The following is a 49,264-nucleotide window of genomic DNA, read 5'->3' as shown; positions in this document are numbered from 1 at the left end:
CGCCCGCTCAGGCCTTTTGACGGGCCGCCGCCGGCCCCGCCCTCGATTGGGCGAGCCGGCGTCTTCATCAGGGCCGGCCGGCCGTTTCCATCACTCCGACAGCAGCATCCGCTCGAGTTGCTCGAGGATCGCGTCGCGCTTGTCCTTCGGCAGACCGCGCAGGCGCAATTCGATGCGATCTTCACCATACGACTTCAGGTCGCCGACCGACTTGCCGCCGAGCTTGATCTCGAGACGCTGCGCATAGCGCTGACGGCCCGCGGCCTTCGGCGTTTCCTGCGCCGCGACGCGGCCCTTGACGATGTCCGACACCTGGCGCGTGCTGAGGTCGTCCGACACGATCTTGTTGATCAGCCGGAGCGTGGCCTCGGTGCCGCGCGCGTTGTGATAACGACCGACCTGATACGCCATGTTCGAGCCGAAGCGATCGGGGCGCGCGACCATTTCCTGCATGATCGCTTCCGGCAGCTTGCCGATCGACAGCGCGACGGCCACCGTCGACTCGTCGAGGCCGAGGTGTTCGGAGAGTTCCTTCTGGCTCTGGAAATGCTTGTCGTCGAGGAAGCGGCGCCACACGACGGCGTTGTCGAACACCGTCTGCGAATCGCGCTGGACATTGAGGTCGTAGCCGAGCTTGTAGCTCTGGATGCCGATCGGCACGTCGATCACGATCGCCTTGACCGACTCCTTGTTCGCTTCCTTCAGTGCTCGCACGCGACGCCCGCCGTCGCTGACGAAATACGTGCCCGGGTTGTCGTAGTCCGGAATCACGTGGATTGCCTGCTGCTGTCCTTGCTTCGCGAGGTTGACCGCGAGCTCGGCAATCGACGATTTCAGATAGAAGTGCCGCGGGTTGAACGGGCTATGCTTGATCGCCTTCAGCGGCAGCTCGATCACCTGCCCCGGCGCATAACGGTTCTCGAGGCGCCACGCGCGATATTGCGCCGATTCATCGATCGACGGATCGATCGTGAATTCCGGAGCGGGCGGCGGTGCGATGTCTTTTTTCGCGGATTTGGTCGGCGCCGCGGTGGGCGTCTCGGACTTGACGATACCGTCGATCGCATTGAGTCGATCGAGCGCCGTGCGCTTTTCGCTCGTCGTGATATCCGGGCGCGCTTGGAATCCTTTAGCAAATTGGGAGGGTTTCATGTGACTCCTTTGTGCGCATAAAGTCAGGGCAGCATGGCGACGATTTCGTCGGCGCATGCGCGAATTTCAGCGGCGGCCAGCTTGCCGCCACGATCGTTCATCTGCAGCACGGTCTGACCGAGCGCCATCGCCTGCTTGTACGCCTCCCGGGTCGGGATCTGCGTTTTCAGCAACGGGAAGCCGAGTTCTTCGAGCGCGCGCTTGAGCTCGCGGGTCAGCATGCGCTTTTCTTCGGTCTTGTTCAGCAGGAAGACGGCGCGGAGGTCTTCGTTCATCACCTGCGCTTGCTGGATCAGTTTGACCAGACCGACGCTCGACCAGTAATCGGCCGGCGACGACGACGTCGGAATCACGGCGATCGATGCGGCCAGCAGCACGACGCCGGAGACCTTCTCGGTGATCGACGGCGGGCAGTCCACGACGATGATGTCGTAGTCGTTGATGAACTTCTTGATCTCGCGATGGATCTGGCCATCGGCTTCGGCCAGGTTGACCACCGGAAACGGGATGCCGGTGTCGCTGTCGCCGGATGCGCTCGACCAGTGGACCAGTGTGTTTTGACGGTCTGCGTCGATGACGAGGACGCGCTTCCCTTTTTCATGGAACGCGGCACCGAGGTGCATGGCAATCGTGCTTTTGCCGACGCCACCTTTTTGTTGAGTGACTGCAATGATTTCCGCGGCCAATTTTCACTCCTGTTTTGGTCGTTGGAATTCTACAGGACGATAATTGGATTTCAATGAAATTGTCGTTGAACAACTACGCGTTGGCCATTCGGGCTATCGGTTTATGCGCATAAACGAGTCGATGATGTTGGGTGGCGCGAGGAGATGGTGTGGCGGAGGCGTGAAACGCGATGAGTGCCTCGTGGGTTGAGTCGTTGTGTATGGCTTCGGCGGTTTGATTCGCGGGTTGTCGCAGGCTCGCCGAGCACTGCCCTTGCGTTCGTTGGAGCGGTCTTGCAGCAGGAGAGCCGGGGGAGTTTGTGCGCATAAACTCCGCTGCTCCCGAGGTGGGCGATCGTCGTGCGACTGAATGCCGACGGGACACATGAGCCGAAGACGCAGCGTACGCGTGCTACCGAACCTGCGGATGTCGACACTGCCCGTTGTCGGAGCGCTTCTGTTTATGCGCATAAACCGCGCGCGGTAGACGGCAGGCGATGAACGGCGATCCACATCGCGCTTGCCCCGAAGATCGATACGGCAGGCACCTGCGGATCGCCGCCGCCGGATCGTATTCAGCGCTCGCGGACGATAGGTCTAGCGGCGAAGGTTCGCATCGCGACCGCGCCGAGATTCAGCGCGCGGTGATCCATCTGCGATGCTGCATACCGACGCACCGACGCACCGACGCACCGACGCACCGACGCACCGACGCACCGACGCACCGACGCACCGACGCACCGACGCACCGACGCACCGACGCCGCCCCGAATCACGAGTTTCCTCGCCCGGGGATCGCAAGCTTTATGCGCATAAACCAACCGGCGACACAACCGCCCGCTCCCTTTCCGGTCGAAAGCACCAAGCATTGGTCAAGCCTGCGGGGGCGTTTACGTATCATCCAGCGATAGCGCACCGCTCGCCTTTATGCGCATAAACCTACCAATTCATTAACGCACCTCGCGTAAAGCACTCCCCTTCGGCCCCATCGCATGGTCTCGCCCACCTGCGCCAACAAAGCACGAACGAACTCACCACGATCCCGCACCCAAGCGCCCATCCAGCCCCCAACACAGACTGGCTACAATACGAGGCTCCGCTCTTCAGAACTGAATGATGATCACGATCTACCACAACCCCCGATGCTCGAAGTCGCGCGAGACGCTCGCGTTGGTCGAATCGCTGAATACCACCGGCACACCGTTGAACGTCATCGAGTACCTGAAGACGCCGCCGACGGCCGCGGAAATGGAAGTGCTGCATCGTCAACTTGGCCGTCCGGTGCGCGACATGCTGCGCGACGGTGAGGAGCCGTACAAGACACTGGATCTGGCTCGCGCCGATCTGAGCGACGCAGAAGCCTATGCGGCCATCGCCGCTCACCCGATTCTGCTGCAGCGGCCCATCGTCGTTTATCGCGGCAAGGCAGCGATCGGCCGGCCGCCCGAATCGGTTCAGGCGTTGTTCGAATAATTCTTGTCCGCCTTATTTTTCTGACTGTGTCAGCGCCGGGCGCAAGTCCCGGCGATCGAACACGGCACGATCGCCCAGGCAGCATCCCACCACCGCCCGGACAATCGCCGCAGCGCGCCTGCCCAGGCCCTAGGCCTCCCCGGACGACTCACCGTCGTCAGCACGAAACGGCCCCCGCCCCGCCGCCGCATCCGCGGCCGTCCGCAGCAGCGCGATCTGCTCCCGATAGGTCCTGCAGCCGCTGCAGGTCGGCAGGTGTATGCGCACCTGCACTCGCTCATGCAGGGTCAGATGCCGGTCGAGCGCATCCGACAGCAGTCGCGTCACGTCAGTACATTTCCCCGGCAGCATCTTCTGTCGTCAGTCCTTGTTCGCTCAGGCAGGTTCGCAGGCGCGTGCGCGCCCGATACAGCAGCACGCTGCAATGATTCGTCGTCAGCGTCAATTCGCTGCAGATGTCCGTCATTTCGACGTCGAGGAATTCGCGCATCATGAACACGCGTCCGATCTGCTCAGGCAGATGATCGAGGCAGGCCTGGAACAGCGTCCAGAACTGCTGCTGCTGCAACAGCGTTTCGGGGCGCGGCCATGGCCGCGGCTTCGCATGCGCGGCCCAGTGCCCGTTTTCCTTGAACAGTTCGCGATCGAGCGCCGATTCGCCGTCGAGCTCGGCATCGAGCGCGGACAGGCTCACGGTCCGCTGCCGCGCGCGCAGCACGTCGATCAGCTTGTTGCGCAGGATGCCGAACACCCAGGTCTTGTGCGCGGAGCGCCCCGCGAAATCGCCGGCGTGCGACCACGCGGCGGCGAGCGCTTCCTGCACGGCGTCTTCGGCCGCGTCGGCATCGCGGAGCTGGAGGCGCGCGAAGCGCAGCAGGTCGCGCCGCAGTTGCGCGAGATAAACGGGATCGTCGTAGGCGGACGGCATGTGTGGTTCGCAGTGTTTCGAAGCGACCGTGCAGGCGCCACAGGGCGCGCGCGTCGCGGTGCGAGCAGCTTACTGGGCACAGCGCTCCCTGTGCAATTCAATGTTCCGTCACGTATTCACAAAACCGGCTGCCGGGCTGCGCTATGCTTGCCGAACCCTGTGCCGCGCGTCGTCGCCGACACGCGGCGGGCAATGTGTAACGTCAGAACATAACGGCTGACTTATCCACAATTTCTGTGGAAAACCTTGTGGAAAGTCGGCCGGACGGCCCCGTGGGGCGGTTCGCGGGCTGGCTTGCCTATAAACAGACCTTTGTCTCTCGTTCGGAAGCAATCGATCCGATTCCTCACCCACCGGAAGGAGAATGCCATGTCCTATCGCATCGCTGTCGTCGTCGGCAGCCTGCGTCGCGCGTCGACGAACCGCGCGCTCGCACACGCCGTGATCTCGCTCGCGCCCGCCGATTTCTCGTTCGAGTTCGTCGAGATCGGCGAACTGCCGCTGTACAGCCAGGACTACGACGCCGATTTCCCGGAAGTCGCGAAGCGCTTCAAGCAGTCGATCGAAGCGGCCGACGCGCTGCTGTTCGTCACGCCCGAGTACAACCGTTCGATTCCGGGCGTGCTGAAGAATGCGCTCGACTGGGGCTCGCGCCCGTGGGGTTCCAACTCGTGGTCGGGCAAGCCGGGCGCCGTGCTCGGCACGTCGCCGGGCGCGACGGGCACCGCGCTCGCACAGCAGCATCTGCGCAACGTGCTCGCGTACCTCGACGTGAAGACGCTCGGGCAGCCGGAGATGTTCATCAAGCACGATCCGGCGCGCATCGACGACCAGGGCCAGATCGTCAGCGAAGACACCCGCAAGTTCCTGCAGGGCTTCGTCGATCGCTATACGGGCTGGGTGCGCCTGCTGAAGTCGGCCTGAGCGTCACACCGGCTCAGACCGCCCACGCCCACGCCGGCCCGCACGCGGCGGGTCAGGTGCCGGTGCGGCGTGCGTCACGCGCTTCGCGAATGCCCAACAGGATCTCGTCGAGCAGCGCGATGTCGAACGGCTTCGACAGCACGCGGACGTTGACGGTGCGCGTGCGGTCGAGCTCCTCCGCGTAACCCGTGACGAGAATCACGGGCAGTTTCTCCGGCCGCCGCTCGACCGCTTCGGCGAGGTCGATGCCGTTCAGGCGGCCCGGCATGTGGATATCCGAAATCACCAGGTCGAACGCATCGTTCGCGGCCGCGCCTTCGATCAGGCGCAACGCGTCGTCGGCGGTGGGCGCGTAGGTCACACGGTGCCCGAGCAGCGAGAGCAGCGCTTCGGTGCCGGCCGCGACTTCGCTGTTGTCCTCGACGAGCAGCACGTGCAGGCCGGCGGTCGCGCCCGCCCCCGCATCGTGCGCGACCGCCGGCGGCCGCACGACGACATCCTCGGCGCGCGCGCGCGGCAGGTAGAGGCGCACCGACGTCCCGGCGCCGACCGCGCTGTCGATCGTCGCGAGGCCGCCCGAGCGTTCGCAGAACGCGAACACCTGCGGCAGCCCGAGCCCCGTGCCCATCCCCTGCGCCTTCGTCGTGAACAGCGGTTCGAACGCGCGCGCGAGCACGTCGGGCGCCATGCCCGAACCCGTATCGTCGAGCGAGATCTGCACGAAATCGCCGGTGAGCGGGAAGCCGTCCTCGCGGCGCAGCGTCACGTTGCGCGCGCCGACCGTGAAGCGGCCGCCCGCCGCCATCGCGTCGCGCGCGTTGACCGCGAGGTTGATCACCGCGAGCTCGAGTTCCGCGACGTCCACGCGGATCGGCCAGACGCCGGGCTCGATCGCGACGACCAGCGACGATTTCGAGCCGAGCGAGGTCTTCAGCAGTTCGCGGCACGTGCCGACCCATTGCCCGATGTCGATCGTTTCGTTGTGCAGCGGCTGCTTGCGCGCGACGCCGAGGAGCTGGCGCGTGAGCGACTGCCCGTTCTTCAGCGCGCGTTCGATCGCGCCGAGTTCCTTGTCGAGATGCTGGACCCCGCGCCGCCGCGCGATCTGCACGTTGCTCGAGATGATCATCAGCAGGTTGTTGAAGTCGTGCGCGACGCTGCCGACGAGGTTGCCGAGCGCCTGCATCTTGCGCGACTGCCGGTACGCCGATTCGATCGAGCGCCGCATCGACGCTTCGGCCTGCCAGCGGTCCCACGCCTCCTCTTCCGCCTTCAGCCGCTTGAGCGACAGCCAGATCACGGACCACAGCGCGACCGACGGCGCGAACATCGAGATGAACAGCACGCTCAGGTGTTCGTACCACTCGTGCCAGATCGCCGACGTGCGATACGAACAGGTGACGTAGACGGGATAGCTGCCGACCTGGCGGTACGCGACGATCTCGCTGCTCGCGCCGTCGTGGCGCACGCGCACGACGCCGGCGCGCGGATCGTTGCGCGCGTCGCCGAACGTGGCCATCCGATCGGTGTGCGCGAGCGACGGCGGCGGCGGATACGACGCGATCACCGCGCCGTCCGAGCGCGCGAGCGCCATCGTCATCGGCGTGCTCGCGCCGCCGAGCAGGTCGCGGTAGAACGCGTTGAAATACGACGACTTCAGCGCGATCGACACCATCCCGGCGAACGAACCGTCGCTATGGCGCCGCGCGACGCCCGTGTTGAACACGGGAATGTTCTCGAGCTTGAGCGGCCCCATCATCAGCCGCGAGATGTGTTCGATCACCTTGCCGTCGCGGATGCCGGCGAAGTCGTCGCGGTTCGCGATCGACGCATAGGGCGCCGGATAGTAGAGGCTGTTCGCGAGCAGCATCCCGCTCGCGCCGAAGATCGACACGGCGGCCACCTGCGGATAGCCGCCGCCGATCGTGTTCAGCGCTTCGTGGATGTCGGACTCCCGGTTGCGCACGGTCGCGTCGTCCATGTCCTGCACGAGATCGACGATGCGCGCATCGAGCGTTTCGCTCAGGTCGAACACCTTGAGCGCATGCTCCTCGGCCACCCGCACGGTGCGCATCGTCACGTCGCTCGCGGCGGCCTCGCGCGTCTTCAGGTCGTTGTACGCCATCACCACGACGTAGATGCACGGCAGCACGATCGCCGCGACGAGCAGCACGATCAGCGTCACGCGACGCACCGCGAAATCGTGCTCGGGCGCACCGGCCGCATAGTTGCCGTCGTCCTGCCAGTCGTCGGCGGGCGGGGAAGCGGGAGCGTGGGAGTCGGCGGGCCGGTCGGACGTCATCGGGGAAGCGGGTCAAGCAGAGGTGCCTGCCATCATAAACGAGTTGGGACGGCCCGCCGTACGGCCCCGGACGCCGGCCATCCTGTCGATTCCGACAGGAGGAAATTGTCAGATTGAAAACGCGACGAATCCGGCAGCGCAAACGTACACAAGGAAAAATTTTGCGTGCTTATCTCGAAAATGGTCGCGGCTGTTTTCGCAATGGCGTGCGTTCGGACCAATTCTGTTCGAAATGGTGAAAATGGCGAGTTGCATCGCCTCAGGTTTACTCAGAGAATCGCGCCTTGCTTTCCCTATGACAGATAAATGCGCCCGCCGGCATTCGCTGCGCGGTGCGTCGCGCGCACCCGCGTCGCGTCGCCCGTGCGCGGCCGCAAGGCGGTTGCCTGCGGCCCGAACGCATGGCGCCTAAAGAAGCGCGCCGCGCGGTCGTTAACGCGAGAGAGACCATTCCGTATACCGCATCGCCCCATGCCTTTGCCGATTGTAATTGCCGACGATTCGCTGCTCGCTCGCAAACTTCTGACAAAGGCGCTGCCGGGAGGCTGGGACGTCGAAGTCGCGTATGCCGCGAATGGTCGAGAGGCCTTGGCGCTCTATCGTGACGGCAAAGCTTCCGTGATGTTTCTGGACCTGACGATGCCCGACATGAGCGGATATCAGGTCCTGGAAACACTGCGCCACGAAGATCTGAATACGTTCGTGATCGTGGTATCCGCCGATATCCAGCCGCAGGCGCAAGCACGCGTGCGCGAATTGGGCGCGATCGCATTCGTAGCCAAGCCCGTGACGTCGGAGGCATTGCTGCCCATTCTCAAGGAGTATGGGTTGTATGCCTGACTCGGTGTTCACGGCGGAGCAACGCGACGCGTTGCAGGAAATCGCCAACCTCGCAATGGGCCGCGCCGCCGCGCGGCTCGCGTTGTTGCTCGGGCACTTCATCGAGCTGTCGGTGCCGCGCGTGCGCGTCGTGAAAGCGACCGACGCGGGCGACGCGCTGCGCGAGATGACGGGCATTCACGACAACGTGACCGCCGTGCGCCAGGGCTTTCGCTCCGACATCAAGGGCGAGGCGCTCGTGCTGTGCCGCACCGCGGGTATCGCGCGGCTCATGTCGGTCGTCGACCGCACGTTCGGCGACGGCGTGTACGGCGGGATGGCGACGCCCGACGAAGTCGTGTTCGACGTCGCGAACGTGCTGATGGGGGCATGCGTCGCGTCGATCCTCGACGAGCTCGGCCGCAAGCCGGTGTTCTTTCCGCCGGGGCTGCTCGGCGCGAACGTGTCGTTCGACGACGTATTCCAGCCGACCGAGCTGGCCTGGAGCGTTGCGTTGCTGCTCGAGGTGAACTTCGGGCTCGAGGACCACGCGTTCCGGGCTCACTTCGTCATGCTGATGGCCGAGGATTCGATCCGGCTGATGGGCGACGCGCTCGACGCGTTGCTGTCCGCGCTATGACGGCCGCCGCGCCGTCGCTGAGCGACCTCGTGATCGAGCGGGTGGGCTTCGGCCTGTTCGTGCTCGACCGCGCGATGACCGTGCTGATGTGGAATCGCTTCATGCAGGACCACAGCGGCATCCCGGCCGCCGACGTGATCGGCCGCAACCTGTTCGACTGCTTTCCCGACCTGCCGCGCGCATGGCTGTCGCGCAAGCTCGAGAGCGTGTTCCAGCTCGGCAGCTTCGCGTTCAGCTCGTGGGAGCAGCGGCCCTACCTGTTCCGCTTCGAGCACGACCGGCCGATCACGGGCGGCGTCGACTACATGCAGCAGGACTGCACGTTCATGCCGCTCACGCGCGGCCGCGACGTCGAAGCCGTGTGCGTGACGATTTCGGACGTCACGCATGTGAGCGTGATGCAGCGCGAACGCGAGGAAGCGGTCGCGAAGCTGCGCGAGCATGCGAATCGCGACGGCCTGACCGGCATCGCGAACCGGCGCTTCTTCGAGGCGCGGCTTGGCGACGAATTCGCGCGCTGGCAGCGCTACGGCGGCGACATGTCGATGCTGCTGTTCGACCTCGACCACTTCAAGACGATCAACGACCGCTTCGGGCATGCGGCCGGCGATGCGGTGCTGCGCGAGACGGCGCGCCGCGTGGCGTCGATCGTGCGCGCGCAGGATACGTTCGGCCGCTTCGGCGGCGAGGAATTCGCGCTGCTGCTGCCGTGTACGAATCTCGACGAGGCGATGCGCGTGGCCGACAAGGTGCGCGATGCGATCGGCAGCCAGCCGGTCGATGCCGAGGGCGTCAGCGTGCCGGTGACGGCGAGCGTCGGCGGCGCGTGTGCGAAAGCGGGCGCGCTGACCTGCGACGTGCTCGTCAACGAGGCCGACGCCGCGCTCTATCGCGCGAAGCGGCTCGGGCGCGACCGGTCGGTCGCGTACGCGTAGCCGCTGCACGCGCAGCGCCGGCAAGCGCTCAGCTTTTCGCGATGCCTGCCAGCACGCCGGCGAGCACGGCCGGCTGCGACATGAACGGCGAATGGCTGCTGTCGAGCTGGTGCACGCGGGTCGGGTTGCCCGGCGCGAACGCGTCGGCTTCGTCGATGAAGCGCTGCTGCAGCGCGGGCAGGATCACGCGATCCTGCAGGCACTTGATGTAGTGGCGCTCGATCGCGCCCCAGCGCGCGGCCGTCGTCGGGATCGCGGTCGCGAACGGCGCGGCCGGCACGTCGCAGGTCATCAGGTTCGCCACCGCTTCGAAGTCGGCCTGCGGCACGTCGTCGTACAGCGCGCGCTTCGCGAGGTCGCGATACGCGGCGTCGCCGCTGCGCGGATCGATGCGCAGCGCGCCGGCCACGCGCGGGCTCGCCAGCATCAGCGGCCCGAGCATTTCGCCCTTGTTCTCGGGCGCGCGCACGTAGTCGAGGCCCGGCACGCCCGACGCGGGCATGAAGGCCGCGAGATAGACGATCTTCGCGATCTTGTCCGGCGCGCGTTCGGCGGCCGCCGTGATCGCGAGGCCGCCCATGCTGTGCCCGACCAGCACGACCTTGCCGCGGCCGAGCGCGTACGCGTCGTCGACCGCCTGCATCACCTGCGTCGCGTAATCGTCGAGCGTCGTGTTCGCGACCGGCGACGGCTCGGCGCCGAACGCATCCTTGTCGAGCGGGCGTGCGAGGTACGCGGCGGGAAAGCGGGCATGGATGCCGTGCGCCGGCAGGTCGCGCGCGATCGACAGGTGGCCGCGCGCGGCCAGCGCGGCCGCGACGTGCGCGTAGCACCACGCGCCGTGCCAGGCGCCGTGCACGAGCACGAAAACGGGATGATCGGACTGCGGGGTGGCGCTTGCGTTCGTCTCCATGGTGTCCGGCTCTTCAGATTTCGAGAAAGCTGTCATCTTAGACGAACCCGCGTGCGCCCAGACAGGCCGGCTTCGGCTCCCTTCTTGTCTCGTACAGGCCACATTTCGGCCGTATCCGATTTGAATTTCCCCCGAAGCACGCTAATTTGTTGCTTTGCTCGCGATTGCGCCCATGAACGTCGACTATCTCTTCTACCGGAAGCCGGACAAACCCGGCCCCTATTCGCTCGACGACCTGGGCGACATCGCGCCGCCGATCGGCCCGGGCGACCTCGTGCGCGCGGGCATCGCGCGCGTGTTCGAGCAGATCGACTGGCAGGAATCGCCGGATGTTCCGGGCGCCTGGTTCGGCACGGGCGGCGCGGTGTTCCAGTTCACCGCGGAGCCCGACGGCCGCGTGACGAGCTTCATGGGATCGCGCCTCGAGCGCCGCTCGATGCTGCAGCTCACCCGCGAAATGGGGCTGATTGCGCTCGATCTGCAGCGCGACATCGTCTACGGCTGACGCGCCGCGGGCGCCGGATTGCGCCCCGGCCGGCCGCGCTTGCCGGCCAGCGCGTTGCGGCACGCCGCCCGGCGCGGCGCGTGTCCGCCATCGAACTTCAAAGATTGCTATACTTTCGGCCATTTCCGGCTTCCGGCCGGTAATTTGTGCCTGTCTGCGTCGATCGTTCGCATATCTCGCACGCATTTGACACCCTGACCATCCCCCGCCGGGCATGGCTTCTTCAATCGCCCCGCGTGGGTGTCTCCGTGGAGCTCGTCTTGGCCGTTTCCCATTCCGTCGTGGACGAACCAGAAACCGACGCCGCTGCCGTCACATCGGGCAGTTCCTTCTACCTTGCGATGCGCATCCTGCCTGCCGTGCAGCGCGATGCGATGTTCCAGGTCTACGCGTTTTGCCGCGCGGTCGACGACATCGCCGACAGCGACCTGCCGCGCGCCGAGCGCAACGCGGGCCTCGACCGCTGGCGCGCGGACATCGACGCGTGCTACGCCGGCCGCCCGCCGCGCCACCTGGCTGCGCTCGACCGCGAGATCCGCGCATTCAACCTGCAGCGCGACGACTTCCACGCGATGATCGACGGCATGGCGATGGACGCGGTCGAAGACATCTGCGCGCCCGACGAACCGACGCTCGACCTCTTCTGCGATCGCGTCGCGAGCGCGGCCGGCCGGCTGTCGGTGAGGATATTCGGGATGCCGGAAGCCGAAGGGATCGAGCTGTCGCATCACCTCGGCCGCGCGCTGCAACTGACCAACATCCTGCGCGACATCGACGACGATGCGGCGATCAACCGGTGCTACCTGCCGCGCGAACTGCTCGCGCGCGAAGGCATCGCGATCACCGACCCGGCGACGATCGTGCGCAATCCGGCGCTGCCGCGCGTGTGCGCGACGCTCGTCGAGCGCGCGCTCGAGCACTTCCGCCAGGCCGACGCGGTGATGGATACCTGCCCGCGTGCGCAGGTGAAGGCGCCGCGCATCATGTCGGGCGCGTACCGCTGCATTCTCGAAGCCGCGATCGCACGCGGCTTCGCGTTCCCGCGCGCGCCGCTGCGCAAGCCGAAGGCGCGCATGCTGATGATCGCCGCGCGCTACGCGCTGTTCTGAGCCGACCGAGTCGATGCCCAGGACCGTCCACGTGATCGGCGCCGGCGTTGCCGGCCTGTCGGCCGCGGTCGAGCTGCAACGCCGCGGGCGACGCATCGTGCTGCACGATGCGCACGCGCATGCGGGCGGCCGCTGCCGCACGTGGTTCGACGGGACGCTGAACACGACGCTCGACAGCGGACTGCACACGGTGTTCGCGGGGCAGTCCGCGACGCAGCGCTACCTGCGCGCGATCGGCGCGGCCGATCAGCTCGCAGGGCCCGCGTGGGCTGAATTCCCGGTCGTCGACATCGCGTCGCAGCAGCGCTGGACGCTGCGCTTCGGCAACGGGCGCTGGCCGTCGTGGCTGTTCGATGCCGCGTCGCGCGCGCCGGGCACGACGCCGCTCGACTACCTCGCGCTCGCCCCGCTCGCGTTCGCGCGCACGGGCCGCTCACTCGCCCAGACGATGCGATGCGACGGCCTGCTGTGGGAACGTTGGCTGCGGCCGTATTGCCTCGGTGTGCTGAACGTCGAGCCGCGGCATGCAAGCGCCGAACTCGCACGCGCCGCGCTGTGCGGCACGTTTGCCGCGGGGGGCCCCGGCTGCCGCGCGCTCGTCGCGCGCCACGGCCTCGGCAGCGCGTTCGTCGAACCGGCGCTGCGGATGCTGCAGCACGGCGGCGCGCAGATCCGCCTGAACTCGCGGCTCGACGCGTTCGAATTCGGCGCGCACGGCAACGCGGTCGATGCGGTGTCGCTCGGCGGCGAGCGGCTCGATCTCGCGCCGGGCGATGCCGTCGTGCTGGCCGTGCCGCCGGAGGTTGCGCTGCCGCTCGTGCCCGAACTCACTGCGCCCGATACGTTCAGCGCGGTCGTGACCGCGTATTTCGCGGTCGACGCGCCGGCCGGCGTGCCGCTGCAGACGGCCGTGATCAACGGCGTCGTCGATGCGGTGCGCACCGGCGGCGGCCTGCTCGCGGCGACGATCCGCGATGCGGGCCGCTGGCTCGACACGCCGCGCGACACGCTCGCGCGGCGCATCTGGGAAGACGTCGCGCGCGTGACCGGCGCGAACCCGGAAACCATCCCCGCGTGGCAGCTCGTGCTCGAGCCGCGCGCGGGCTTTGCGGCGGTGCCGTCGCAGGAAATGAAGCGTCCGGCCGTGCGTACGCGCTGGACCAATCTCGTGCTGGCGGGCGACTGGATTGCCACCGGCCTGCCCGCCACGATCGAGGGTGCGATCCGCTCCGGCCAGCTGGCCGCGGACGTGCTCCAGACACAGTAAGTAACAGAGGGACCGATGAACGATCTCACCGAAATGGCTACCCTGTCCGCCGGCACCGTGCCGGCCGGCGTCGATGCGGCCGTCGCGCGTGCGACCGACGCGCTGCTGGCCGCGCAGAACGCGGATGGCCACTGGGTCTACGAACTCGAAGCCGATTCGACGATTCCCGCCGAATACGTGCTGCTCGTCCACTATCTCGGCGAGACGCCGAACGTCGAACTCGAACGCAAGATCGGCATGTATCTGCGCCGCATCCAGCAGGCCGACGGCGGCTGGCCGCTGTTCACCGACGGCGCGCCGAACATCAGCGCGAGCGTGAAGGCGTATTTCGCGCTGAAGGTGATCGGCGACGACGAGAACGCCGAGCACATGCAGCGTGCGCGCCGTGCGATCCACGCGATGGGCGGCGCCGAGATGTCGAACGTGTTCACCCGCATCCAGCTCGCGCTGTACGGCGCGATTCCGTGGCGCGCGGTGCCGATGATGCCGGTCGAGATCATGCTGCTGCCGCAGTGGTTCCCGTTCCATCTGTCGAAGGTGTCGTACTGGGCGCGCACCGTGATCGTGCCGCTGCTCGTGCTGAACGCGAAGCGTCCGCTCGCGAAGAACCCGCGCGGCGTGCGCATCGACGAGCTGTTCATCGATCCGCCCGTCAACGCGGGGCTGCTGCCGCGCCAGGGCCATCAGAGCCCCGGCTGGTTCGCGTTCTTCCGCGTGGTCGACCATGCGCTGCGCGCGGTCGACGGCCTGTTTCCGAACTACACGCGCGAACGCGCGATCCGTCAGGCCGTGTCGTTCGTCGACGAGCGCCTGAACGGCGAGGACGGCCTCGGCGCGATCTATCCGGCGATGGCCAACGCGGTGATGATGTACGACGTGCTCGGCTACGCGGAAGATCATCCGAACCGCGCGATCGCGCGCAAGTCGATCGAGAAGCTGCTCGTCGTGCACGACGACGAAGCGTATTGCCAGCCGTGCCTGTCGCCGGTGTGGGACACGTCGCTCGCCGCGCATGCGCTGCTCGAGACGGGCGATGCGCGCGCCGAGGACGCGGCGATCCGCGGCCTCGAATGGCTGCGCCCGCTGCAGATCCTCGACGTGCGCGGCGACTGGATCTCGCGCCGTCCGCACGTGCGGCCCGGCGGCTGGGCGTTCCAGTACGCGAACGCGCACTACCCGGACGTCGACGACACGGCGGTGGTCGCGGTCGCGATGGATCGCGCGCAGAAACTCAGGCAGAACGATGCGTATCGCGATTCGATCGCGCGTGCGCGCGAGTGGGTCGTCGGGATGCAGAGCAGCGACGGCGGCTGGGGCGCGTTCGAACCGGAAAACACGCAGTACTACCTGAACAACATTCCGTTCTCGGATCACGGCGCGCTGCTCGATCCGCCGACGGCCGACGTGTCGGGCCGCTGCCTGTCGATGCTGTCGCAGCTCGGCGAGACGCCGCTGAACAGCGAGCCGGCGCGCCGTGCGCTCGACTACATGCTCAAGGAGCAGGAGCCGGACGGCAGCTGGTACGGCCGCTGGGGGATGAACTACGTGTACGGCACGTGGACGGCCCTGTGCTCGCTGAACGCGGCCGGCCTGCCGCCGGACGATCCGCGCATGAAGCGCGGCGCGCAGTGGCTGCTGTCGATCCAGAACAAGGACGGCGGCTGGGGCGAGGACGGCGACAGCTACAAGCTGAACTATCGCGGCTTCGAACAGGCGCCGAGCACCGCGTCGCAAACCGCGTGGGCGCTGCTCGGCCTGATGGCGGCCGGCGAGGTGAACAACCCGGCCGTCGCGCGCGGCATCGACTACCTGATCGCCCACCAGAACGAAGCGGGCCTGTGGGACGAGGCGCGCTTCACGGCGACGGGCTTCCCGCGCGTGTTCTACCTGCGCTACCACGGCTATCGCAAGTTCTTCCCGCTGTGGGCGCTCGCACGCTACCGCAATCTGAAGCGCGACAACACGACGCGCGTGACGGTCGGGCTGTAACGCGTGGGCGCATCTCGGCACAACGGCGCATTGCCCGTCATCGCGGTGACGGGGATGGCGTTCGAGGCGCGCATCGCACGCGGCTACGGCGTCGAGGCCGTATTCGCCGCGCGGGCCGACCGGCTCGAGCGCGCGCTGGCCGACGCGACCGCGCGCGGTTGCGCGGGCATCGTGAGCTTCGGCACGGCGGGCGGGCTCGCGCCCGATCTGGAACCCGGGGCGCTCGTGATCGCGAACGCGATCGACGGGCCGTTCGGCCGCGTCGAGACCGATACGGGCTGGAGCGCGCGGCTCGTCGCGGCGCTGCACGACACGCCGGTGTGGGCGCGCGTCACGCGCGGCACGATCGCGGCGGTCGGTGCGCCGGTCGTCACCGAACAGGAAAAGGCGTCGTTGCACCACGCGAAGGGCGCGCTCGCCGTCGACATGGAGTCGCACATCGCGGCGGCCTTCGCGGCTGCGCGCGGCGTGCCGTTCGCGGTGTGCCGCGCGATCGTCGATCCGGCGTGGCGCACGTTGCCGCGCGCGGCGACGGCCGGCCTGCGCGACGACGGCAGCACGGCGATCGTGCCGATCCTGCGGGAATTGCTGAAGCAGCCGTCGCAGCTCGGCCCGCTGCTGCAGGTCGCGAGCGATGCGCGCGCGGCGCGCACGACGCTGATCCAGGCACGGCACGCATTCGAGCGTACGGGCGCGATGCGGATCGTCTGAGCGGCACGGGCCGCTTTTCTCGCCTTCCCTCCCGGCTTTCCGTTTCTCGCGGACAAAAAAAGAGCGCTGCAGATGTGATTTGCAGCGCTCTTTTTCTTTGCGGCGGTAGCCGCTGCCGCGTTACTTCTGCGCGGCCGGATTGCTCGCGGGAAGGGTGGGCGCGGGTGCCGATGCCGCAGCCGGCGCAGCAGCCGACGCCGCAGCAGGCGCACTCGCCGGCGTCGCATTATCCGCACCCGGATCGTCGTACTGCGGCAATCCCGGCGCCGCCGGCGCGCTGTTCGGCGTGGTGCCCGATGCGCCGCCCGATTCGCCCGGGTCCTCGTAGTTCGGCAGCCCCGGCACGGCCGGCGTCGCGGCCGGCACCGCGCCCGCTTCACCCGGTTCGCTGTAGTTCGGCACCGTGGCCGACGACGACTGGCTGCGGTACGTCAGCGACTTGCGCTGCTGCAGGTACGCGTCGCGCACGAACGAATACGGATCGAGCGCGGCCTGCTTCAGCAGGTCGGTCGCACCGAGCAGGTCCGAACGCGCGCTGATGAACTGCGCGATGTACATCGGGTTGCGCGCAGCCGGCTCGATGTAGTTGAGCAGGTTGAAGCGCACGTCCACCGCGCGGCCGACGCCGTCGCGGATCGTGCTCGGCCCGAACACGGGCAGCACGAGGTACGGGCCCGACGGCACGCCCCAGCGCGCCATCGTCAGCCCGAAATCCTGGTGATGCTTCGGCAGCCCGGCCGGCGTCGCGATGTCGATCAGGCCGGCGACGCCGAACACCGAGTTCATCGCCACGCGCATCAGATCCTCGGTGGCGTCGGTGATGCGCAGCTGCAGCAGGTTGTTCGCCATGTTGCCGAGATCGCCGAGGTTCGAGAAGAAGTTGCTGATCGCGGTGCGCACGGGCGTCGGCGTGACCTTCTGGTACCCCTTCGCGATCGGCTGGGCGATGTTCGTGTCGACGGTGTCGTTGAACTTGTACATCGCCCGGTTCATCGGCTCGAGCGGGTCGTTGGGGTTGCGGTTCGGTCCCGTCGCGCAGCCGCTCAGCATTGCGCTGGCGGCAACGGTCGCCGCAATGATTCGCACCTTATTCATTGATTCCTTGCGATTGGTTCTGGGCGCGTTTGACGCGCGGTTTGCCCATCAGGACGGGCTGGAACACCACGGCGCCGATCAGCGTGCAGGTCAGGGCCAGCGCGAGCAGCTTGCCCATGCTCGACGTGCCCGGATGGTGCGACAGCCACAGGCTGCCGAATGCGGTCGCCGTCGTCGCGGCGCTGAACAGCACGGCATGCGTGAGGCTCGAATGCAGCAATCCGGTTTGCCCCGCGCGCCACGCCATCACGAAATACACCTTGAACGCGACGCCGACACCGAGCATCAGCGGCAGCGCGATGATGTTCGCGAAGTTGAGCTGGATGCCGAGCACCACGCACATCTCGAGCGTGACGATGCCCGATACGAGCAGCGGCACCAGCGTGCGCAGCACGTCGCCGAAACGGCGAAGCGTGATCCACAGCAGGATCGTGATCGAGAGGATCGACCACAGCGCCGCATGGAGGAACGCGTTGATGATCGTGTCGGCCGAATGCAGGATCGAAATCGGTCCGCCGGTCGCGCCCGGTTCCGCGGCCTTCACGGTCGTCGCGAAACGGCGCAGCATCGTGTCGTCGTTCGGGTCGACACCCTTCGGCACCTTCGGCGAAATCTGCACGAGCGCGCTACCGTTCGGCGCGACCCAGTCGCGCACCAGCTGCGGCGGCAGCGATTCGCGCGTGATGTCCTGCGGCTGCAGCAGCGAAGCGAGCTGGTTGAGCGCGATGCGCAGCGTGTCGGAGAACGCGCGCTCGGCGCGGTCGCGCGTCGCGGCGTCCGCGGCGGCGAGCTTCGCGAGCGACGCGGACAAATGCTGCGCGGCGGCCGCACCCGGGCCCGGGTGATCTTCGGCCGCGTAGCTCAGCAGGTTCGACACGCGCTTGAGCGCGGCGACGCGCTGCGCGTCGGTCGCGGGCGGCGCGGCCGGCTGAGTCAGCGCGGGCAGCAGGTCGCTCGCGGCCGCGGCGATCGCCGCGCGCTTGGCCGGCTGGTCGGCGGGAATGAAGGTCGACAGCGTGGTCGTGCGGCCGACCTCGGGCAGCGCGTCGAGGCGCTTCGCGGCCGCGTCGGCCTCCGCGAGCGACGGCGCGAGCAGCGTGACGTCGTTGACGGCCGCTTCCGGCGAATCCTTCAGCGCGAGCAGCGTCGCCATCGATTCGCTGTGCGGATCCTTCAGGTGCAGCGGATTGAAGTCGAAGCGCAGGAACGCGAGCAGCGGCAGCGCGCCGATCACGACCACGAGCGTGCCGATCAGGATCGGCTTGCGATGACGATCGAGGCAATCGTCGACCGGCGCGAGCCACGGGAAGCCCGGCGTCTTCGATTCGCCCGGCGGCGCGAACAGGCGCAGCAGCGCGGGCAGCAGCGTGACCGTGGTGAGCAGCGCGACGAACATCCCGACGCCCGCGATCAGGCCGAGCTCGGACACGCCGCGATAGGCGGTGGGGATGAACGAGAAGAAGCTCGCCGCGACGGCCGCGGTGGCCAGCGCGAGCGGCATGCCCATCGAGTGCGCGGCGCCGATCAGCGCGTGGTCGATGCGCGGATCGCGGAAGCGTTCCTCGCGGTATTTCACGCCGTACTGGATCGAGAAATCGACGCCGAGGCCGACGAACAGCACCATGAACGCGACCGAAATCATGTTCAGCGAGCCGACCATCGCAAGGCCGAGCGCGGCGGTCACGACGAGGCCGACGAACAGCGTGACGAGCACCGAGCCGATCATCCGCTTCGAGCGCAGCGCGAGCCACAGGATGACGAGCACGGCGAGCAGCGTGAGCACGCCGTTGAGTGCCGCGCCATCCTCGACCGACGCGAATTCGTCGTCGGCGAGCGGCTGTTCGCCGGTCAGGCGCACGACCGCGCCGTAGCGCTTTTCGAGATCGAGCGAGCGGGCCGCGTCGCGGATCACCTGGCTGGTTTCCGCGCCGGCTTTCAGCGCGCCGTAGTTGACCACCGGCTGCACGGTGACGAACGCGCGCGCGGGTTGCCGCGCGGCGTCGTTGTCGACCAGCGCGCGCCACGAGAATGCGGCCGGCTTGCCGGCCAGCACGTCGTCGACCGTCGCGGCGCTGCGCGCGAGCAGCTTCGCCATCGCGGGCAGCTTCACCTGGCCGGTCAGCAGCGGCTGGCCGAGCGTGGTGGACAGCGTGGTCGCGAGCCCGGTCAGGCTCGGGTTCTTCGCGAGCTCGTTGACGAGCGGGCGCGCGCTCGCGAGCTGCGACGTGGTGTCCGCGACTTCCTGCGGCGACAGGAACAGCAGCCCGTTGTGCTCGAAGAACGGCCCGCCGCCGGGTTCGGCGACCTGGCCGATGCGGCCGCCATCGGCATCCTTCTGCAGCGCTTCGGTCAGCGCATGCGCGGCGGCCGTCGCGAATTCGGGCGCGGGCGCCTCGACGACCGCGAGGATCGTGCCGTTGCGCTGTGGGAACGCCTTGTCGACGGCCTGGCCGAGCGCGGCCCATTGCGGTTCGGCATCGACGAGCTTGCTGATGTCGGTGTTGATCTTGAAATGCTGCGCGACGTAGACGCCGCTGAAGGCGGCGATGACGAGCGACAGGACGACGACCCAGACGGGGCGGCGCACCGACCACGCAACGAGTCGGACGATGAGAGATGTCACCATGTGGCGGTGGGGAGCGGCTGGCAAGGGCAAAGTAGCCAAGTATACCGGCGCGGCGTGACGACGGTCGTGACGTTGGGGGTTTCAGGGGCGGGAAGGAAATTTGCTCGCGGCGGCGGAATCGGTATCGATGACCGGTTCGTTTGTATGGGGATATTTACATAATCGACGCCGCCCGGCCGCGCCTGTGACAAATGAAGCTGAAAGGTAACAGTCGGTCACCGCGGGGCAGCGGAGCGTCGGGCCCGGTATACTTCGCATCACCGGTCGATGCAAAGAGCCGGTCGTTTTTTCTCATCGAGTGCGATATCCGTATGAAACGTCATCTGTTTGCTTTCGTCGCGGCGGCCGCCGTGTCGGTTTCCGCTTTCGCGCAGAGCGCACCGGTCGATATCGTCCGCAATGCGGTCGAGGGCACCGTCAACGCGATGAAGGCCGATCCGGCCGCACGCGGCGGCGACATGGCGAAAATCACGCAAGTCGTCGAGCAGCGCTTCCTGCCGGTGACGAACTTCGAGCGCACGACCCGCATCGCGGTCGGCGACGCGTGGAAGCAGGCCACGCCGCAACAGCAGCAGGAGCTGTACAAACAGTTCCGGCTGCTGATGACGCGCACCTACGCCGCGTCGCTCGCGCAGCTGGGCAGTCAGGACGCGAAGTTCTCGTTCAAGGCCGGCGGCGCGTCGGGTGCCGACGCGCTCGTGCAGTCGACGGTCACGACGCCGGGCGACAGCCAGTCGGTCGGCTATCGGCTCGGCAAGGTCGGCAGCGACTGGAAGATCTACGACATCGACATGTCGGGCGCGTGGCTGATCCAGGTCTACCAGGGGCAGTTCAAGAGCCAGCTCGCGGCAGGCGGGATCGACGGCTTGATCGCGTATCTGCAGAAGCACAATTCGCGGACGAACTGACGGTCGCGGCGTGAGCCGATCCCCGGATGCACGAAGGGCGCCCTCGGCGCCCTTTTTTCATGGCGCCGCGTCGGTGGCGCGTCACGCGCCCGCGCCGAGCATCCGCAGGCAATCGTCGATCACCGCATCGACGAACGCGGTGCGATCCGTTTCCGGCGCCGCGATGATGTGATCGGTCGCGCCGTGCACGCCCGCATAGATCAGCAGCGCGGTGACCTGCGGGTGCGCGAGCCGCCAGGTGCCGGCCCGTGCGCCGCCGTCGAGAATCGCGCCGAGCTGTTCGAGGATCGCGTTCTTGTCGGCATTCGTGCGATCGTGGTGATGGTGGTTCGTGTAGACGATATCGTGCGTGCGGTAGGTCGCCGCGTAGGTTTCGATATTCGCGCGGATCCATGCGCGCAGGCGCGCGAGCCAGTCGTCAGCGTCGCATGCGTCCACCGCGCGCTGCAGGCGGTCGACGAACGTCGACGTGTAGCGCTGCGCGAGCGCGGCGAGCATGTCGGACTTCGATTCGAAGTAGTGATAGAACGTGCCCTTCGCGACCTGCGCGTGCTCGACGATCTCGCTGATCGTCGTCGCTTCCACGCCTTGCGCGAGAAACAGCGTCTCGGCCGCGGCCATCAGTTCCTCGAGGCGCACTTCCGCCGGCTTCGTGCGCGGCTTGCCTGCAGGAATATCGTCCTTCCCTGTCGTGAGTCCTGCCTGTGTCCTGTCCGTCATCGCGCGGCTCGACGCCCGTTCGTGCAAAGCCCGCAGTTTAGGCCAGCGCCCCGGTCACGGCCAACGCAATCCATTGACCGACGGTCGGTCGATATATATGATGAGAATCATTCTCGTCTTCGCGCCCGTGAAGGGCGGACCGCCATGTCTCGCTACCGTCGCGCCGCGCTCGTCCTCGCCGCCTGTCTCGGCACCTTTCTCGCCACGCTCGACATCAGCATCGTCAACGTCGCGTTGCCGACGCTGCAGACGGCGCTCAATACCGATATCGGCGGCCTCCAGTGGGTCGTCAACGCGTATGCGCTCGCGCTGTCGGCGTTCATGCTGTCGGCCGGGCCGCTCGGCGATCGCTACGGACACAAGCGCGTGTGGCTCGCCAGCGTGATCCTGTTTACGGCCGGCTCGGTGCTCTGCGCATGCGCGGGCAGCATCGAGCCGCTGCTGATCGGCCGCGCGATCCAGGGGCTCGCCGGTGCGCTGCTGATTCCCGGTGCGATGCCGATCCTCACGCATGCGTTCCCCGATGCGCGCGAGCGCGCCCGTGCGATCGGCGGATGGTCAGCGTTCAGCGCGCTTGCGCTGATCCTCGGGCCGCTGGTGGGCGGCCTGCTCGTCGAGCATGGCGGATGGCAGAACATCTTCCTCGTCAACGTGCCGATCGGCATCGCGACCGTGCTGCTCGGCGCGTGGGGCATTCCGGAGCGCCGGCATCCGCAGCATGCGGCGTTCGATCCGCTCGGCCAGGCGCTGAGCGTCGTCTGGCTCGGGTTGCTCACGTACGGGCTGATCGGTATCGGCGAAGCCGGCATGTCGTACGCGAAGGTGCTCGCGCCCCTGGCGGGCGCCTCGGTGGCGTTCGTCGTGTTCGTGCGGGTCGAAATGCGCGTCGAGCGGCCGCTGCTGCCGGTATGGCTGTTCCGCGACCGGCGGCTGATGCGCGCCAATCTCGCGTCGTTCGTGCTCGGGTTCTCGGGGTACAGCAGCCTGTTCTTCCTGTCGCTGTTTCTGCAGCAGGCGCAGGGGCGCACGCCCGCCGAAACCGGCTGGCAGCTGATGCCGCAGTTCGTGATGACGGCGATCACGTCGATGCTGTTCGGGCGCATCGCGGCGCGCATTGCGATGCACGCACTGATGGTCGCGGGGTACGGGCTGGTCGGCGCGATGCTTGCAGTGATGTCCGGCTTCGGTGCGGGAACGCCGTATCTGCCGGTCGGCCTCGCGCTCGCGGTGCTCGGCATCGGCATGGGGCTCGCGGTGCCCGCGACCGGCATGACCGTGATGGAACTGGCGCCGGCCGAACGCGCCGGCATGGCGTCGGCGACGATGAACGCGTTGCGCCAGACCGGGATGAGCATGGGCATCGCGGTGCTCGGCAGCGTGATGAGCGTCGATGCGTTGCATCGGATGACGGCAGCGATGCAGGCGGGGGGAAGCGCGCAAGCGGATACGCTCGCGCGGCAGGCGGTGATGGAGCATGTGTTCGCCGCCGCCCGGCCGGAACTGCTCGGTGCGTATCGGGATGCGATGGCGCACGGGTTTTCGGTGGCGGTTCTGTGTTCCGGAATCCTGAGTATTGCGGTCGCCATGATGCTGACGATGCGGCGTGAAACGATGCAGCAGGACGAACGCGCGGCAGCGTGCGTGACGTCCTCGCGGCCGGAATGATGTGGCGTGCCGGACTCGCCTTTCGTGGCGGATCGCGTCGTCCGCCGGATGGGCCTACTTCCGCCGATGCTCGACCGCGAACTTGATCAGCTCGGCCTGCCCTTCGATCTCCAGCTTGCGCTTCAGATTGAGCCGGTGCGTCTCGACCGTGCGCACCGACAGCCCCGTCTGCTGCGCGATCTGCTTGCTCGATAGTCCCTCGGCCAGCGCGTCGAGGATGTCGCGTTCGCGCGGCGTGAGCCGGTCGAGCGGCGACGCGGTCGCGCTCGCGTGGATCATCCGCGCGGCCAGCCCTTCGCTGAAGAACGTCTGGCCGGCCAGCACCGCGCCGATCGCGCGCACGATCTCGCTCGCGGGCGAATCCTTCAGCAGATAGCCGCTCGCGCCGGCGCGCACGGCCTGCGTCACGTATTCGATGTTGTCGTGCATCGACAGCATCAGCACGCGAATGCCCGGAAAGCGCTCGTGGAACACGCCCGCGAGCGTGATGCCGTTCATCCCGTTCATGCCGACGTCCATCAGTGCGAGATCCGGTTCGAGCGACGCCGCGAGCGCGAGCGCCTCGTCGGCGTTGCCGGCTTCGCCGACGACGGACAGATCGGCCGCTTCGAGCCGCATCCGCAAGCCGTCGCGCACGAGCGGATGATCGTCGACGAGCAGCAGTCGGGCGACGGGCCGGGCGGTGTCGGGGGCGCTCATGCGTGAAAGGTCTCCTGTTAGGGGTGCGCCGTCACGCGGCGGCGGGCAGCGGCACGCGCGCGGCGACGATCGTGTGGCCGACCTGCGACGCGATCGTCAGCGTGCCGCCGAGCGCGTCGAGACGCTCGCGCATGTTGCGCAGGCCGATGCCGCGGCGCGCGTCGGCCTGCGAGCGTTCGGCGTCGAAGCCGCAGCCGTTGTCGGCGATGGTCAGTGTGACGGATTGCGCGCCGACGTCGAGCGTGACGGCCGCGCGCGACGCCCGCGCATGATGCACGATGTTGCTCAGCGCTTCCTGCGCGATCCGGAACAGCGCGGTGTTGACCGGCGCGGGCAAAGGCCGGGTACCGCTGTGCGCGACCTGCGTATAGCCGATGTCGATGCCGCTTTCGGCACCCAGCTCGCGCACCAGTTGTTCGAGTGCGGCCGCGAGGCCGAGATCGTCGAGCATCGCGGGGCGCAGCGCGTGCGAGATGCGCCGCACCTCGCGCAGCGTGTCGCCGAGGCGCACGACGCCCGATGCCAGCGCCTGCTCGGCTTCGGGCACGCGCGCCGAGCCGCGTTCGAAGCGCGCGAGCGCGGATTCGAGCATCAGCTTCGCCGACACCATCATCTGGCTGATCCCGTCATGCAGCTCGCGCGACAGCCGCGCCCGTTCCTGTTCCTGGGATTCGACGACGCGCTGCGCGAGCAGCTTGAGCTTCGCGTCGGCGCTGCGCGACTCGCTGACGTTCAGCACCAGCGCGCACACGGCGATCGCCGCCGCGCCCGTGAGCGCGATCGCGGTGAGCCAGCTCATCGTGCGCTCGATGTTCGCGGACGCGCGCGCGTCGATGCGCTGCAGCGCGGTGTCGACGTCGTCGAGATAGATGCCGGTGCCGACCATCCAGCCCCAGCGTTCGAGCGCGACGACATAGCCGAGCTTCGGCGCGACGCGGCCCGTCGACGGCCGCTGCCACGCGTAGCGCACGTAGCCGCCGCCGCTCGACGCCGCGCCGATCAGCTTCTGGATCGTCAGCGCGCCCTGCGGGTCGCGCATCGACCAGTAGTTGTGGCCGACGCGCTCGGGCTCGCGCGGATGCATCAGCGAATTGCCGTGCAGGTCGTACACGAAGAAATAGCCGTCGGGGCCGAAATCCATCTTCTGCAGCATCGCGAGCGCCTGCGTGCGCAGCAGCGCATCGTCGCGCGCATTGCGGCCGCTGGCGTCGTAGAGCGGCATGATCGCGCTCGTCGCGAGCTCGACGTAGTGCTTCAGCTCGACTTCCTTGCTCGACAGGTACGCGGCCTGGATCGTCGCGTGCTGCGTGCGCGCGAGGGACGTCGCCTGCTGGCGCACGCCGAAGCCGATGCCGGCGATCGCGAGCAGGAACGGCACGATGGCCAGAAGGAAGATCTTTGCCTTGAGTCTCATGGTGGTGCGAAGCGGCCGCGCACCGGCGCGGGCCAGTCGGGCGCGTCAGCCGCACGGCGGCGTGTCGAGGCGACATTGTCGGCGATTTTGCGCACGGGCGGCGACGGCGGTCGCCCGGCGCCCGGCGCCCGGCCGCTCAGGCCTGCCGTGCAGCGAGGCCGCCGGAAGCGGCCGTGTGCACGACGATGCGGTTGCGCCCGCCTTCCTTCGCGCGATACAGCGCGTCGTCGGCCATCTTCAGCGCGGCCTGCATGTCGTCGTCGCATTCGGGATAGCTGGTCGTCACGCCGATGCTCACCGTCAGGCGCCCCGTCGCGGCGGCGTCGTGCCGGATGCCGAGATCGAGGACACCCGTGCGGATCGTCTCGGCAATCGCCGTCGCGCCGTTCGTGTCGACGTCCGGCAGCACGACGACGAACTCCTCGCCGCCGTAGCGCGCCGCGTAATCGGCCGGGCGGCGCAGGCACCCGGCGATGCAGTGGCCGACCGCGGCGAGCGCGTCGTCGCCGGCCTGGTGCCCCTGCGTGTCGTTGTAGCGCTTGAAGTAGTCGACGTCGATGAACAGCAGCGACAGCGCGTGCTGCGAGCGCGCGGCACGGCGCCATTCGCGCTCGAGTGTGACGTCGAGCATCCGGCGGTTGTCGAGGCCCGTGAGGCCGTCGGTGCGCGCGAGCGCCTGCAGCTCGGTTTCCGCGCGGTGGCGCTTGCGCAACTGCACGTCGAGCAGCAGCGACAGGCCGACGAAGCCGATCGCGAGCGCGACCATCGCGGAGCCGATCGGAATCGCACGGTCGTACCACGCGGCGTAGGTATCGGCTTCCGAGCGCGCGACCATGATGATGAGCGGCAGGTGCTCGAGGTGCCGGAACACGTACAGGCGTCGCACGCCGTCGATCGACGCGGTGTCGGCGAAGCTGCCTTCGCTGGCGGTCATGAAGCGCCGGAACGTGCTGGCGCGGCTGATGTCGCGACCGACGATCTTCGGGTCGTACGGCTCGCGCGCGAGCATCTTGCCATCGGTATTGATCAGCGCGATCGAGCCGCGGTCGCCCAGCGACAGCCGTGAAAACAGGTTCTGGAAATATTCGAGCCGGATCGACATCACGGCGACGCCGCCGAACGAGCCGTCGGGCCTCGTGATCCGCCGGCTGAGCGCGATGCTCGGCGAGCCGCCGCGCAGCCGCGAAAAATACGGCGGGCTGACGTACAGGCCGACGTCGGCGCGGTCGCGGTGCACGGTGAAGTACGGCTCGTTGGCGAAGTTGGCCTTGCGCGGCACGTCGCTCTTGCCGTCGACCGCGATGTCGCCCTTCGCGTCGAGCACGTAGATGCCGCCGAGGTACTTGGCGGTCGTCGCGCGATCGAACAGCACCTGGCGGCGCAGCGGCATCGGCAGCTTGATGACATCGGGGTCGTTCTCGCCCTCGACGACGGCCTGCAGCGACAGCGAATAGATTTCGATGTTGCGCTCGATGTCCCACGACGCCATCAGCGCGAGGTTCTGCTGCATCGCGGCTGCGCGGTCGCGCGCGTCGATGCGGCCTTCGTACAGCACGATCCCGCACAGGATCAGCAGGAGCAGCGCGATCAGCAGCCCCGCATAGAAGATCCGGTGCGGCAGCAGGAACCGTCGCAGGTGAGCGGCGATCCGGCTCGTCAGGCCGGTTGCGCCGGGCATTGCGTAGTCGGTTTCTGCCATGGTCAGTGGATCGTTGGGGATTGCCGCCGGGAGGCGGGCCGATGCGATTGTTCGTATGACGTGTCGGCGTCGAGCCGTGATGCAGCCATTTCGAGCCTGCCTGCCGGGCGGCGGAGAAAATGGATACCGATTATCGGGAATCGCGGCCAGATATACCGGTAAATCAAACGTTCATCGGTGACATCCGCGCCGATTCGACGATCCGACGAATCGGGGAGCGCGAATCCAACGGAGTATAGCGCGCACGTCCGCGCGCGCGGAAAATGTTGCGAACCGTTGATCCGGGTCAAATTACGGTGAATACCCGGGCTTGCGAATATCGGGCAGCGCGTTGCGGCGCAAGGCTTCGCGGCATGAGGAGCCGTGGCGCGCGGGATGCCGTCGCCGATTTCTCCTGGTTAACGGCACGCCAACGCGAAAAATGAACGCATCCGGTATGTGCCGATTATTCGATTCAACGGTCGGGCGAACGCGAATATGAAAACGGGCGGCCGTTGCGACCGCCCGTTTCGTGAAGCCGGAGTACGGGGCTTACGGGCTCCCGGCATGCCGGGAGCCCGCAGCCCGCCCGTGCTCAGGCGCCGTGTTGCTGTGCCTTGAACGCGAGCCGGAACCGGTGCAGCAGCGGCTCGGTATAGCCGCTCGGTTGCGACGTGCCCTGCAGCGCGAGCGCGCACGCGGCCTGGAACGCGGTCGACCGGTCGTAGTCGGGCGCCATCGGGCGATAGTTCGGGTCGCCGGCGTTCTGCTGGTCGACGACACGCGCCATCCGCTTGAACACGTCGAGCACGAATGCTTCGGTGATCACGCCGTGGCGCAGCCAGTTCGCGATGTGCTGGCTCGAGATGCGCAGCGTCGCGCGGTCTTCCATCAGGCCGACGTCGTGGATGTCCGGCACCTTCGAGCAGCCGACGCCCTGTTCCACCCAGCGCACGACGTAGCCGAGGATGCCTTGCGCGTTGTTCTCGACTTCGCTCAGGATCTCGGCGTCGCTCCACTGCGTGCGCTCGACGACAGGCACCGTCAGCAGCCCTTCGAGCAGCGCGTCGCGCTCGCTCGCGTACGGCGTCTTTTCGAGTTCCTGCTGGACGGCCTGCACGTCGACGAGATGGTAGTGCAGCGCGTGCAGCGTCGCGGCGGTCGGCGACGGCACCCATGCGGTGTTCGCGCCGGCGCGCGGATGCGCGATCTTCTGTTCGAGCATCGCGTGCATCAGGTCCGGCATCGCCCACATCCCCTTGCCGATCTGTGCGCGGCCGCGCAGCCCGGCCGACAGGCCCGCGAGCACGTTGTTGCGCTCGTACGACTGGATCCACGCCGACGACTTCATGTCGCCCTTGCGGATCATCGGGCCCGCTTCCATCGCGGTGTGCATCTCGTCGCCGGTGCGGTCGAGGAAGCCGGTGTTGATGAACGCCACGCGCGCGGCGGCCGCGGCGATACACGCGGCGAGGTTCACGCTCGTGCGGCGCTCCTCGTCCATGATGCCCATCTTCAGCGTGTTGCGCGGCAGGCCGTACAGATCCTCGATGCGCGCGAACAGCATGTCGGCGAACGCGACTTCGTCCGGGCCGTGCATCTTCGGCTTCACGATGTAGATCGAGCCGGTGCGCGAGTTGCGCTTCGCCTTCAGGTCGTGCAGCGCGCACAGCACCGTGACGACGCCGTCGAGGATCCCTTCCGGAATCTCGTTGCCGTCGCGGTCGAGCACCGCGCCGTTGGTCATCAGGTGGCCGACGTTGCGCACGAACAGCAGCGAGCGGCCGTGCAGCGACAGCGTGCCGCCGGCGGGCGTCGTGTACTCGCGGTCGGCGTTCAGGCGACGCGTGAAGGTCTTGCCGCCCTTCGCGACCTCTTCGACCAGCGTGCCCTGCATCAGCCCGAGCCAGTTGCGGTAGAGCTGGACCTTGTCGTCGGCGTCCACCGCCGCGACCGAATCCTCGCAGTCGATGATCGTGCTGACCGCGGCTTCGAGCACGACGTCCTTCACGTGCGCGAGATCGGCGCGGCCGATCGGCGTCGACGCATCGATCTGGATCTCGAGGTGCAGGCCGTTGTGCTTCAGCAGGATCGCGGACGGCGCGCCGGCGGCGCCCTGGTAGCCGACGAACTGCGCCGGTTGTGCGAGGGACACGACGCCTTTCGCGGTTTCGACGGCAAGCTGGCCGTCCTGCACGCGATAGCGCAGCGCGTCGCGGTGCGAGCCGCTCGCGAGCGGCGCGGCGTTGTCGAGCACGTTGCGCGCGTAGTCGATCACGCGCTGGCCGCGCGTCGGGTTGTATGCCGACGTGCGTTCGGCGCCGCCGTCTTCGGGCAGCGCGTCGGTGCCGTACAGCGCGTCGTACAGGCTGCCCCAGCGGGCGTTCGCGGCGTTCAGCGCGTAGCGCGCGTTCGACAGCGGCACGACGAGCTGCGGGCCGGCCTGCGTGGCGATCTCGCTGTCGACGTTCGCGGTGGCTGCCGCGACGTTCGACGGGACCGGCACGAGGTAGCCGATGCGTTCGAGGAACGCGCGATACGCGGCATGGTCGCGCACGGGGCCGGGGTGCGCGCGGTGCCAGGTGTCGAGTTCCTGCTGCAGACGGTCGCGTTCCGCAAGGAGTTCGCGGTTGCGCGGCGCCAGGTCGTGCACCAGGGCCGAGAAGCCGCTCCAGAACGCGGCCTGGTCGATGCCGGTGCCCGGCAGCGCTTCGTTTTCAATGAACTGGCTCAGCGCGGGTGCGACTTGCAGTCCTGCTTGGTCGATCATCGTGATTCCTCCCGGGGAAAAATGCGCGCGCGGCTTTGGCTGGTCACGCCGCGACGCTTTGTGTGCCGGCGCGGGCGATCTGCGCGTCCTGTTCGGACTTTACGCCAGACACACCGATCGCGCCCGCGATCCGGCCGCCGACCGCGACCGGCACGCCGCCTTCGAGCAACCCCGTCAGCGGCGCGCTCAGAAACGCGGTGCGGCCACCGTTGATCATATCCTCATACGCCTTCGTCTCGCGCCGGCCCAGCGCCGCCGCGCGCGCCTTGTCCTGCGCGATGGTGGCGCTGGCCGCCGATGCGCCGTCCAGGCGCGCGAACGCGAGCAGGTGGCCGCCGTCGTCGACGACGGCGATCGACACGGCCCAGCCGTGGCGTTCCGCCTCCGCGCGGGCGGCGGCGAGCATGCGGTCCGCATCGGCGAGTTCGAGTTCGGGTTTCATCTGCATGGCATTCCTCCGGAATCAGTCGGTTGACGAGGGGGTGTCGACGAGCTCGATCCAGTGGCGCACCGGCGTGCGGCCCGCGCCGTTCAGGTGAGTCTGGCACCCCATATTCGCCGTGACAATCAAATCCGGTCGCGCGGCTTCGCGCGCATCGAGCCGGCCAGCGCGTCGAGCGGCTCGGCCGCGACGACCTCGGCGAGATCGCGCGCGAGCGCGCTCATACGTTGCGCTTTTCCGCATAGACGGGGTCGGAGCGCAACAGGTCGCCGTATTCCTGCACGAACGCGCCGCAGCCGCTCGCCGTCAGCACGATCGCTGGCGCGCCGGCTTCGATCAGGCCGCCGGATGCGGCCCGGCAGCGAAATGCGTCGACGAGATCGACCCGACGATCACTCGGCCTGCGCCCGCGCGGGATAGGGATCGCATCGGTCACGGTCGTCCTCTGATGGGCCGCTGCGCGGGCCCGAGTCCAGCCAGCCCAGGTTGAACTGAGTATGGCTGTAATAGCACCGCCGCGTTGGCCGGCCGGACACGGTCTTGTCGTCCGGGGTCAACGTGTCCAGTTCGAGCGGCGTGGAAGGAAACACGACATCGGCGAGCGAAACCGGATTGACCAGACTTTCGTTGCGCCACCATTGCGCCGCGTCGCCGGCTACCACGCGACGACTGATCGACGCCTCGCCGTGCGCGGCGTAATAGAGCGCCATGGGCCGGTTCAACCGCGCGTCGTCGCTGGCTTCGAAGTGAAACAGCTTGCTAGGGACAAACAGGTCCTTTGGAATAACAAAAAAAGCCCGCCGAAGCGGGCAACCTCACGATGCGGAGGGGGAGATACGAATACGCGGGGCTGCGCGCTCAGCCTTTGGTCGCACCAAACGTCAGCCCTGCCACGAAATGCTTCTGCATCGCGAAGAACATCGCGACCGACGGCAGCGCGGCCAGGATCGATCCGGCCGAAACAAGATTCCACGAAGTCGTCCACTGCCCCTTCAGCGCGGCCACACCCGCCGTGATCGGCGCGGCCTCGTCGCCTTGCGTCAGACACAGCGCCCAGAAGTAGTCGTTCCACACGAACGTAAAGACGAGAATCGCCAACGCAGCGAGCGCCGGCCGGATCAACGGCAACACGATCTTCCAGAACACCGTCCATTCGCCCGCCCCTTCGATCCGCGCCGCCTCGATCAACTCGAACGGCAACTGCTTGATGAAGTTGCGCAGAAACAGCGTGCAGAACCCCGTCTGGAACGCGACGTGAAACAGGATCAGCGCCTCGACCGTATTGAACACGCCGAGCCTGAGCGACAGATCCCGCACCGGAATCATCAGCACCTGCACCGGCACGAAGTTGCCGGCAACGAACGTCCCGAACAGCGCGGTACTCCCGCGAAACCGGTAGGTCGCCAGCGCAAAGCCGGCCATCGCCGCGAGCGCGATCGACCCGACGACGGAAGGCACCGTGATCTGCACGCTGTTCCAGAAGTAATGCAGCATCGGCGACGTCGTCAGCGCGTCGCGATAGTTCTCGATCATCGAGAAGTGCCGTGGCCAGCCCCAGTAGTGGCCTTCGACCAGTTCCTCGGTCGAGCGCACCGACGTGACGAACACCGCGATCATCGGCAGCAGCCAGATCAGCAGCGCGACGGGCAGCGACAGCTTGTACAGCCTGCGCGAGACGGGCTTCCATTGGGCAACGGGAGTCGGAAACATGATGGCCACCGGTCAGGTTATTGCTCGTTGCGCAGCAGGCGGCGCAACTGGAACACGATGTAGACGAGCATGATCGCGAACAGCACGACCGCAATCGACGCGGAATAGCCGAGCCGGTAATACTTGATCGCCTGGTCGTACATGTAATACGCAAGCACGGTCGAGCTTTCGAACGGGCCGCCGCTCGTCATCACCGAGATCAGGTCGAAGCTGCGCAGTGCGCCGATCACCGTGACGACGATCGCCATGAAGGTGGTCGGCCGCAGTTGCGGCAGCACGACGTGCCACAGCAGCGCGAAGCCGCGCGCGCCTTCCATCCGCGCGGCTTCGATCTGTTCCGGGTTGAGCGACGTGAGGCCGGTGAGGTACAGGATCATGCAGTACGCGGTCTGCGGCCACAGCGCGGCGAATACGATGCCGAACGTCGCGTAGCGCGCATCGCCGAGCACGGGGATGCCGTGGCCGGCGATCAGCGCGAGCAGCCCGAACGTCGGATCGTAGAACCACGAGAAGATCAGGCCGACCACCACACCGGACAGCACGAACGGCGCGAAGAACAGCGACTTCACGAGCCGGATGCCGGCCACGGCCTGGTTCAGATACAACGCGAGCGCGAGGCCGAGCGGCGGCGCGAGCATGAAGAGCGCGAGCCAGATCACGTTGTTGCGCAACGCGGTGTAGAACGTCGGCGCCTGCAGCAGCTCGGCGTAGTTCGCGAGACCGACGAAGGTGCGCTCGGTCATCCCGTCCCAGTTGTACAGGCTCAGCCAAAGCGTCGACAGGATCGGCCAGATCACATAGACGGCAACCATCGCGCAGGCCGGCGCGAGAAAGAGCCACGCGGCACGCCGCTGCCGCCGCACGGCGGGCGACGGGCGGCGTGCGGGCGGTGCGGCGGCGGATGTGTCGCGCGGCGGCGGCGCGGCACCGGCACCGGCGGGCGGGGTGGACGTGATCGGACTGGACACGGCAAGCCTCCTGAACGGGCGCGGCGGCACGGGGCCGCCGGTTGGGTCACGCGCTCACTTCTTGTAGATGCGCTTGCGGGTCTGTTCGAGTTGCGCGAGCACCGTATCGAGCTGCGCGGGATTGGCCAGGAACTGCTGCATCCCCTTCATCCCCTCGTCGGCCATTTCCTTCGTCATGTCGCGGTCGTAGAACTGCGCGACGCCGCCTTTCGTGTCGGCGAGGATCCGGAAGCCGATGCGCGAGATCGGATCGGCCGGTTCGGGAGACTTGCTGTTGGCCGACAGCGAACCGAGCCCTTCCGCGAGCTTCGCGCCCATCTCGGGCGTTTCGACGAACGCGAGGAACGTGTGCGCGTCGGCCTTGTTCTTCGCCTTCGTCGGGATATGCAGCGATTCGACCGGGCCGTCCTCGGCGGTCGGCACCTTCGGGTCGATGATCGGAAAGCGGTAGTAGCCCATTTCCTGCTTCACGCTCGGCGGAAAACCCGCCGCGATGAAGGTGCCCATCAGCATCATCGCGGCTTTGCCCTGGAACAGGAACGGCTGCGCGCCGTCGAGATCGTAGGACAGCGCGTTGTCGATGAAGTAGCCGGCATCGATCAGCGATTTCCACGTCGTGTAGACCTTCTTCACGCGTGGGTCGGTGTACGGCACGTCGCCGGCCATCAGTTGCTGGTGGAACGCGTTGCCGTTCAGCCGCAGGTCGAGATAGTCGAACCAGCCGGCGAGCGTCCACGCATCGCGGCCGCCGATCGCGATCGGCGTGATGCCGGCCGCCTTCAGCTTCCTGCACGCGTCGAGAAACTGGTCCCACGTCTTCGGCTCGTCGGCGATGCCGACCTTGCGGAACAGGTCCTTGCGGTAGAACAGCCCCCACGAGTAGTAGACGGTCGGCGCCGCGTACTGCTTGCCGTTGTAAGACGATGCATCGCGCGTCGACGCATACATCGTGCCCCAGCCGTTCTTCGTCCAGTCGCCGCTCAGGTCCTCGAACAGCCCGCGCTTCGCGTAGTACGCCATCCGTTCGCCGGCGTGCCAGTTCACGACGTCCGGCGCGACGGTCGTGAGCCATGCGGGGAGCTGCACCTTGTACGCTTCCTCGTCGACGAAGGTCGCTTTCACGTCGATGTCCGGATGTGCCTTGCGGAACGCGTCGAGCGTCGACTGCCAGACCGCGCGCTGGCTGGCGCCCTTGAACGCGATGTTGATCGTCAGCGTGCCGGCATCGGCGGGCGCCGTCATGCCGAGCGATGCGAAAGCGATGGCGGCTGCCGTGGCGAGCCGGGCGGCGGCGCGAAGGGGGCGATGTGTCATGCGTGTCTCCAGTCCAGTGTGTCGTTGTGCGTGACCGGCGCGTCGTGGCGCCGGTGGCGGGGGGCTACGGTCGGCTTCGATACACGGCCACGTCTTGCGGCCCGACTTGCGCGGCGCCGAGCACGAACGCGGACGGGGGTACGGCGTCGATCGTGTGCGGCGTCGCGCCATAGTTGAACACGTAGGTCAGGCCGCCGCGCCGGCTCACGCGCACGCCGTCGCCGAGCGGCGTCGGCGCGAGGCCGGCTTCGGCCGCGACGTCGGCGAACAGCCGGGCGGTGGTCGCGTCGTCGAACAGCGCGGCCCAGTAGTGCAGCGTGCCGTGCGACACGCAGGCCGGGTGACCGTCGGCGAAGCGCGCACGGACGACGCTGCGCGTGTCGTCGTGCAGCTCGACGAAGTCGCGCCAGTGGCGTGCGGCGCCCGTGAGCGGTGTGCCGTCGCGCAGCGTGCCGTCGATGCGCTCGGTCACGTTCGGCCGCAGCGATTCGACGCGCCACACGCGCACCGGCAGGATCGACGCGAGCGGGCCGGGCGGCAGCGTCGGCGGGATCTGCAGGTCGACGGTCTTCGAACCGGTGCGCGGCCCGAGCACCGCCTGCGCGCCCGACGCGGCGAGCCGTTCGGCGAAATCGTCCGGCACTACCGGCAGCGGCGGCACGACGACGAGGCGGTAACCGTCGAGCGGCGCGTGCGCCGACACGATATCGACGTCGAGGCCGAGCGAACGCAACGCCGAGTAATACTCGAACGCGACGCGCGGGTAATGGAAATCGGCGCCCTGCGGCTGCACTTCGAGCAGCCACTTCGCGTCGTAGTCGAAGACCAGCGCGACGCTCGCGCGTACCGCGCCGTCCGCATCCGCGCCGGCGTCGTGCACGGCCGCGATCTCGCGTGCGACGCGCTGCGCGTCGCGGCCGCCTTCGTCGAGTTTGTCGTCGGGTGTGTGCAGGCCCGCGTGCATCTGCTCCTGCGCGAACGGCGCCTGCCGCCAGCGGAAGTACGATACGCAGCCGGCGCCGTGCGCGAACGCCTCCCAGCTCCACAGGCGCACCATGCCCGGCAGCGGCGCGGGGTTCCATTGCGCCCAGTTCACGGGGCCGGGCTGCTGCTCCATCACCCAGAACGGCAGCTTCGACATGCCGCGGTACAGGTCGTGATTGAACGATGCGAAATCGGGATGGCCGGTGCGCAGCCAGCGCGCCTTCACGTCGGGCGCGAACCACAGCTCCTCGAGCGCGCCGAGCGGGTAGCTGTCCCACGTCGCGACGTCGAGGTCGCGCGCCACTTCGTAATGGTCGAACTCGGTGAACAGCTGCATGAAGTTGTGCGCGACCGGCCGGCCCGGCGAATGCGCGCGGATCACGTCGACCTGCATCCGGTGATAGCGCGCGAGCTCGTCGGATGCGAAGCGCCGGTAGTCGAGGCGATGCGACGGGTGGGCCTCGGTGACGGTGCCGACGGGCGCGTCGACTTCGTCGAAATGGCGATACTCCATGCTCCAGAACACGGTGCCCCACGCGCGGTTCAGCGCGTCGATCGTGCCGTAGCGCGCCTTCAGCCATGCGCGAAAGCGCACGAGCGCGGCTGGCGAATAACTGACGACGGTCTGGTGGCAGCCGAGCTCGTTGTCGGTCTGCCAGTAGCGCACGGCCGGGTGGCGGCCGTAGCGTTCGGCGACCGCCGTGCAGATCGTGCGCGACGCTTCGAGATAGGTCGGCGACGAGAAGTCGTAGTGACGGCGCGAGCCGAAGGCGCGCGGCCGGCCGTCCGCGCCGATCGCGAGGATGTCCGGATGACGGTCGACCAGCCATTTCGGCGGCGTCGCGGTGGGCGTGCACATCACGATTTCGAGGCCGGCCGCGCCGAGCACGTCGACCGCGCGATCGAGCCAGCCCCAGTCGTATTCGCCGGGCGACGGCTCGATACGGCTCCACGCGAATTCGGCGATCCGCACCTGCGCGATGCCGAGCGCTTTCATCCGGCGGGCATCGTCGGCCCACATCGTTTCCGGCCAGTGTTCCGGGTAGTAACAGACTCCGAGGCGCATGCCCGATCCTTATGCGTAGTGGTGAACGTGGACGTCGGCGCACGCGGGCAGCGCGCGGCCGTCTTCGGTGAAGAGATGGCAGGCCGCGGCCGGCGTCTGCACGAGCACACGCTCGCCTCTGCGTACCTGGGCGTCGCCGGGCACTTTCGCGATCAGCGAGTTGCCGCCGGGCTGGTCGAGGTGCACGTAGGTCTGTTCGCCGAGGCGTTCGACGAGCGCGACGTCGCGTGCGAGCGTCGTCGCGTCGGGCGCGGCGCCGAGCGTCAGGTGTTCGGGGCGGATGCCGAGCGTCACGGCCGCGCCGGCGCCAAGCGCCGAGCCGTCGCGCGGCAGCGTGAAGGTTTCGCCGGACGGCACGAGCGTGACGACCGTGCGATGCGCGTCGCACGCGGTCACGACGGCCGGCAGGAAGTTCATGCGCGGCGAGCCGATGAAGCCCGCGACGAAGCGGCTGGCCGGGTGGTGGTAGAGGTCGAGCGGCGCGCCGACCTGCGCGATGCTGCCGTGCTGCGCGGTATCCGCGCCGGCGTGCAGCAGCACGATCTTGTCGGCGAGCGTCATCGCTTCGGTCTGGTCGTGCGTCACGTAGACGACGCTCGCGCGTTCGAACTGCCGGTGCAGCCGCGCGATCTCGATGCGGGTCTGGCCGCGCAGCGCGGCGTCGAGATTCGACAGCGGCTCGTCGAACAGGAACACGCCGGGTTCGCGCACGATCGCGCGGCCGATCGCGACGCGCTGCCGCTGCCCGCCCGACAGCGCCTTCGGCTTGCGCTCGAGCAGCGTGTCGAGCTGCAGGATGCGCGCGGCATCGCGCACCTTCCGGTCGATGTCGGCTTTCGGCACGCGCGCGAGCTTCAGCCCGAACGCCATGTTCTCGTAGACCGTCATGTGCGGAAACAGCGCGTAGCTCTGGAACACCATCGCGACGCCGCGCTCGGCGGCCGGCACGTCGTCGACGCGGCGGCCGTCGATCGACAGCTCGCCCGCGCTCAGATCCTCGAGCCCGGCGATCATCCGCAGCAGCGTCGACTTGCCGCATCCGGACGGCCCGAGGAACACGCAGAACTCGTGCGCGCCGATCTCCAGATCGACGTCGCGAATGACCGGCGCGTGATCGCCATAGGCTTTCTGCACGCGTCGCATCGAGATGCTCGCCATTGTCTCCGCTCCATGTTCTAATGCGCTGTCATCAGTGATTAAGCGCTTAATCATCGCGATCAAAAAAAGGGGCGATGCGATCGCGGCCGAGTCGCGCCCGTCGGTCGGGCGGCAGGGTGTGTGGCGATAGTGCGCCGCTTCGGTGAGCGAAGCAAATACTGGATAGACGTCCCATATAGTGAGCTAACGATGGCAACCCTGGATGAAGTGGCGCGCCGCGCCGGCGTGACGGCCGCGACCGTGTCGAACGTGCTGCGCGGTCGCGGCCGGGTGGGCGACGCGACGCGTGCGCGGGTGCTGGAGGCTGTGGCGGCGCTCGGGTACCGGCCGCATCTCGCCGCGCGGGCGCTGGCGGAGGGGCGCGCGCCGACGGTCGCGCTGATGGTGTCGAGCATCGCGAATCCGTTCTATCCGGAGTTCGCACTGGCGGTCGAGCGGGCGGTGCGGCGCAACGGGCAGTTCCTGATCGTCTGCAATACGAACGAAGATCCGCTGCAGGGGCGCGCGTATCTCGACCAGATCGCCGGCACGATCTCCGAAGGCATCCTCGTGACCAACGCGAACCTGCACCTGCCGGACCTGCGCGACGTGGCGGCGCGCGGCGTACCGGTCGTGCTGTGCTTGTGGGAGCGGCCCGACGCGCCGCCCGACGGTTTGCCGTGCGTCGCGATCGATTTCCGCGAGGCGGGGCGGATCGCCACGCGGCATCTGCTCGAACTGGGCCACGAGCGGATCGGCGTGATCGTCGGCGGATCGGCGAGCGGCGTGCAGGCGGCGCGCTACGACGGCTTCGTCGACGTGATGCGCGAAGCGGGGCTCGATGCGTCGATCGTCGCGGCCGAACCCGATTCGATCGAAGGCGGCGGGCGCGCGGCGGGGCAGCTGCTCGATGCGCACCCGCGGTTGACCGCGCTCGTCGCGACCAACGACCTGCCGGCGATCGGCGCGATGCATGCGGCGGCCGATCGCGGCCGGCGTGTGCCGGACGATCTGTCGATCGTCGGGATTACCGACATTCATCTGGCGAGCGACACGCGGCCCACGCTGACAACGGTTGCGATCCCGACCGCCGAGGCCGCCGGCCTCGCGGTCGAACTGCTCAATACGTTGCGCGAGGCGGGTGGCCGGATCGACGATGCGTCGCGCGTGCGGATCGCGTCGTTGCCGCGGCTGGTGGTGCGCGGTACGACGGCGGCGGTGTCCGGGCGACGCTCCGCCCTCTAGCGAGGGTCGACGTGCGCGGCATTGGCACGTTGCGGGCAATCGGTCGACATGCCCGTGACGTCTGCGGCGTGACTGCTTTTCGCGCACCGCACGCATGGTTTGCGTCCGGCGCGCGATGCACGCCGGCCTGCCGTTCTAGAACGAGTACGCGACGGATGCGAACAGGCTGCGCGGCGCGCCCGGCGTGACCCACAGGTTGTTGTACGAGCTGACGTAGGTCGTGCGATTGAACAGGTTGTTCAGCACGACCGATGCGCGCAGATGCTTGCTGACCTGCACGTAGCCGTTGAGCTGGACGGTCGCGTAAGCGGGCAGGTCGAAGCCGTCCTGCGTGTTCGCGGTGTTGCCCGCGCGGCGTCCGACGTAGATCACGCCCGCGCCCGCGCCGGCCTTGTCGACGAGCGGCAGCGCGGTTTCGTACATCAGCAGCGCGCTGCCGCTCAGCCGCGGAATGTCGACGAGGCGTGCGCCGGGCGTCAGCACGCTGTCGTGCGTGACCTGGGCATCGACGTACGCAAGATTGACGATGCCGCGCAACCCGTGGCCCAGTTCGCCGTTCCATTCGAATTCGACGCCGCGGCTGCGTACTTCGCCGGCCGCACGCGAGAACCCGGCATTCGCCGGATCGGCGGTCAGCACGTTGCGCTTGTTCACGTAGAACGCGGCAACGGTCGCGAGCGAGCGCGTGCCGGCCCATTTCACGCCGGCCTCGTAGCCGTGCCCCTTCTCCGGATCGAACGCTTGGCCGTTCACGTCGGCGCCGTTGTTCGGCCGGAACGAATACGCGGTGTTCGCGTAGAGCGACAGCGCGGGGCTGGCTTCGTACACGATGCCGAGCCGCGGGCTCAGCGCCGTTTGCAGCTGGGTCGTCGTCACACCCTTCAGGCGATTCTCGACCGACTGGTGAAAGCGGTCCCAGCGCAGCCCGGCGAGCACTTTCCAGTGCGGCCCGAACGCGAGCGTGTCCTGCGCGTACAGGCCCTGGCCGTCGTTGCGCTCGAGCAGGTTCGTCGCGGTGCGCGGCACGGGCGCCGGCTGGCCATAAACCGGATCGAAGATGTCGATCGCATACGGCGCGGCGGCCGTCGGCGTCGAGCGCGCGACGAACTGGTCGTAGTTGAAGCGATAGGCGTCGACGCCCATCACGAACGTGTGGCCGATGCCGGCGGTGCGGGCCTTGCCGGCCACCTCGACGCGCCCTTGCACGTCGTTCGAATGAAACGCGACCTGCCGGTAGCGGCGCCAGAGCGTGCGCCCGTCCGGCTGCAGCGCGAACGCTTCGGACGAGCGGCCGGCCAGGTCGGTGTCGCGCTGCGCAAAGCCGGCGTTGACCGACCAGTCGGCATTGAAGCGATGTTCGAGCGTGAACTGGTGGCCCGAGTTGCGCACGTCGTAGTCGCCGTCGCGCGGCTCGCCGAGGAAGCGCGATGCCGGAATCGCGCCGAGCTGCCCGTTCACCGCGACCACGCCGCGATCGAGCGGCGCGCGCTGGCGGACGGTCTCGAATTCATAGTGCAGCGTCGTGTCCGCGCCGATGTCCCACGTGAACGACGGCGCGAACAGGTAGCGCTTGCTCGACACCGTGTCGCGGAAGCTGCCGTTGTCCTCGTTCATCGCGATGACGCGGTACGCGAGCGACTTCGTGACGGGGCCGGTCGAATCGAGCGTCTGGCGCCATGCGCCGTAGCTGCCGGCCGACACACCGACGGTGGTCGCGCGTGCGAACTGCGGCTGCTTCGTCGTGTAGCTGATGAGTCCGCCTGGATCGCCGCGGCCGTACAGCGCGGACGCCGGCCCCTTGAGCACTTCCATGCGCTCGAGCGTGGCGGTGTCGCGCGGCACGCTGATGCCGCGATTCCACGAGAAACCGTTGACGAGGTAGTCGGTGCCGGACGTGTTGCCGTCGCCAGCGAAGCCGCGCACCGCGTAGTTGTCCCACAGCCCGCCGAAGTTGTTTTGCCGCGCGACGCCGGCGACCCAGTCGTACAGGTCTGCGCCGCGTGTGGCGGCCACGGTCTGGATCAGTTTCCTGTCGACGCTGCTGACCGCGAACGGAATCTCCATCACGTCCGTCTCGGTGCGCGTCGCGCTCGTCGATTCCGGCGCGCGAAACGGCGCCGTCGTGCGCTGCCCGGAGACTTCGATCGCGGGCAGCGACGGTTCCTGAGCCTCGGCGGCGCTCAGGCCGGTCGTGCCGACGACGATGGCCATCGGTGCGGCCGCCCAGTTCTTCCTGCTCATACCCCGTCCTTTGAAGTGATCTGCGTACGGGCAGGGCCGATGACCTCGTGCCGACGTCTATGTTCCAAACAGTTCATTTACGCGCCGAAATCTAATGCAAATGAGATTTATTTGCAATCGTAAGTTAACCGTGTTGCGGGGAGCGGGGAAGGGGCCGGCCGATCCGGTGGCTTGCCGCGTGATGGCGGCCGGCAATGCGCGTGCGCGCTCGGCTGCCGGCCAGCCTCGATTGCGTTCGACGACCCGCATCACGATGCGTCGGGCCGGATCGGGATGCGCGACCGTCATCGCGTGGACGCCGCGGACATTGCGTTCGTGCCGGGCATTCCGGTGACACAATGGCGGCCTCATATCCGAATGCAGAGGGGAGCGAGATGGCATCTGGCGAACACAAGTACCGCGTGGCAGTCGAGTGGACCGGCAACCGCGGCACCGGCACGTCGGGGTATCGCGAGTACGATCGCGATCACGTGATCCGCGCCGGTTCGAAGCCGGACATTCCGGGTTCGTCGGACGCGGCGTTTCGCGGCGACGCGGCGCGCTGGAATCCGGAAGACCTGCTGCTCGCGTCGGCAGCCGCATGTCACAAGCTCTGGTATCTGCATCTGTGTTCCGATGCGGGCATCCGCGTGCTCGCCTATGTCGACAATGCGGAAGGCACGATGGTCGACCGCGCCGAGCCGGGCCGCTTCACCGAAATCGTGCTGCGCCCGCACGTGACGATCCAGACCGGCGACGATCGCGAGCGGGCGGAGCATCTGCATCACGACGCACACGCGAAGTGCTACATCGCGAACTCGGTCAATTTTCCGATTCGCTGCGAACCCGTGATCGCGTTCGCCGCGGCCTGAGACCGACGACAGCGAAACGGAGACGACGATGAAGCTCTTCTACTACCCCGGCAATGCCAGCATGGCGCCGCACTTCGTGCTCGAAGAAATCGGCAAGCCGTTCGAACTCGAATTCGTCGACCGCACGCACGATCGGCACAAGTCGCCCGACTACCTCGCGCTCAATCCGAATGGCCTCATCCCGGTTTTGGTGGACGGCGACCTCGTGCTGTACGAAGCCGCCGCGATCTGCCTGCATCTCGCCGATACGCATCCCGGGCAGCGGCTTGCGCCCGAGCCCGGCACGCCGGAACGCGCGCAGCTCTACAAATGGCTGATGTGGCTCACCAACACGCTGCAGGCGACGCTGATCGCGTATTTCTATCCGGAGCGCTGGGTCGACGTGGGCAACGCGGCGGGCGCCGCCCAGGTGAAGGCGCACGCGGAGGCGAAGATCGCCGCGCTGCTGGATCAGCTCGAACGCCAGCTCGAAACGAGCGGCGGCCCGTGGCTGCTCGGCGCGCATTACACGGTGCTCGATCCGTATGCGCTGATGCTGTGCCGCTGGACGCGCGGCTTTGCCGAGCCGGCGCGGCAACGTCCGGTACTCGGCGGCTATCTGCAGCGGGTGCTCGCGCGAGCGGCGATCCAGCGGGCGTTGCAGACCGAGGGGATCGCGCCGCCCTGGGTGTAATGCGTGACGACGGCGGGCAGTACGTCACGCATCACGCATCATGCGTCACGTGGTGCGCGGTGCGGTGCGCAGCCTGCCGGGCCACGCGGAAACGGCCGCGGCCATGACGTCGCGTATTCGAGGCCGGCGTCAGCCTCACAGCGCGACGCCGTACACCTGCCGCGCAGCCGCCCGAATCGCATCGGCCATCACCGCGACGGCCGGCGAATGCAGCCGGTCGGTGCGCGTGATGAGCCCGAAATCGTCCATCCGGCAATCCATCTCCAGCGGCAGCACCGACACGATGCCATGGCGCGCGTAGTACCGCGCGACGTCCTCCGCGAGCACCGCGACCATGTCGCTCTGCTCGATCAGCTGCGTGATGAACAGTAGCGCGGCCGTCTCCACGAGGTTCGCGGGCGGTGCGAGGCTCGCGCGCTGGAACACGAGTTCGAAGCGATGCCGCAGCACGCTGCCGGCCGGCGGCACGACCCACGCGGCGCGTTGCACGTCGGCGAGCGACAGCGGCGCCTGCGCGAGCAGCGGGTGGCCGGGTCGCACGACGGCGGCCACCGATTCGCCGGTCAGCGGCTCGTAGCGCAGGCGCAGCTTGTCGTGTTCGGCGGAGAGCCGGCCGAGCACGATGTCGATCTTGTCCTGCGCCAGATGTTCGAGCAGCACGTTGCTGGTGTCGATCTCGACCGACACGTGCAGCCCCGCATGCGTGCCCTTCACCGCCGCGACGGCCGGCGGCACGAGCCGCAGCCCCGGCGACGTGATCGCGCCCACCGCCACGTGGCCGAGATGACCGGCCTTCAGCGCGGCCAGTTCCTCGTGCGCCTGGTCGAGACTGCCGAGCGCCGCGCGCGCATGGCGGATCAACGCGTCGCCGTACAGCGTCGGCCGCATCCCGCGCGGCAGGCGCTCGAACAGCACCGCGCCGATCGATTCCTCGAGTTCGCGCAGCAGCTTCGACGCGGCCGGCTGCGTCATGTTCAGCGCGGCCGCCGCGCGATGAATGCTGCCTTCGTCGGCGAGCGCGACGATCAGCAGGAGCTGGCGCGTCTTCAGGCGGCCGCGATTTCCCCACGGGCTGGCTTCGGGCATCGTACGGGTTTATATCGATATCGGAATCGATATCGTAATCGCCAAAAACGTCATTAGCCAGTTATCAAAATTCTGCCTAGACTGCGCCGGTATCCCGTCACCACAGGACTGACGATGTCGGCAACAAAACCCAGGCTGCGCTCCGCCCAATGGTTCGGCACGAACGACAAGAACGGCTTCATGTACCGGAGCTGGATGAAGAACCAGGGCATCCCCGATCACGAATTCGACGGCCGGCCGATCATCGGCATCTGCAATACGTGGTCCGAACTGACGCCGTGCAACGCGCACTTCCGCAAGCTCGCCGAGCACGTGAAGCGCGGGATCTTCGAAGCGGGCGGCTTCCCGGTCGAGTTCCCGGTGTTCTCGAACGGCGAATCGAACCTGCGGCCGTCGGCGATGCTCACGCGCAACCTCGCGTCGATGGACGTGGAGGAAGCGATCCGCGGCAATCCGATCGACGCGGTCGTGCTGCTCGCCGGCTGCGACAAGACGACGCCCGCGCTGCTGATGGGCGCGGCGAGCTGCGACGTGCCGGCGATCGTCGTGTCGGGCGGCCCGATGCTGAACGGCAAGCTGGAGGGCAAGAACATCGGCTCCGGCACGGCCGTGTGGCAGCTGCACGAAGCGCTGAAGGCCGGCGAGATCGACCTGCATCACTTCCTGTCGGCCGAAGCCGGGATGTCGCGCTCGGCCGGCACCTGCAACACGATGGGCACCGCGTCGACGATGGCGTGCATGGCCGAGGCGCTCGGCGTCGCGCTGCCGCACAACGCGGCGATCCCGGCCGTCGATTCGCGGCGCTACGTGCTCGCGCACATGTCGGGCATCCGCATCGTCGAGATGGCGCTCGAAGGGCTCGTGCTGTCGAAGGTCCTGACGCGCGCGGCGTTCGAGAACGCGATCCGCACGAATGCGGCGATCGGCGGCTCGACGAACGCGGTAATCCACCTGAAGGCGATCGCAGGCCGCATCGGCGTGCCGCTCGAACTGGAAGACTGGATGCGGATCGGCCGCGACACGCCGACGATCGTCGACCTGATGCCGTCGGGGCGTTTCCTGATGGAAGAGTTCTATTACGCGGGCGGGCTGCCGGCCGTGCTGCGCCGGCTCGGCGAGGGCGGGCTGCTGCCGCATCCGGATGCGCTGACGGTGAACGGCAAATCGCTGTGGGACAACGTGCGCGAAGCGGCGAACTACGACGACGAGGTGATCCGCCCGCTCGACCGGCCGCTGATCGCGGACGGCGGCATCTGCATCCTGCGCGGCAATCTCGCGCCGCGCGGCGCGGTGCTGAAGCCGTCGGCGGCGAGCCCCGAGCTGCTCAAGCATCGCGGCCGCGCGGTCGTGTTCGAGAACCTCGAGCACTACAAGGCGACGATCAACGACGAAGCGCTCGACGTCGACGCCAGCTCGGTGCTCGTGCTGAAGAACTGCGGGCCGCGCGGCTATCCGGGCATGGCCGAGGTCGGCAACATGGGGTTGCCGCCGAAGCTGCTGCGCCAGGGCGTGAAGGACATGGTGCGGATTTCGGATGCGCGGATGAGCGGCACCGCGTACGGCACGGTCGTGCTGCACGTCGCGCCGGAAGCGGCTGCCGGCGGGCCGCTCGCGGCCGTGCGCAACGGCGACTGGATCGAACTCGACTGCGAGGCCGGCACGCTGCATCTCGACATCACGGATGAAGAACTGCAGCGCCGCCTGCTGGACGTCGATCCGGCCGCGGCGCCGGGCGTGGCCGGCCAGCTCGGCAAGGGCGGCTATGCGCGGCTGTACATCGATCACGTGCTGCAGGCCGACGAGGGGTGCGACCTCGACTTCCTGGTCGGCACCCGCGGCGCGGACGTGCCGAGCCATTCGCATTGAGCGGCGCGCGGCGCGACGCGCGCCGCCGCCGGTCGCGGGCTGCCGGCCCGCGCAACGCCTAAACCGTAACCGCATGACGGCCGGCCGTCGCCGAGGCCGAAGCAGGACGCGAAACATGACATCGAGCAGCGCGCCGCGCCATCGCGGCATCTTCCCCGTCGTCCCGACGACGTTTACCGACACCGGCGAGCTCGACCTCGCGAGCCAGAAACGCGCGGTCGATTTCATGATCGACGCGGGTTCCGACGGGCTGTGCATCCTCGCGAATTTCTCCGAGCAGTTCGCGATCGCCGACGACGAACGCGACGTGCTCACGCGCACGATCCTCGAACACGTCGCGGGCCGCGTGCCGGTGATCGTCACGACGTCGCACTACAGCACGCAGGTGTGCGCGGCGCGCAGCCTGCGCGCGCAACAGCTCGGCGCGGCCATGGTGATGGCGATGCCGCCGTATCACGGCGCGACGTTCCGCGTGCCGGAAGCGCAGATCTACGAGTTCTATGCGCGGGTGTCCGACGCGATCGCGATCCCGATCATGATCCAGGATGCGCCGGCGAGCGGCACCGCGCTGTCTGCCGCGTTCCTCGCGCGGATGGCGCGCGAGATCGAACAGGTCGCGTACTTCAAGATCGAGACGCCGGGCGCGGCGAACAAGCTGCGCGAGCTGATCCGGCTCGGCGGCGATGCGATCGAGGGGCCGTGGGACGGCGAAGAGGCGATCACGCTGCTCGCCGACCTGCATGCGGGCGCGACCGGCGCGATGACGGGCGGCGGGTTTCCGGACGGCATCCGCCCGATCCTCGACGCATGGCGCGAAGGGCGCCACGACGACGCGTACGCGCGCTACCAGGCATGGCTGCCGCTGATCAACCACGAGAACCGCCAGTCCGGGATCCTCACCGCGAAGGTGCTGATGCGCGCAGGCGGCGTGATCGCGTGCGAGCGGCCGCGGCATCCGATGCCGGAACTGCACCCGGACACGCGCGCGGAACTGCTCGCGATCGCGCGCCGGCTCGATCCGCTCGTGCTGCGCTGGGCGCACTGAGCGATCACCGAATGCTACGCGAAGGAGACAGGCACGATGAGTGATCCGATTTCGCTGGGGGTCGTCGGGATCGGCAAGATCGCGCGCGACCAGCATCTGCCGGCGATTGCCGCCGAACCGGGCTTCGCGCTGACCGCGTGCGCGAGCCGGCACGCGGAAGTCAACGGCGTGCGCAACTATCCGGACCTGCGCGCGCTGCTGGCCGCCGAGCCCGAACTCGACGCCGTGTCGCTGTGCGCGCCGCCGCAGGTGCGCTATGCGCAGGCGCGCGCCGCGCTCGAAGCCGGCAAGCACGTGATGCTCGAAAAGCCGCCGGGCGCGACGCTCGGCGAAGTGGCCGCGCTGGAGGCGCTGGCGCGCGAGCGCGGCCTCACGCTGTTCGCGACCTGGCATTCGCGCTGCGCGAGCGCGGTCGAACCCGCGCGCGCGTGGCTCGCGACCCGCACGATCCGCGCGGTGCAGGTGCGCTGGAAGGAGGACGTGCGGCGCTGGCATCCGGGGCAGCAGTGGATCTGGGAGCCGGGCGGCCTGGGCGTGTTCGATCCGGGCATCAACGCGCTGTCGATCGTCACGCGGATCCTGCCGCGCGAACTGGTATTGCGGGAGGCGACGCTCTACGTGCCGAGCGACGCGCAGATGCCGATCGCGGCCGACCTCGATTGTGCCGATACGGACGGCGTGCCGGTGCGCGCGGAATTCGACTGGCGGCACGGCCCCGTCGAGCAGTGGGAGATCGCGGTCGACACGGCCGACGGCGTGCTCGCGATCAGCCGCGGCGGCGCGCAACTGGCGATCGCGGGCGAGCCGGTCGAGATCGGGCCCGAACGCGAGTATCCGGCGCTGTATGCGCATTTCCACGCGTTGATCGCGCGTGGCGAAAGCGACGTCGACGTACGGCCGTTGCGGCTCGTCGCCGACGCGTTCCTGTTCGGGCGGCGCGTCGGGACCGACGCGTTCGGCCGCTGAAAACGCGCCGGCGCGCGCCACCGCGAGCGCGACCCGGCACGACGCAAGTTGAAGACCCAAGCCAATACAAGGAGACACCCATGAACCGCACGATTCGCCGACACACCCTGCGCGCGCTGCTGGCCGCGCTTTGCATCGCACCGCTCGGCATGCAGGGCGCCGCGCGCGCCGACGCGCCGCTGAAGATCGGCTTCCTGGTGAAGATGCCCGAGCAGGCATGGTTCATCAACGAGCAGAACGCGGCGTCCGCGCTCGGCCAGAAGGAGAATTTCTCGGTCGTGAAGATCGGCACGCCCGACGGCGAGAAGGTGCTGGCCGCGATCGACAACCTCGGCTCGCAGGGCGCGCAGGGCTTCGTGATCTGCGCGCCGGACGTGCGCCTCGGCCCGGCGATCGCCGCACGCGCGAAGCGCTACAACATGAAGTTCGTGACGGTCGACGACCAGCTCGTCGATTCGACCGGCAAGCCGCTGCCGAACGTGCCGCACCTCGGGATGTCGGCGACCAAGATCGGCAACCAGGTCGGGCAGGCGATCGCCGACGAGATGAAGCGGCGCGGCTGGAAGCCTGAAGAAGTCGGCGCGCTGCGGATCACGAACTACGAACTGCCGACCGCGAAGCTGCGCACCGACGGCGCGACGCAGGCGCTGCTCGCGAACGGCTTCCGCAAGGAGAACATCTTCGACGCGCCGCAGAAGACGACCGACGACGAAGGCGGCTTCAGCGCGGCTGCGCCCGTGCTCGCGCGCCATCCGAACGTGAAGAAGTGGGTGGTCTACGCGCTGAACGAGGAAACCGTGCTCGGCGCGGTGCGCGCGACCGAGCAGCTGCACATTCCGGCGGCCGACGTGATCGGCGTCGGCATCAACGGCGCGGGCGAAGCGTTCGCCGAATTCCAGAAGAAGGAGCCGACCGGCTTCTACGGGACGATCGCGGTCAGCTCGACGAACCACGGCAAGGACAGCACGCAGAATCTCGTCGACTGGATCCGCAACGGCAAGACGCCGCCGGCCGACACGCAGACGAGCGGCAAGCTGATGACGCGCGCGAACTGGCAGGCCGTGCGCGCCGAACTCGGCATCTGAGCGGCGCGAGGCGAGAACGCGATGACGATGCAGACGACGATGGCCGCGCCGGGCAACGACCACGCGGCGCAAGCCGGCGCCGCGGCAGCGCCGCCCGACGGCCCGCTGCTCGCGCTCGACGGCATCACGGTGACGTTCCCGGGCGTGCGCGCGCTCGACGCCGTGTCGCTGTCGGTGCGCGCGGGCGAAGTGCATGGCCTGATGGGCGAGAACGGCGCGGGCAAATCGACGCTGCTGAAGGTGCTGTCCGGCGTGAACCAGCCGCAGGCCGGCACGCTGACGCTGAACGGCACCGTGCAGCGCTTCGCGTCGACGCGCGCGGCGCTCGAGGCCGGCATCGCGATCATCTACCAGGAGCTGCATCTGGTGCCCGAGCTGACGGTCGCGGAAAACCTGATGCTCGGGCAACTGCCGAGCCGGCTCGGCGTGGTCGACGAACGCGCGCTCGCCGCGCGTGCGCTCGATGCGCTGGAGCGGCTCGGCGAGCACATCGATCCGGGCATTCCGGTGAAGTATCTGTCGATCGGCCAGCGCCAGATGATCGAGATCGGCAAGGCGCTGATGCGCGACGCGCGCGTGATCGCGTTCGACGAGCCGACGAGTTCGCTGTCGGCGCGCGAGACCACGCAGCTGTTCCGGATTATCCGCGCGCTGCGCGCGGAAGGCCGCGCGATCATC

Annotated in this window: 42 protein-coding genes and 1 pseudogene (1 of these 43 only partly in view); 20 read left to right on the top strand and 23 right to left on the bottom strand. The window is 68.0% G+C overall.

Going from position 1 to position 49,264, the window contains the following annotated elements:
• Window positions 1–90: 90 nt before the first annotated feature.
• Together WJ16_RS32595 and parA are read right to left on the bottom strand one after the other, a co-directional pair.
• Window positions 91–1,152 (bottom strand): ParB/RepB/Spo0J family partition protein, encoded by a 1,062-nt coding sequence (locus tag WJ16_RS32595; RefSeq protein ID WP_069261044.1) that lies wholly within the window; start codon window positions 1,150–1,152, stop codon window positions 91–93.
• A gap of 23 nt (window positions 1,153–1,175) precedes the next feature.
• Window positions 1,176–1,838 (bottom strand): ParA family partition ATPase, encoded by a 663-nt coding sequence (parA, locus tag WJ16_RS32590; RefSeq protein WP_011353621.1) that lies wholly within the window; start codon window positions 1,836–1,838, stop codon window positions 1,176–1,178.
• Between the two features lie 1,095 nt (window positions 1,839–2,933).
• Between parA and arsC the strand changes: the two genes are divergently transcribed.
• Window positions 2,934–3,290 carry an arsenate reductase (glutaredoxin) gene (arsC, locus tag WJ16_RS32585; protein WP_069261262.1) on the top strand — a complete coding sequence of 119 codons (357 nt, stop codon included), beginning with the start codon at window positions 2,934–2,936 and terminating at the stop codon, window positions 3,288–3,290.
• A 129-nt stretch (window positions 3,291–3,419) separates the two neighbouring features.
• Here arsC and WJ16_RS32580 read toward each other — a convergent pair whose 3' ends face one another.
• On the bottom strand, window positions 3,420–3,641 hold the full coding sequence (locus WJ16_RS32580) for a zf-HC2 domain-containing protein (RefSeq protein ID WP_069261043.1): 222 nt from the start codon (window positions 3,639–3,641) through the stop codon (window positions 3,420–3,422).
• Window positions 3,619–4,218 carry an RNA polymerase factor sigma-70 gene (locus tag WJ16_RS32575; RefSeq protein ID WP_069261042.1) on the bottom strand — a complete coding sequence of 200 codons (600 nt, stop codon included), beginning with the start codon at window positions 4,216–4,218 and terminating at the stop codon, window positions 3,619–3,621. The genes WJ16_RS32580 and WJ16_RS32575 overlap by 23 nt, the downstream gene beginning before the upstream one ends.
• A 369-nt stretch (window positions 4,219–4,587) precedes the next feature.
• Between WJ16_RS32575 and WJ16_RS32570 the strand changes: the two genes are divergently transcribed.
• Window positions 4,588–5,142 carry an NADPH-dependent FMN reductase gene (locus WJ16_RS32570; protein WP_069261041.1) on the top strand — a complete coding sequence of 185 codons (555 nt, stop codon included), beginning with the start codon at window positions 4,588–4,590 and terminating at the stop codon, window positions 5,140–5,142.
• Window positions 5,143–5,194: 52 nt separating this feature from the next.
• Here the strand turns inward: WJ16_RS32570 and WJ16_RS32565 are convergent, their stop codons facing one another.
• On the bottom strand, window positions 5,195–7,444 hold the full coding sequence (locus WJ16_RS32565) for a hybrid sensor histidine kinase/response regulator (RefSeq protein WP_069261040.1): 2,250 nt from the start codon (window positions 7,442–7,444) through the stop codon (window positions 5,195–5,197).
• 471 nt (window positions 7,445–7,915) lie between these two features.
• Here WJ16_RS32565 and WJ16_RS32560 point away from each other — a divergent pair, with 471 nt between their 5' ends.
• Genes WJ16_RS32560 through WJ16_RS32550 form a run of 3 tightly spaced genes read left to right on the top strand, consistent with a single transcriptional unit; the run spans window position 7,916 to window position 9,838 of the window.
• Complete coding sequence (locus tag WJ16_RS32560; protein ID WP_039344648.1) at window positions 7,916–8,284, top strand: response regulator; 369 nt, start codon at window positions 7,916–7,918, stop codon at window positions 8,282–8,284.
• Entirely contained in the window at window positions 8,277–8,903 is a 627-nt protein-coding gene (locus WJ16_RS32555; RefSeq protein ID WP_069261039.1) for a chemotaxis protein CheC, read from the top strand. The genes WJ16_RS32560 and WJ16_RS32555 overlap by 8 nt, the downstream gene beginning before the upstream one ends.
• Window positions 8,900–9,838: a GGDEF domain-containing protein gene (locus tag WJ16_RS32550; RefSeq protein ID WP_069261038.1), complete on the top strand. Its 939-nt coding sequence runs from the start codon at window positions 8,900–8,902 to the stop codon at window positions 9,836–9,838. Before WJ16_RS32555 ends, WJ16_RS32550 begins: the two co-directional genes overlap by 4 nt.
• Window positions 9,839–9,866: 28 nt before the next feature.
• Here the strand turns inward: WJ16_RS32550 and WJ16_RS32545 are convergent, their stop codons facing one another.
• Window positions 9,867–10,751, bottom strand: a complete 885-nt coding sequence (locus WJ16_RS32545; RefSeq protein ID WP_069261037.1) for an alpha/beta fold hydrolase — start codon at window positions 10,749–10,751, stop codon at window positions 9,867–9,869.
• Between the two features lie 172 nt (window positions 10,752–10,923).
• Between WJ16_RS32545 and WJ16_RS32540 the strand changes: the two genes are divergently transcribed.
• From WJ16_RS32540 to WJ16_RS32520, 5 genes are all read left to right on the top strand, one after another.
• Window positions 10,924–11,256 carry a hypothetical protein gene (locus WJ16_RS32540; RefSeq protein ID WP_069261261.1) on the top strand — a complete coding sequence of 111 codons (333 nt, stop codon included), beginning with the start codon at window positions 10,924–10,926 and terminating at the stop codon, window positions 11,254–11,256.
• 260 nt (window positions 11,257–11,516) lie between these two features.
• Window positions 11,517–12,365, top strand: coding sequence for a presqualene diphosphate synthase HpnD (hpnD, locus tag WJ16_RS32535; RefSeq protein ID WP_069261260.1), 849 nt, complete (start codon window positions 11,517–11,519; stop codon window positions 12,363–12,365).
• 13 nt (window positions 12,366–12,378) lie between these two features.
• Window positions 12,379–13,632 (top strand): hydroxysqualene dehydroxylase HpnE, encoded by a 1,254-nt coding sequence (gene hpnE, locus WJ16_RS32530; RefSeq protein WP_069261036.1) that lies wholly within the window; start codon window positions 12,379–12,381, stop codon window positions 13,630–13,632.
• Window positions 13,633–13,647: 15 nt separating this feature from the next.
• Window positions 13,648–15,621 (top strand): squalene--hopene cyclase, encoded by a 1,974-nt coding sequence (gene shc / locus WJ16_RS32525; RefSeq protein ID WP_069261035.1) that lies wholly within the window; start codon window positions 13,648–13,650, stop codon window positions 15,619–15,621.
• 54 nt (window positions 15,622–15,675) lie between these two features.
• Window positions 15,676–16,332, top strand: coding sequence for a phosphorylase (locus WJ16_RS32520; RefSeq protein ID WP_069261034.1), 657 nt, complete (start codon window positions 15,676–15,678; stop codon window positions 16,330–16,332).
• A gap of 120 nt (window positions 16,333–16,452) precedes the next feature.
• Here the strand turns inward: WJ16_RS32520 and WJ16_RS32515 are convergent, their stop codons facing one another.
• Entirely contained in the window at window positions 16,453–17,427 is a 975-nt protein-coding gene (locus WJ16_RS32515; RefSeq protein ID WP_069261033.1) for an MlaA family lipoprotein, read from the bottom strand.
• Window positions 17,420–20,053, bottom strand: a complete 2,634-nt coding sequence (gene hpnN, locus WJ16_RS32510; protein WP_069261032.1) for a hopanoid transporter HpnN — start codon at window positions 20,051–20,053, stop codon at window positions 17,420–17,422. The genes WJ16_RS32515 and hpnN overlap by 8 nt, the downstream gene beginning before the upstream one ends.
• A gap of 311 nt (window positions 20,054–20,364) precedes the next feature.
• On the opposite strand from hpnN, the gene WJ16_RS32505 reads away from it, so the two are divergent.
• Complete coding sequence (locus WJ16_RS32505; RefSeq protein ID WP_069261031.1) at window positions 20,365–20,961, top strand: MlaC/ttg2D family ABC transporter substrate-binding protein; 597 nt, start codon at window positions 20,365–20,367, stop codon at window positions 20,959–20,961.
• Between the two features lie 81 nt (window positions 20,962–21,042).
• Here WJ16_RS32505 and WJ16_RS32500 read toward each other — a convergent pair whose 3' ends face one another.
• A complete protein-coding gene (locus WJ16_RS32500; RefSeq protein ID WP_069261030.1) occupies window positions 21,043–21,681 on the bottom strand; it encodes a TetR/AcrR family transcriptional regulator in 639 nt (212 codons plus the stop codon).
• A gap of 144 nt (window positions 21,682–21,825) precedes the next feature.
• Here WJ16_RS32500 and WJ16_RS32495 point away from each other — a divergent pair, with 144 nt between their 5' ends.
• Window positions 21,826–23,346: a DHA2 family efflux MFS transporter permease subunit gene (locus tag WJ16_RS32495; protein ID WP_069261029.1), complete on the top strand. Its 1,521-nt coding sequence runs from the start codon at window positions 21,826–21,828 to the stop codon at window positions 23,344–23,346.
• Between the two features lie 54 nt (window positions 23,347–23,400).
• Here the strand turns inward: WJ16_RS32495 and WJ16_RS32490 are convergent, their stop codons facing one another.
• From WJ16_RS32490 to WJ16_RS32435, 12 genes and pseudogenes are all read right to left on the bottom strand, one after another.
• A complete protein-coding gene (locus WJ16_RS32490; RefSeq protein ID WP_069261028.1) occupies window positions 23,401–24,045 on the bottom strand; it encodes a response regulator in 645 nt (214 codons plus the stop codon).
• Between the two features lie 31 nt (window positions 24,046–24,076).
• Complete coding sequence (locus WJ16_RS32485; protein WP_069261027.1) at window positions 24,077–25,459, bottom strand: cache domain-containing protein; 1,383 nt, start codon at window positions 25,457–25,459, stop codon at window positions 24,077–24,079.
• A gap of 136 nt (window positions 25,460–25,595) precedes the next feature.
• Window positions 25,596–27,158, bottom strand: coding sequence for a sensor domain-containing diguanylate cyclase (locus WJ16_RS32480; protein WP_069261026.1), 1,563 nt, complete (start codon window positions 27,156–27,158; stop codon window positions 25,596–25,598).
• Between the two features lie 574 nt (window positions 27,159–27,732).
• A complete protein-coding gene (locus WJ16_RS32475) occupies window positions 27,733–29,907 on the bottom strand; it encodes a malate synthase G (RefSeq protein WP_069261025.1) in 2,175 nt (724 codons plus the stop codon).
• Window positions 29,908–29,950: 43 nt separating this feature from the next.
• Complete coding sequence (locus WJ16_RS32470) at window positions 29,951–30,355, bottom strand: GlcG/HbpS family heme-binding protein (RefSeq protein ID WP_069261024.1); 405 nt, start codon at window positions 30,353–30,355, stop codon at window positions 29,951–29,953.
• 15 nt (window positions 30,356–30,370) lie between these two features.
• Window positions 30,371–30,686, bottom strand: a pseudogene (locus WJ16_RS34550) (hypothetical protein); the annotation flags it as partial.
• Window positions 30,687–30,741: 55 nt separating this feature from the next.
• On the bottom strand, window positions 30,742–31,059 hold the full coding sequence (locus tag WJ16_RS32460; protein ID WP_069261022.1) for a hypothetical protein: 318 nt from the start codon (window positions 31,057–31,059) through the stop codon (window positions 30,742–30,744).
• Window positions 31,060–31,207: 148 nt separating this feature from the next.
• Complete coding sequence (locus tag WJ16_RS32455; protein WP_069261021.1) at window positions 31,208–32,059, bottom strand: carbohydrate ABC transporter permease; 852 nt, start codon at window positions 32,057–32,059, stop codon at window positions 31,208–31,210.
• A gap of 17 nt (window positions 32,060–32,076) precedes the next feature.
• Window positions 32,077–33,027: a carbohydrate ABC transporter permease gene (locus tag WJ16_RS32450; RefSeq protein WP_069261020.1), complete on the bottom strand. Its 951-nt coding sequence runs from the start codon at window positions 33,025–33,027 to the stop codon at window positions 32,077–32,079.
• A gap of 54 nt (window positions 33,028–33,081) precedes the next feature.
• Window positions 33,082–34,341 (bottom strand): ABC transporter substrate-binding protein, encoded by a 1,260-nt coding sequence (locus WJ16_RS32445; protein WP_069261019.1) that lies wholly within the window; start codon window positions 34,339–34,341, stop codon window positions 33,082–33,084.
• 64 nt (window positions 34,342–34,405) lie between these two features.
• Window positions 34,406–36,391 carry a beta-galactosidase gene (locus WJ16_RS32440; protein WP_069261018.1) on the bottom strand — a complete coding sequence of 662 codons (1,986 nt, stop codon included), beginning with the start codon at window positions 36,389–36,391 and terminating at the stop codon, window positions 34,406–34,408.
• A gap of 9 nt (window positions 36,392–36,400) precedes the next feature.
• Window positions 36,401–37,549, bottom strand: a complete 1,149-nt coding sequence (locus WJ16_RS32435; RefSeq protein WP_069261017.1) for an ABC transporter ATP-binding protein — start codon at window positions 37,547–37,549, stop codon at window positions 36,401–36,403.
• Window positions 37,550–37,738: 189 nt separating this feature from the next.
• Between WJ16_RS32435 and WJ16_RS32430 the strand changes: the two genes are divergently transcribed.
• The gene (locus WJ16_RS32430) at window positions 37,739–38,773 is read left to right on the top strand and encodes a LacI family DNA-binding transcriptional regulator (RefSeq protein ID WP_069261016.1); all 1,035 of its coding nucleotides are present in this window, start codon (window positions 37,739–37,741) and stop codon (window positions 38,771–38,773) included.
• A 135-nt stretch (window positions 38,774–38,908) separates the two neighbouring features.
• Here WJ16_RS32430 and WJ16_RS32425 read toward each other — a convergent pair whose 3' ends face one another.
• Window positions 38,909–41,014: a TonB-dependent siderophore receptor gene (locus tag WJ16_RS32425; RefSeq protein ID WP_069261015.1), complete on the bottom strand. Its 2,106-nt coding sequence runs from the start codon at window positions 41,012–41,014 to the stop codon at window positions 38,909–38,911.
• Window positions 41,015–41,388: 374 nt separating this feature from the next.
• On the opposite strand from WJ16_RS32425, the gene WJ16_RS32420 reads away from it, so the two are divergent.
• Together WJ16_RS32420 and WJ16_RS32415 are read left to right on the top strand one after the other, a co-directional pair.
• Entirely contained in the window at window positions 41,389–41,865 is a 477-nt protein-coding gene (locus tag WJ16_RS32420; RefSeq protein WP_069261014.1) for an OsmC family protein, read from the top strand.
• A 28-nt stretch (window positions 41,866–41,893) separates the two neighbouring features.
• The gene (locus tag WJ16_RS32415) at window positions 41,894–42,538 is read left to right on the top strand and encodes a glutathione S-transferase family protein (RefSeq protein WP_069261013.1); all 645 of its coding nucleotides are present in this window, start codon (window positions 41,894–41,896) and stop codon (window positions 42,536–42,538) included.
• A 135-nt stretch (window positions 42,539–42,673) separates the two neighbouring features.
• Here the strand turns inward: WJ16_RS32415 and WJ16_RS32410 are convergent, their stop codons facing one another.
• On the bottom strand, window positions 42,674–43,624 hold the full coding sequence (locus WJ16_RS32410) for a LysR substrate-binding domain-containing protein (RefSeq protein ID WP_069261012.1): 951 nt from the start codon (window positions 43,622–43,624) through the stop codon (window positions 42,674–42,676).
• 114 nt (window positions 43,625–43,738) lie between these two features.
• On the opposite strand from WJ16_RS32410, the gene WJ16_RS32405 reads away from it, so the two are divergent.
• The 5 genes from WJ16_RS32405 to araG form a co-directional block, all read left to right on the top strand.
• Window positions 43,739–45,490: an IlvD/Edd family dehydratase gene (locus tag WJ16_RS32405; RefSeq protein ID WP_069261011.1), complete on the top strand. Its 1,752-nt coding sequence runs from the start codon at window positions 43,739–43,741 to the stop codon at window positions 45,488–45,490.
• Window positions 45,491–45,605: 115 nt separating this feature from the next.
• Window positions 45,606–46,535: a dihydrodipicolinate synthase family protein gene (locus WJ16_RS32400; RefSeq protein WP_069261010.1), complete on the top strand. Its 930-nt coding sequence runs from the start codon at window positions 45,606–45,608 to the stop codon at window positions 46,533–46,535.
• A gap of 36 nt (window positions 46,536–46,571) precedes the next feature.
• A complete protein-coding gene (locus tag WJ16_RS32395) occupies window positions 46,572–47,501 on the top strand; it encodes a Gfo/Idh/MocA family protein (protein WP_069261009.1) in 930 nt (309 codons plus the stop codon).
• Window positions 47,502–47,581: 80 nt separating this feature from the next.
• Window positions 47,582–48,586, top strand: a complete 1,005-nt coding sequence (locus tag WJ16_RS32390; protein ID WP_069261008.1) for an arabinose ABC transporter substrate-binding protein — start codon at window positions 47,582–47,584, stop codon at window positions 48,584–48,586.
• A 21-nt stretch (window positions 48,587–48,607) separates the two neighbouring features.
• Window positions 48,608–49,264, top strand: the start of a protein-coding gene (gene araG, locus WJ16_RS32385) for an L-arabinose ABC transporter ATP-binding protein AraG (protein ID WP_069261007.1). It continues 906 nt past the right edge of the window; 657 of the gene's 1,563 nt are visible here — the first part of the coding sequence; its start codon is at window positions 48,608–48,610; its stop codon lies off the right edge, out of view.

It is taken from the genome of Burkholderia metallica (assembly GCF_001718555.1).
GTDB lineage: Bacteria > Pseudomonadota > Gammaproteobacteria > Burkholderiales > Burkholderiaceae > Burkholderia > Burkholderia metallica.
The sequence above is the reverse complement of the archived record's forward strand: the minus strand, read 5'-3'. Positions and strand labels throughout refer to the sequence as shown.

Bases quoted from the DNA above. Each gene is read 5' to 3' on its own strand.
- WJ16_RS32595 (WP_069261044.1), bottom strand. From the start codon at position 1,152: ATGAAACCCTCCCAATTTGCTAAAGGATTCCAAGCGCGCCCGGATATC.
- arsC (WP_069261262.1), top strand. From the start codon at position 2,934: ATGATCACGATCTACCACAACCCCCGATGCTCGAAGTCGCGCGAGACG.
- WJ16_RS32580 (WP_069261043.1), bottom strand. From the start codon at position 3,641: ATGCTGCCGGGGAAATGTACTGACGTGACGCGACTGCTGTCGGATGCG.
- WJ16_RS32575 (WP_069261042.1), bottom strand. From the start codon at position 4,218: ATGCCGTCCGCCTACGACGATCCCGTTTATCTCGCGCAACTGCGGCGC.
- WJ16_RS32570 (WP_069261041.1), top strand. From the start codon at position 4,588: ATGTCCTATCGCATCGCTGTCGTCGTCGGCAGCCTGCGTCGCGCGTCG.
- WJ16_RS32565 (WP_069261040.1), bottom strand. From the start codon at position 7,444: ATGACGTCCGACCGGCCCGCCGACTCCCACGCTCCCGCTTCCCCGCCC.
- WJ16_RS32560 (WP_039344648.1), top strand. From the start codon at position 7,916: ATGCCTTTGCCGATTGTAATTGCCGACGATTCGCTGCTCGCTCGCAAA.
- WJ16_RS32555 (WP_069261039.1), top strand. From the start codon at position 8,277: ATGCCTGACTCGGTGTTCACGGCGGAGCAACGCGACGCGTTGCAGGAA.
- WJ16_RS32550 (WP_069261038.1), top strand. From the start codon at position 8,900: ATGACGGCCGCCGCGCCGTCGCTGAGCGACCTCGTGATCGAGCGGGTG.
- WJ16_RS32545 (WP_069261037.1), bottom strand. From the start codon at position 10,751: ATGGAGACGAACGCAAGCGCCACCCCGCAGTCCGATCATCCCGTTTTC.
- WJ16_RS32540 (WP_069261261.1), top strand. From the start codon at position 10,924: ATGAACGTCGACTATCTCTTCTACCGGAAGCCGGACAAACCCGGCCCC.
- hpnE (WP_069261036.1), top strand. From the start codon at position 12,379: ATGCCCAGGACCGTCCACGTGATCGGCGCCGGCGTTGCCGGCCTGTCG.
- shc (WP_069261035.1), top strand. From the start codon at position 13,648: ATGAACGATCTCACCGAAATGGCTACCCTGTCCGCCGGCACCGTGCCG.
- WJ16_RS32520 (WP_069261034.1), top strand. From the start codon at position 15,676: ATGGCGTTCGAGGCGCGCATCGCACGCGGCTACGGCGTCGAGGCCGTA.
- WJ16_RS32515 (WP_069261033.1), bottom strand. From the start codon at position 17,427: ATGAATAAGGTGCGAATCATTGCGGCGACCGTTGCCGCCAGCGCAATG.
- hpnN (WP_069261032.1), bottom strand. From the start codon at position 20,053: ATGGTGACATCTCTCATCGTCCGACTCGTTGCGTGGTCGGTGCGCCGC.
- WJ16_RS32505 (WP_069261031.1), top strand. From the start codon at position 20,365: ATGAAACGTCATCTGTTTGCTTTCGTCGCGGCGGCCGCCGTGTCGGTT.
- WJ16_RS32500 (WP_069261030.1), bottom strand. From the start codon at position 21,681: ATGACGGACAGGACACAGGCAGGACTCACGACAGGGAAGGACGATATT.
- WJ16_RS32495 (WP_069261029.1), top strand. From the start codon at position 21,826: ATGTCTCGCTACCGTCGCGCCGCGCTCGTCCTCGCCGCCTGTCTCGGC.
- WJ16_RS32490 (WP_069261028.1), bottom strand. From the start codon at position 24,045: ATGAGCGCCCCCGACACCGCCCGGCCCGTCGCCCGACTGCTGCTCGTC.
- WJ16_RS32485 (WP_069261027.1), bottom strand. From the start codon at position 25,459: ATGAGACTCAAGGCAAAGATCTTCCTTCTGGCCATCGTGCCGTTCCTG.
- WJ16_RS32480 (WP_069261026.1), bottom strand. From the start codon at position 27,158: ATGGCAGAAACCGACTACGCAATGCCCGGCGCAACCGGCCTGACGAGC.
- WJ16_RS32475 (WP_069261025.1), bottom strand. From the start codon at position 29,907: ATGATCGACCAAGCAGGACTGCAAGTCGCACCCGCGCTGAGCCAGTTC.
- WJ16_RS32470 (WP_069261024.1), bottom strand. From the start codon at position 30,355: ATGCAGATGAAACCCGAACTCGAACTCGCCGATGCGGACCGCATGCTC.
- WJ16_RS32460 (WP_069261022.1), bottom strand. From the start codon at position 31,059: ATGGCGCTCTATTACGCCGCGCACGGCGAGGCGTCGATCAGTCGTCGC.
- WJ16_RS32455 (WP_069261021.1), bottom strand. From the start codon at position 32,059: ATGTTTCCGACTCCCGTTGCCCAATGGAAGCCCGTCTCGCGCAGGCTG.
- WJ16_RS32445 (WP_069261019.1), bottom strand. From the start codon at position 34,341: ATGACACATCGCCCCCTTCGCGCCGCCGCCCGGCTCGCCACGGCAGCC.
- WJ16_RS32440 (WP_069261018.1), bottom strand. From the start codon at position 36,391: ATGCGCCTCGGAGTCTGTTACTACCCGGAACACTGGCCGGAAACGATG.
- WJ16_RS32435 (WP_069261017.1), bottom strand. From the start codon at position 37,549: ATGGCGAGCATCTCGATGCGACGCGTGCAGAAAGCCTATGGCGATCAC.
- WJ16_RS32430 (WP_069261016.1), top strand. From the start codon at position 37,739: ATGGCAACCCTGGATGAAGTGGCGCGCCGCGCCGGCGTGACGGCCGCG.
- WJ16_RS32425 (WP_069261015.1), bottom strand. From the start codon at position 41,014: ATGAGCAGGAAGAACTGGGCGGCCGCACCGATGGCCATCGTCGTCGGC.
- WJ16_RS32420 (WP_069261014.1), top strand. From the start codon at position 41,389: ATGGCATCTGGCGAACACAAGTACCGCGTGGCAGTCGAGTGGACCGGC.
- WJ16_RS32415 (WP_069261013.1), top strand. From the start codon at position 41,894: ATGAAGCTCTTCTACTACCCCGGCAATGCCAGCATGGCGCCGCACTTC.
- WJ16_RS32410 (WP_069261012.1), bottom strand. From the start codon at position 43,624: ATGCCCGAAGCCAGCCCGTGGGGAAATCGCGGCCGCCTGAAGACGCGC.
- WJ16_RS32405 (WP_069261011.1), top strand. From the start codon at position 43,739: ATGTCGGCAACAAAACCCAGGCTGCGCTCCGCCCAATGGTTCGGCACG.
- WJ16_RS32400 (WP_069261010.1), top strand. From the start codon at position 45,606: ATGACATCGAGCAGCGCGCCGCGCCATCGCGGCATCTTCCCCGTCGTC.
- WJ16_RS32395 (WP_069261009.1), top strand. From the start codon at position 46,572: ATGAGTGATCCGATTTCGCTGGGGGTCGTCGGGATCGGCAAGATCGCG.
- WJ16_RS32390 (WP_069261008.1), top strand. From the start codon at position 47,582: ATGAACCGCACGATTCGCCGACACACCCTGCGCGCGCTGCTGGCCGCG.